Genomic DNA, 57671 nt, shown 5'->3' with positions numbered 1-57671 from the left:
AAAACTAGTGAATACTATACAAAAAAGCGAGAGACAAACGTTACAAGCAAAAAAAGATATGATAGAAGCGAATTTACGTTTAGTTATATCTATTGCTAAAAAATACGCTAATAGAGGATTGCAGTTTTTAGATTTAATTCAAGAAGGTAATATAGGACTTATGAAAGCGGTGGATAAATTTGAATATCGCCGTGGTTATAAATTCTCTACCTATGCTACGTGGTGGATTAGACAAGCTATAACAAGAGCTATTGCCGATCAAGCAAGGACTATACGTATTCCTGTGCATATGATTGAAACAATTAATAAGATACTACGTACTTCAAGACAAATGCTTAATGAACTCGGATACGAACCAACAGCAACGGAAATCGCTAACCGTCTTTCAATGCCGCTTGATAAAGTGCGTAAAGTCATGAAAATAGCTAAAGAACCTATAAGTCTTGAGAATCCCGTAGGTGATGATAGTGACGGCGGTCAATTAGGCGATTTTATCGAAGATAAGAATGCAGTAGCACCGATTGATGCGGCAATTCAGTCAAATTTACGAGAAGTTACCATTAGAGTACTTGCAACCCTTACGCCTCGTGAAGAAAGAGTGCTTAGAATGCGTTTCGGTATAGGTATGAATACTGACCATACATTAGAAGAAGTAGGGCAGCAATTTAAAGTAACTAGAGAACGTATAAGACAAATCGAGTCAAAAGCTTTAAGAAAGTTACAACATCCTATTAGATCCAAAAAACTTAATAGCTTTAGAAGCGGAGGAAAGCGTGGTGATGGTAATCCATCGGATTTACTAGAAGCATGATAATACTTATACTGTCATCCCGTGATTTGGGATCTCAGGACACGGGCTGTGATACAAGATCCCGTGGTCAAGCCACGGGATGATAGTGGGCTATTATGTATCGATATAAAATTACCATTGAATATTTAGGCACGGATCTTGCAGGTTGGCAAAGACAAGCAGGAGTAATGTCGGTACAGCAGATATTAGAAGAAGCGATTTATAAATTTTCCGGTGAACAGGTGATATTGTTTGGGTCAGGAAGGACAGATGCCGGTGTTCATGCTGTAGGTCAAGTAGCACATTTTGATCTTTCAAAATATTTAGAACCTCACAAAATTATTACAGCTATCAACTATTTTGCAAGACCGTATGCCGTAGGAGTATGGAATTGTGAATTAGCCCCCAATAATTTTCATGCTAGGTTTTCGGCTACCTCTCGTTATTATATATATAGAATTATTAATAGACCTTGTCCATCGGTAATTGATTTAAATAGAGCATGGTGGATTAGTTCACCTTTAGATGTTCCGGCTATGCAACAAGCTGCCGCCTATCTATTAGGCAAACATGATTTTACTTCATTTAGGGCTAGCTCATGTCAATCAAAATCACCGATTAAAACTTTAACTGAACTTAATATTATTAAAGAAGACGAAGAAATAAAATTATATCTTTCAGCCCCGTCATTTTTGCATCATATGGTACGTAATATTGTCGGCAGTTTAGTACTTGTTGGTAAAAATATTTGGCAGGCAGAACAAATTAAAGATGTTTTAGAAGCCAAAGATAGAAAAGCCGCTGGTCCTACTGCTCCCGCCTCCGGTCTTTATTTTGTGAAAGCAGCGTATTAACAACCATAAATTTTGTCATTACAATGCCTCCCTGCATAGGCATTGTTATGTGGATACCACCTTGTCATTGCGAGGAAATTACGAAGTAATTGACGAAGCAATCTCAGGATATTTGACGAGATTGCCACGCAAGTACTACGGTTGCTCACAATGACAACCGGGTATCCATCTACAAAGCACACTCGTAATGACGTCCTAAATTAGTACACTACGACACTGTCAATAAACTGTATAATTTTTCATGGATGTTAGTTAGCTTACCTATATCATTTCCACCGGCTTGAGCAAGGCTTGCTTGTCCACCTCCGCCGCTGCCACCTAAGAATAAAGAAAGTTTTTTTGCAATTATATCTGCATTGTATTTGTCTGTTATAGCTTTACTCACCGCAACTGTAATAGATAATTTACCAATTCCCTCGGCAATATATACCATTATCAAATCTTCTACTTTTTTTGTTAAATTTTCGGCAGCTTGACGTAATATTTTATTGTCTATATTTCCTACTTTTTTATATAATAGTTTTATTCCTGTTATTTGTGCAGCTTGCTTTTCAATTTGCTCTATACTTAAATCTAAACTAGCTAAAAGAGTTTTTTCTAACTCTTTCTCAACTTCCTTGTTACGCTCTAAGATATTATTAACCTTAGTAATAAGTTCATTTTTATTAGTTTTGAAACTGCTTTCTATCGATTTAAGTAAACTATCCTTTTCTCTCATTAATGTAATTACGAATTCACCGCAAGCTGCTTCAATTCTACGAACACCTGCTGCTATAGCACTTTCGCTTGTGATTTTAAAGCAACCGATGTCACCGGTACGTCTGACATGCGTACCGCTGCATAATTCTAAAGAAGTCTCACCCATCTTAACTACTCTTACTTCAGAGTCGTATTTCTCGCCAAACAGTGCCGTAGCTCCTTGTTTAACTGCATCTTCAGTTGCCATTAATGTAGTAGTTACTTCATGATTATCTCTAATAATCTCATTTACCTTATCTTCGATTAAAGTGATTTCTTCATTAGTCACAGTTTTAGAATGGCTAATATCAAAGCGTAAATAAGTCGGAGCGACTAACGAACCTTTTTGAATAACATGTTTCCCAAGTACCTCATGCAGTACTGCATGTAATATATGCGTTGCCGAGTGATGAATTCTTAAATTTTGCCTATATCTTATGTCTATACTAAAATTAGCATTCTCGCCTACGTTAATCTGCCCCTTTTTCAAAATACATTTGTGGACTATAATAGAACCTAAATATTTTAAAGTATCTATTACTTCTACTTCAGAATCTTTTGCAAATATCGTTCCGATGTCACCTATTTGACCGCCTGATTCACCGTAGAAAGGAGTTTGGTTGCTGATTAGTAGGAATTGTGTATCTATTTCTTTTATATCATTAACTAAATTATTATTTTTGATTAATGCAATTATTTTACATTTTGCTTCATTAAGTGTATATCCTAAAAACTCCGTGCTACCATGTTGCTCTTTGATATCAAACCACAACTGATTGGTTTTTGATTCACCGGAGCCAAGCCAAGATTTTCTAGCACGTTCTTTTTGCATAAGCATTTGCTCTTCAAACCCTTTGTGATCAACGGCAATATCACGGTTTTTTAGAATATCTTCGGTTAAATCAAGCGGAAATCCGTAAGTATCGTATAGTTTAAATGCTACTTCTCCTGATAATTCATTACCTTTTGTTAGCGTTTCTGTTTCTTCGGTAAGAAGTTTGAGACCACGTTCTAATGTGGCTTTAAATCTAATTTCTTCTTGTTCTAAGATACTGCTTATAAAGTTTTCTGCTCTTTTAAGTTCAGGATAAACATTCCCCATTAAATCAACAAGTTTTGGCAGTAATTTATACATTAAAGGTTCTTTTGACCCAAGCATATGAGCATGCCTCATGGATCTTCGCATAATGCGGCGAAGTACGTAACCACGCCCCTCATTTGAAGGAATAACGCCGTCAGCTATTAAAAAGCTACTTGCTCGTAAGTGGTCGGCAATAACTCGGTAAGAAAATTTAGCTTCTCCCTCTGCTTTCACTTTTACTATATTTTCGGTAAAATTAATTATTTCCTGAAATAAATCTATATCATAATTGTTGTTAACATGCTGTAATACTGCCGTCATACGCTCAAGACCCATACCGGTATCGATAGATTTTTGCGATAATTCTATGCTAGTATCTTTATCGATTTGTTCATATTGCATAAATACCATATTCCAAATCTCGATAAATCTATCACCGTCTTCATCTTTAGTACCAGGAAGTCCGCCATATATTTGTTCACCGTGGTCGTAAAAAATTTCGGAACAAGGACCGCAAGGGCCAGTATCACCCATTGACCAAAAATTATCGTTTGTTTTGATCTTTATGATGCGATCATCCCCAAAACCTGCTATTTTTTTCCAATAAGCAGCTGCTTCGTCATCAGTATGATAAATTGTTGCATAAAGCTTGTCTTTTGGGAGTTCAAATTCTTTAGTCAATAAATTCCAAGCGTAATATATGGCTTGTTCTTTAAAATAGTCACCGAATGAAAAATTACCTAGCATTTCAAAAAAGGTATGATGTCTTGCCGTATAACCGACATTCTCAAGGTCATTATGCTTGCCGCCGGCTCTAAGAGACTTTTGACTAGTTACCGCTTTGTTATAAGGTCTTTTTCCTTGTCCGGTAAAAACATTTTTAAATTGTACCATTCCGGAATTAACAAACATTAAGCTAGGGTCATTGTGTGGAATTAACGAGCTGGCCGGTATATGTGTATGATTATTTGCTTTAAAGTAAGTTATAAATTTACTTCTAACTTCTTCAGTGGTAAATTTAGTCATGGTAAGATATATTATTTAATGTTATGTCATTCCGGAGAGGATCATTTTTCGTCATGGCGAGGAAAATTACGTAGTAATTGTACGTACGCAATCTCGTGCCAAAGTCCTGAGATTGCCACGCTCCTTATCAGTCGTTCGCAATGACGGTTCGGGTATCCACGCAGAAATGACGTCCAGTATAGTAAAATACACTGAATTATGATTAAAATAAATTTATTTATGAAAAATATTTTTGATTCGATCAAATTACATTTTGTTCAATTTGCTACAAAATTAAAAATATTTTCTTTCAAAAGAAAAAAGATTGTGGTGTTACTAGGTAATAAAGGTGTATTTCTTAGTACTTTTCTCGATAATAAATTATTAGATAAATTATTTATCCCTACTCGGGAACAAATAGACTTAAATCCTTATAAAAACTTTTTTAGTAAATTTCCAAAAAGCGATATTTATTTTTTACTTGACGGCAGTGAATGTAAAACACGGCACGATCAAATACCTATATTACAGTCAATAGTTAAACTTGATCCTATTGAACAATTTATTGAAGGTTATTTTAATAAAGAAGACATTATAGCACATTGTGTTTACGAAATTACTACTACCCCAAGTGAAATTTGGTCGACTTTAATTATGTCGTGTCCATTTGAAACACCTTTAAGTGATATAATTTCATGCATTATAGATAAAAGATCTCTTGATTTAAAAGGAATTTACTTTTTAACGTTAGAGCTAAAAGTTATTATAAATAAAATAGTGCAGAATATAGAAAATGATAAATATAACGATTATTTTCAAATTTGTGTATATGCATCACAAGCTAGCGGTATAAAATTTATTATCAAACATAAAAATAATATAATAACAATTAGAAATCTTGAGTATCCATTTGATAAAACAACCGGCTATGTTCAAGGTATTATAGAACAAGAAATTAATGATTGTTTGATATTATTTAAAAACTATATAAGTAATCTTGACCAAAGAGCCTGTATAATTCTTATAGTAGATGAAGAGTTAAAATCTTTATTAGAATCAACAAACTTTGAAGAACGCCCTGTAATCTTTATACCGGTTGATAATATACTAAATAAGCAAACTCTAGAAAAAGAAAGATTTATAGATACGAATATTAGTAGACTGTTTCTAGAATATAAGAGTTTTCCCGCTTATAATAATAATTTAAAATCAATAAAAAAACTAGTTACTATAAAGGATCTGACATTTAAATTATATAGTGCATTACTTATAATATTAATATTAGTGGTCGGTATTATCAAATATAATACAAAACAAAATTACAAAGACATAAACTCTATTAATGAAAAATATCATGCAACAAATCAAGAATATGATGATATCAAATATAAATATCCTTATATTAAAAATACTACTAGCCTAGCTGATTTATATGTAATAGAAAAATTACTAGAAGCACCGGTACCACTGCCGTTTGATTTACTTAAAAGGCTAATAATTACTTTAAATCCGGATTTTAAATTAGAAGAAATTAAATGGGAATTAACAGATATAGATAATATTTTGTTAGTTTCTAAGAGACAATTAATAATCAAGTTAATACTTAAATATCATACTAATAATCTATCGGTATATGAATCTCTAAAGATGCTAGATGATCATATGACAAACGTAAAAAATAAATTATCTAATTTGCAGATAGATTATGTTATATATAAGGATAAAATACTTGATATATTCGGTAAGGTAGTAATTCCTTTATCGGTTAATATAGTTGATAATAAAACGTAATATTCCATGTCATTCCCGCGTAGGCGGGAATGACATAAACCATGCAACGGCACTAATAACCCAAGGTAAAAATAATGTTTGAAAAATATATTATGTATTTAAAGAATCTTATATTTTTTCAATTTATTATATATTTCTTCTTTATTTCCTTAACTATTTGGATAGTAAAAATTTTCCAGCAAGAATACAGTAAATCTATTCTTGATAAACAAGTTTTACAAGAAAATCTAACAGAGGAAGTTTTAAAGCTTTATTCTGTCATTAACTCTAAAGAAGAAATATTAGAATCGTACAAAAAATATGTAGATTTAAGCGTGCCAAGTAGTGTGAGTTGCTTAAATTATCAAGAACTAATTCCTAAAATAAAAAGCTTAAGCAATAAATATGATTTAGTAGAACCTATAGATGTATTTATAAATTCAGTATTTTTTAAAAATAATGTTCAGGCGATTGAAGGAGAAGGTGAATCGATTTATGTAAATAATTATAGCATAAATATAAAATATGCATGTGCAGATTTTTTGACTTTTCTAAAAATATTCTCTGAAATTTATTCTTATATGCCTCCTAATACTCTTATATCTTTTGTACGAGTACGTAATGAAGAAGTGTTAACACCTAAGAATATATATAAACTTTCAGTAAATCATGCTCCTAATCTTATTTATGCTAAATTGATATTATATATCAGAGAATTAGCCTCAAAATAAATTACCAAAATGAATAATGCAATAGTACTTAATAACGTAAATACTAATTTATTTAAAAAAGATATTGTTAATAATTTTGTCAATAATCTTATGAAATCTACTTGCTCTACTATTGCAAATATGCTTGCTATAGATTATACGCTAAGGCTTAATTCTAAACCAGAGGCTGAAAAATATATTAATAAATGTATTTCTAGACTCAAAAATTATTTAGGTATGCGGGTTATTAACGATGATAATTTTTCCGTAGCATTAGAGTTATTTGCAATAATGATTACTTCTGAAGACGAAAATGAGCAAAATAAGAATAATATTTTAGAGCAATCACAAGATATAATAGCAGAAAATCTTGTAGAAGTTTATTTTGGAGATGAAATAAATAGTACCGAAAAAGAAAAAATTAAAAATATATTTAAAACTCTTTTAAAAGAGAAGAATTTTGATAAAATAATAAATTATGCGGAGTCTCACAAAAAATTATTTAAGGCTTCTGTAATGTATGCAATGAAGAAATATAATAATATTGATGAAGCAACCATCTATATAAAGAAAGAATTTAATAAAATATTAGAGATGTCTTTAGTATTTACACAAAAAAGTAATATATTTAAACAAGCAACTGGAAAAATCGCTGGTGCTGTTTGTGCTTTATTAGTCGGAGCAATCAGTGTTGCGACTGCAGGAGCGGCTTTTTCTATCATAGTTGTACCGGCATCAATTTTTGCCGTCAGATATGCACCTGAACTTGGTGAAAAAATTGGAGGATTAATTTTGAATAGTGATAATACAATAAAACTAGAACAAAGCAATATAGATAAGTTTATGAAAACATTGCAAAATGATAAAGAAAGTCTTCTATCTCAAGAAAAAACAAAAAACATCAAACAAAATATTAAAGTTTCTCCTTCTCAAATCAATGTTAAATTAACTAAGAAAGTGGTTAATGAAAAACATAGATAGGGTATAGTCATTGCGAGAAGAATTACGCAGTAATTCGACGAAGCAATCCAGTAAAAATTCTGTAAATCAGAATTTTTTTAATTATTTTTCTAGATTGCCACATCTCTACGCTCCTCGCAATGACGACTACGGTATCAACGCAAGCAAAGCTATTCGCATGAAATAAAGCTATTTTTACTTGAGAATATAAAATATTACTCTTATTATCTTTTTTTTAATCAATAAAATAACTTAATGAGAAAAGTAGTAATATCCGGCATGATCGGCAACGCTTTAGAATGGTATGATTATGCATTATATGAGCAATTTGCTTATATTATAGGGCAGCATTTTTTTTCCGGAATCCAGAAATGCAAGAGACGTTAACTTTTGCGGTATTTGCTGCAGGCTTTGTAGTACGACCGCTCGGCGGTATTATTTTCGGTAATATAGGTGATAGATTCGGTAGACGTACTGCTTTGGTGATGGGTATTATAGCTATGGCAATACCGACTGCCGGGATAGGGCTCTTACCAAGTTATAAAACTATTGGAATTGCCGCTCCTATTATTTTAACTATTATCAGACTCATACAAGGTTTTTCTTTAGGAGGGGAATTTAGCGGTTGTATTTCATATATTGTAGAACATGCTTCGTTCGAGCAGCGAGGACTCGCGGGGAGTAGCTCATTTGTTAGTATGTGCGGCGGTATGCTGCTTGGACTTGGTACAGCAGTCGGTTTTTCTTATTTTATGTCTGCCGATATGCTATTTGAATGGGGTTGGAGGATACCTTTTATTGCCGGTTTATTTATTAGCTCCGTAGGTTTATATATTAGAAAAAACCTAGCAGAAAGTCCTATTTATAAAAAAGCTAAGGGAACAAGGCGTTTAGCACGTTTTCCTTTACGAGAAACATTAACAAAATACCCAAAAGAACTAATTATCGCACTTGGTCTGTATATTACCGTAACTGCTCCTTTTTATACTTCTACGGTTTTTATTGGTAATTTTATGCAAACAATACTAATCAGCAAAGCACAATTGTTAGTAGTATAATATTAATCGTAATGATGATAGTATTTCCTATATCTGCGTATGTTTCGGATAAGGTGGGGCGACGTCCTGTACTAATATGGGGGATTATCTTGTTAATTTTATCAGTCTATCCTATTTTTGTAGTCTTTAGGGTCGATGAATTTTACTTTAGCTATAATATCTCAAGTAATATTTGCTGGAGTTATTAGCATCTATATGGGGCCTATTCCAACGGTTTTAGTAGAGATATTTCCGACTAGCATAAGATTTACCGGTGTTGCACTTTCATACAACCTTGCAGCTGCTATATTTGGCGGTACTGCTCCAATGTTAGCAATGATGTTAACGAAAGTTACCGGAGACAATTATGCTATTGCATATTATTTAATTGCACTTGCCTTGTTATCTTCTATAATTCTAAAATTCTATAAAGAAACCTATAAAAAGAATCTAGTAAATTAATATGAGCGAAGTTTTTGAAATACCAAACGGTGAAAGCAAGGTTTTACTCCATTGTTGTTGTGCTCCTTGTGTTGGCCCTTTAATGGAAAAAATGATCGATACCGGCATTAAGTTTATGCTTTTTTTCTATAATCCTAATATTCATCCTAAAAAAGAATATGAGCTTCGTAAAAACGAAAATATTAAATTTGCCGAGAAACATAATATAGAATTTATCGATGCAGATTATGATCCACAAAATTGGTTTAGGCGTGCTAAAGGGATGGAGCTTGAGCCTGAGAGAGGTATACGCTGTACAATGTGTTTTGATATGCGTTTCGAGCGTACGGCTTTATATGCTTATGAGAACGGCTTTAAAGTTATAACTAGCTCGCTTGGTATTTCTAGATGGAAAGATATGAACCAAATTAATGAATCAGGGACTAGGGCGACATCTCATTATGAAGGGGTGACCTATTGGACTTATAATTGGCGTAAAGATGGCGGTGCTAGCAGAATGTACGAAATTGCAAAAGAAGAGAACTTTTATAAACAAGAATTTTGCGGCTGTGTTTATTCTTTCCGTGATACTAACGATTGGCGAGTAGCAAACAATCGTCCTAAAATCGAGATCGGCAAGGAGTATTATTAAGACCTCAAATTAATAAAAAAATATTTTATTTTTTTGCATCTTTATATTATAATAATCTAGACAATCTAGCTATATGAGGATTTTTTATGAATAAATGGCAGTTACACGAAGCAAAGAATAAGTTAAGTAATATTATTGATATTGCAATGCATGGTACCCCTCAATGTATTACAAAAAGGGGTAAAGAAGCAGTTGTAATTATTAGTATAAAAGACTATAAACAACTTACTAAAAAAAAAACTGATTTCAAAGAATATTTATTGAGCATACCTAAGACAGATAATTTGGATATTCAGAGAGCAAAAGGATATGCTAGAGATTTTGAATTATGAAATATTTATTAGATACTAATGTTGTATCTGAAATTCAAAAGAAAAAATCCAATTCTCAAGTAGCAGCATGGTTTTCAATTATTCATTCTAGCCAGTTATACTTAAGTTGTATTACTATCGGCGAAATAAGAAAGGGAATATCAAAATTAGCAAAGAAAGATAAAATAGCAAGTTTGAAATTAGAAAAATGGTTAGAAAGAATAATAATAGATTATAATGAAAGAATTCTTAATATTGACAAAGAAATATGTGAGGAGTGGGGTGAATTAATGAGTATTGATAGTACGAATGCAATCGATGCTTTAATAGCTGCACAGGCAAAACAAAGTAATATGATACTAGTTACTAGAAATATTAAACATTATAATATGTTTAATATAAAAATATTTGATCCTTTTAACTGATCAAAATTTTCTTTCCCAATAATAATACCCTATGAAAAAACTATCATTTCAGCAAATTATTCTGACATTACAAAATTATTGGCAGGATTATGGCTGTGCAATATTGCAACCTTACGATGCCCATGTTGGAGCCGGTACGTTTCACCCTGCAACTGTACTTCGCTGCCTTGGTACTAAACCTTGGTCTGTTGCATATGTTCAGCCATCAAGAAGACCAGGGGATAGCAGGTATGGCATGCATCCTAATAGAATGCAGCATTATTATCAGTTTCAAGTTATCTTAAAGCCGTCTCCGGATAATATTCAAGAGTTATATCTTAAAAGCTTAGAATATTTAGGCATAGATTTAAAAATTCATGATATCAGATTTGTTGAAGATGATTGGGAGTCGCCAACCTTAGGTGCTGCCGGGCTTGGCTGGGAAGTATGGTGTAACGGTATGGAAGTATCGCAATTTACTTATATGCAGCAAATCGGTGGTATTGAATGCCGTCCCGTTGCCGGTGAAATAACTTATGGACTCGAGAGGCTTGCTTTATATATTCAAGGTGTTGATGAAGTAAGAGAGCTTGATTGGAACGGGCAAGTAGGCGAAAAAGCTTTAAAATACGGTGAAGTGGATTTCGAAGCTGAATGGCAATTTTCAAAATATAATTTAGAGCTTGCCGATAGTGAAATGTTACTGCGACATTTCAAGGATAGCGAAGACCAGTGTGAGAGATTAATCAAAGCTAATTTACCTATGCCGGCTTATGATGAATGCCTTAAGGCAAGTCATGCATTTAATCAACTAAATGCACTTGGAGTAATCAGCGTCACTGAGCGTGCTTCTTATGTTTTAAGAGTGCGTCATTTAGCTAGAATTTGTTGTACAAAATGGTTGGAGATGAACAAGTGAGCGAGTTATTATTAGAACTATTTAGCGAAGAAATTCCGGCTTTTATGCAAAAAAATGCTGAAGAGGGTTATTTAAATATATTCACAAAAATTTTTGAAGAAAACGAAATATTTGCAAAAGTACAAGTATTCGCGGGACCTCGCAGGATAACGCTGCATGCTACCCATTTGCCAAAGATAACTTTGCCAAAAGAGGAAGAAATTAAAGGACCAAGCATAGAAGCTCCGGAAACCGCTATTAACGGCTTTTGTAAAGCTCATAATGTTAGTAAATTAGAGCTTCCTACTAAATTAATTAGTAATCAGCTATATTATTTCTTTGTCAAAAAAACAGAAGAAAGAGAAATAAAAGAGATTTTGCCGGAGATTATTATAGAGGCTATTAATAAATATAGCTGGGCAAAATCGATGTTTTGGGGTGATTACAAAATAAAATGGATTAGACCTCTGCGAAATATTTTATGCATATTTAACGGCGAAATATTACCGATGCAATTTGGGCATTTAACCGCTAATAATATTACGTATGGGCATCGTCTTACTGATAATAAAAAATTAGAAGTAACAGATTTTGAAGATTATAGAAATAAGCTTTTAGAAAATCATGTTATTTTAGAAAGAGCAAAGAGAGAGGCAATAATTAAAACCGGTTTACTGGAACTAGCAAATTCTCATGAGTTAATTATAAAAGAAGATAATCGTTTAGTAGAAGAAGTAGTAGGGCTTAGCGAATTTCCTATTGTGCTGCTTGGAAAAATACCGCAAAAATTTTTAGAGTTACCTAAAGAAGTACTTATTTCTTCGATGCGTACGCATCAGAAATATTTTTGTTTATTTGATAAAACAGGAAATTTCACACCGTATTTTCTCTTTGTCAGTAATGGCAGATTTACAAATGCTGAACTAGTTATTCAAGGTAACGAGAAAGTTCTATCGGCACGTCTTTCGGATGCTTTATATTTTTGTAAGCAGGATATAGCTAAAACTTTAGAATCAAGATTAGGCCAATTAGAAGCTGTAACATTTCATGCAAAGCTTGGTAATTTAAGAGAAAAAATTGAACGCATAACCGATATTTGTAATTATATAGCTCCAAATAATAAGGATTTGATTACAGCAGCTAGACTTTGCAAAAGTGATCTTGTTTCTGAGATGGTCTGGGAATTTCCTGATTTACAGGGGATTATGGGTTATTATTATGCAAAACATGAAGGGCTAAATGCAGAAATAGCCGCTGCAATTAAAGACCATTATAAACCGCAAGGTTTGAGCGACAATGTACCAAGTGGAAATGCGGCTTTACTTGCTTTAGCCGATAAGCTAGATAGTTTAGTAGGTTTGATGATAGCAGGGGAAACACCAACAGGCTCAGGTGATCCATATGCCTTAAGACGTCAAGCTCTTGGTATAATAAGAATAATACTTGAAAATAAATTAGAGCTAAATTTTAATGATTTAATTAATTTTTCTATAAACTTATATAAAGATTCATCTGACGAAAATAAGAATTTAATAATATCTTTTTTTGAAGAAAGAGCAAAATTTTACTTTAAAAATGACTATGATATTGCGTTAATTAATGCAGTTCTTGACTTAAATTTAATAGATACAAACTTTAAGCTTGATGAGTTAAAAGAATTTTTAATAGAAGACGCAGGCAAGCAATTATTAAATGCTTACAAACGAGCTAGCAATATAATTGGTGATCAGAAAATTACCGGCTTAGTTGATGCGAGTCTCTTTAGTACACAACCTGAAAAAGAATTATTTGAAGTAATCCAAAAAATTTCTCCGGAAATTATAGATAGTATAGCTGATAAAGATTATAAGAAAGCCTTAAATTTATTATCGTCTCTATTAACTCCCATTACTAGCTTTTTTGATAATATACTCGTTAATGACTCTGATCCAAAGATCGCTCAAAATCGTTTGTCGTTATTACAGAATATTTGTGAATTATTTGATAAAGTAGCTAAGTTTAACCGCTTATGATAAACAAAGCAGTTCAATTTATAAAATCAGGTAAAGTGGTTGTTTTTCCGACTGAAACAGTCTATGGGATTGGTGCGGATGCCACAAATAATGAGGCGTGTTTAAAGATTTTTCAGTTCAAAGAGCGCCCTGCTATCAATCCGCTTATCGTGCATGTCTCCTCCATAGAGCAAGCAAAGGAAATAGGGGAGTTTGACGATTTAGCTACAAAAATAGCAGAAAAATTTTGGTCTGGACCATTATCTATAGTTGTCCCTTTAAAAGAGAATGCAAATATTGCCCCTAGCGTAACAGCAGGACTAAATACCATAGCACTTCGGATACCATCTTATCCTGTAGCGTTAGAGCTTATCAGACAATCAGGCATACCTATAGCTGCCCCAAGTGCTAACCCTTCAAACTATATTAGTCCGACTAACGCTGAGCATGTCACAAAACATTTTAAGGATAATCAGGAAATTTTTATTTTAGCACCTGAAATCTATCAATCTAAATATGGGCTAGAGTCAACGATAATTGATACAACAACTGTTACTCCTACTATTCTTAGAGAAGGGTTTATAACTGCTGAAATTTTAGGAGAAATACTAGGGATAGAAGTTTTAAAAGCATCAGAGACAAGTACTATAAAAGCGTCGGGAATGCTTGCAAAACACTATTCACCAAAAGTACCGGTTAGGCTAAATGCTATAAATTTGGAGGATAAAGAAATCGGATTAAATTTTAGCAATAGCAATCTTACAGGAAGAGTTTCATTAAACTTAAGTGTAAAAGGTGACTTTATAGAAGCCGCTGCAAATCTTTATGCTTATTTAAGAATACTTGACGATTATGCTGCATCTCATGATGTAAGAGGTATAGCAGTTAGCCCTATACCTCAAGTGAATATAGGGGCTGCAATTAATGATCGCCTAAAACGTGCCGCAAAATCATAAATTTCGGCGTTCTATTCGCCTTAATAGCTTTTTGATGATATTTGGTAATTACATAGTTATCGTGCGGTTTTAAATAATCATTTTTATTTATAATTTCAAAATTACCGTTCTGCTGTATTAACTCTATTGCTTCATAAAAATAATTTTCGATATCGGAAGCAAATACTAAATTACCATTGTCTTTTAGCTTATCTTGTAAAAGCTTAAGTCGTTCTTTATTGAAAATACGTTTCTTTTTTTGCTTATTTTTTATCCATGGATCGGGAAATAAAATATAAATTCCATCAAGGCTATTACTTGGTATCTCATTTAATATTAAATCCAAATTATTAGGGAATAATAAAAAATTCGTGATATTTTGTTCGCCTGCAAGCTTTAAAACATTTGCAACTCCGTTTAAATATACCTCTATCCCAATAAAAAGTGCATTAGGATTCATTTTAGCTTGATTAATGAAATGCTCACCCATACCAAAGCCTATCTCAAGAAATACTTTACGTTTTTCATTTACAAGCTTTTCTTTAGAAAATAAATATTTTGGTAGTTTGTTATCTAATAAATTCTTTTGCACTCCTGATAAGCTTTTACCGATACGTCTTGCATATGACCGATTGAGATTAATAGGAGACAATAATATTACCCTACTGTGACCTTGTAGATCCTTATAAACGCTTTCAATATTATAACCATGATCTAAGAAAATTTGGGTTACCGCTTCTTCCTGTTTAAACCCTATTTCTAATATAATCTTACCGTTTGGTTTTAAGAATTGTTTGGCATTTTCGGCGATGAGAAAGTAAGCTTGCAGTCCGTCTTTTTCAGCAAATAAAGCAATAGACGGTTCATAATTGATTGTTTCAATTGCCATCTCTGATTTTTCGCTGTGAGCTATATATGGCGGGTTGCTAACGATAAAATCAAATTTCTGAGTTTCAATATTCTCAAACCAATTACTGTGAATAATCTGAATGCGATCCGTTACCTCATATTTTGCTGCATTACTTTTGATAATGTCTATAGCATCAAGACTTATATCGGTTGCAATTACATTAGCATTCTGTAACTCACATAATAGACTGATAGCAATGCAGCCGCTACCTGTGCCAAGTTCTAGGATATTTAAGAATTTGTCATTGCAGTTTTCGCTTATGTCATTCCCGCGAAAGCAGGGATCCGGTTGTTTTTTTTCTGGATTCCCGCTTTCGCGGGAATGACATTGAAATACAACATCCACCAAAACTTCAGTATCGCTTCTTGGAATTAATACATGTTTATTAACAATAAATTCACGTGAGTAAAATTCTTTAACACCTGTAATATATACTATCGGTTCATGCTTTAATCTTCTCGCTAACAGTTTTTCAAAAGCTTCTATCTTGGCTTCATTTAACTGTTCATCAAGATTAATAAGTAAATACTCAATAGGTTTATTTATAACATGCTGTAGTAAAATTCGTGCTTCTAATTGCGGCGAACTAATACCTATTTTATTTAATTTATCTGTAGCGTCACTAAGAATTTGCTTTATAGAACATTGCATGGAAAGTTTTATTTTCTGCCAAAATTTTTCATTTCTAAAATCTCATCTACACTACCTAGCGGTGCTCGTTTTTTAAGTTCAGTAAATTCACGAAATATATTATTACCAAATTTATTCTTATAATATTCGGGTTCTAGAGTTATAATATCTATTTTAAGATAATTTTTGGTTTTAGGTATTTTAATTATTTTCATAAACCGTTTTATGTTATTATATCACCAATTATTTCTGAATAATATCTATATAGCTATTTTTAAAGCTAAGATTTGCTAATGTTTCTAAATCACAAGTGATTAAAGGTTCTTGTTCGTGTTGATTTTTTAATAAATAAGGACTAGTACAAAACCAAGCGAACTCTCCTTTTATCTGGTCAGCAGTTAGTTTATTTAGTACTTCACCATTTTTCCCATACAAAATCAAGTCAGAAAAAGCACCATATCCTGCTTCGGTAAATTTTATGGGAGCTTTCTTCCCACCTAAAATTTATTTTTTCTCATATTCTTTAATAATAATATGAGTTATATTTTTTGTTGGAACAGTAATCATATATTCTTTTTTGTTAGGATAAATAATCGCTGCACATTTAGCAATAAAATTATGAAGTTTAAGCGAAAGACTATAGTATTATTATAGTCATATATTGGAGCTTTAAATAAAATTTGCGTTCTGGAAGTTGCCATAGTTATGATCATTTCTACCGATGGTATATCAATACTACTTTTCTGTTCCCATGCTTTATTATAGGTAAAAACTACATATACATCTGTTAAATCTTGGTCATGATATTCTATGCTAGAGTCAAAAGCATCTAGGCCCATAAAAGCTTTTCTATATTCTTTTTCCCGGACTGGTTTATAAACTCCCCCTGTTTCTTTGAAAAATTTTGCCAAGTAGTTACATTTACTCCATTAACTTTTACCATATAAAAATGTAAATCATCTTCTACTTCATAATGATAAATTTCTGATTTTACTTCTTGTGCTTTATATAGCTTTGTAAAAAGATGTTGTAAATTAGAATATTTTTCATCTATTTTACTGAAATCAAATTCAGAGAAAATCCGCAGAGCTTGCATATATTGCATGTCTATATTATCAGGTGCTTTTGCTTCTTTGCATGCAACTTTTATAAATTTATTTAATTGTTCTTCTTGCTCATTAAAATCATTTTTTTTAAATTCTTCTAAAAATTTTTTTAATAAAAGTTCTTTCCTATAATTTGCATCATCAATATACGTACTATTATTAATATCTATGCCTGTTTTTAATCTTAGAGAAAGAATTTCATTGACGAATTCAGAAATTTTAATTTCATGTTCTGTACTATATTGGGAAGAGCTAGCAATTTTTATAGATTGCGGTTTAAAAGATAAATTATTACCTAATTTTAAAATAAAATCTTTTACTTCTGGCCAATCTCTATAATTTGATATATCTAAGGAAATAATTTTGTCTGTGGCTTAAATCTTGCAGAAAAGTAAAAATCTTTTCTAAGCTCGCTTTTTGTTTTTAAGGTTTAAAATACCCTCTTCCATAGAATATAAGGCTTCTTCTAATTTAGCATTAGCTTTTTTCATTTTATAAATAAATATTAATTTTTAATATAATATTAAGGATTAATATTTTGTCAATTATAAACTAATTATCTCTTCCATATCCCTTGGCAACTCACAAGAAAATTCCATAATCTCATTACTAGTCGGATGAGTAAAACTTAAATACCAAGAATGCAGGGCTTGACGTTTAAAATCAATTAATTTTGCTTTTAGTTCAGGGGGAGAATGAGCAATTTTTCGGTCGTTATTGCCGTAAGTTTGGTCGCCGACTACCGAATGCTTTAAATGGCTTAGCTGTACTCTAATTTGGTGAGTTCTACCCGTACTAAGCTTGCACTCCACCATACTAATACTACCTTTATAAAATAATTCTAGAGTCTTATAATGTGTAACGGCTTCTTTGCCGCCATATTTTAATATGGTCATTTTTTGGCGATCGCTTCGGCTGCGACCTATATTATTCTTAATGACTCCTTCTAGCGGATTTATTACTCCCCACACTAACACTTTATATTTCCGTATTACCTGCCTTTGTTCTATCTGATTTGCAAGTAGCATATGTGCTTTATTATTTTTAGCAACTACCATCAAGCCCGTAGTGTCTTTATCTAAACGATGTACTATCCCGGGTCTTTCTGATGAGCCGATATCCGATAAGTTTTTTGTATGATGTAATAAAGCATTAACAAGCGTATCGTCATGATGCCCTGCTCCTGGGTGTACCGTCATACCTGCAGCTTTGTTAATTACTATCAAATCATCGTCTTCATATATTATATCAAGTGCTACATTTGCTGCTGCAATTTTTAGCTCTTCAGGTTCTTTAAAAGAAAATAATATAATATCATTCTCCTTGACCAAAACATCAGGATCAGAAATAATTACATCATTAACTAGTACTTGCGAATCTTTAATAGCTTTTTGGATTTGATTCCTTGAAACATTTTCAAGAAGCGATGATAGAGCTTTATCAAGCCTTATGCCATTTAGTTCGTGTGGTACGGAATATTTTAACATATTTTATTTTAAGATAATGAATAATACGCTTAAATGGTTAAGTGCAATCGGTGTTGAATATTATTGCCATGAACATCCACCGCAATTAAAGGTACGTAATAATACTGAACTAACTGAAAAGCCACAAGTAAAACTTATGTCTACAAAAGAAACTGCATTCAATATGAATGATAAAGTTCATGATAATATAACCCTAGCAAGATCTCTTGCCGATAAAGCTAATAATATCGAAGAACTAAAAGAATCTCTACTAAATTTTAATGGTTGTGAACTTAAGAAATTTGCTACTAATACGGTTTTCGGTGACGGTAATTTGGAAGCTAAAATTATGTTAATAGGCGAAGCCCCGGGAAGTACCGAAGATTTGAAAGGAATACCTTTTTACGGCGAAAGTGGCAATTTACTTGATAATATGCTACATGCTATCGGAATTTCACGAAAAAATAACGCTTATATTACTAATACGGTATTTTGGCGTCCTCCTGCTAATAGACAGCCGACGTTCGAAGAAGTCGATATTTGTAGACCTTTTGTCGAGAAGCATATTGCTCTTATTAACCCGCAGCTAATTATTCTAGTCGGTAGCACGGCTGCAACTAGCTTACTTGGAAAAAATTCGGGTATTACTAAAATTAGACAAGAATATTATTTTTATACCAATAAATATCTATCCGCTCCTATTCAAACTACGGCAATCTTCCACCCTGCCTATTTACTCCGCCAACCTATGCAAAAACGCACCTCTTGGTATGATTTACTCAAGATTAAGGAGTATTTAGTCAATAATAGACTTCTTGCATAACTTGTACATTAATCTAGTACTAACAGCTTCACGTACTTTTCAAAATAATTTTCTACTGGACAATTAGTCGTATATATGCGACAGTGTAATCACCTCTAGTTAAGCTTAATATGCAAAACACTAAACAAATACAATTTTTATAACAGATATTCTGCTATTAAATGCAGGTAATAAAGATACTCAAGGCAAAGATATTAAAAAAGCCTTAGAAATAATAGAAGAAGTTTATAAACGAAATTGAGGGTGTTATATGGAAAGTTTACAGATTATTTAAAAGAAAAATTACAACATGAGGAAATATTAGTAGGGTATATTAATGAAGCGTTAGAGCAATATTTCGTGGATCATAATAATGAGCTATAATGGCTGTTTTAAAAGAAGCCATTATAGCAAGAGGAGGTATAGCAAAAATCTCTAAAGAAGCTCATATAAATAGGGAACATATATATAGAGAATATTATCTATTAAACGCTTTAGGCTTGCAGTTGAAAGTAGAAGCATGTGCGTTTTAAATTTTCATTAACCTTGCAAGTTGAGCAAGATATCAAAGAAAATTTTTAAATCCTAATAAATCATAATTCATTTCTAATTTCATTAAATTAGGGTTATACTTACTGATGTATAAAAATAAGGTATATCCATATGACCAATGAAAATAATAATGATTCAGAATTTGCTGAATTAAAAATCAGAGGAAAAATATTTAAATTACCTATACTTAAAGCAAGTATCGGTGAGGATGTAATCGATATAAGTAGGGTATCTGCGGAAGCCGATTGCTTTACTTACGACCCGGGTTTTATGTCTACTGCTTCTTGTCAGTCTACTATCACCTATATAGACGGTGATAAAGGAATCTTGCGGCATCGAGGATATGATATTAAAGACTTAGCTGAGAAAAGTGATTTTTTAGAAGTGGCATATTTACTGATTTATGGGGAACTACCAAGTGGCGAGCAGTATAATAATTTCACTAAACAGGTTGCTCATCATTCATTAGTGAATGAAAGATTACACTATTTATTTCAAACCTTTTGTAACTCTTCTCATCCTATGGCTATTATGCTTGCGGCTGTCGGTTCTCTTTCGGCATTTTATCCTGATTTATTGAATTTTAAGGAAGCAGATTACGAACTTACCGCTATTAGAATGATTGCTAAGATACCTACCATCGCTGCAATGTCTTATAAATATTCTATAGGACAACCGTTTATTTATCCTGATAATTCGTTAGATTTTACCGAAAATTTTCTGCATATGATGTTTGCAACGCCTTGTACGAAATATACAGTAAATCCAATAATAAAAAATGCTCTTAATAAGATATTTATCCTACATGCCGATCATGAGCAGAATGCTTCTACTTCAACAGTCCGAATTGCCGGCTCATCCGGAGCTAACCCTTTTGCTTGTATTAGCACGGGTATTGCCTCACTTTGGGGACCTGCTCACGGCGGGGCTAATGAAGCGGTAATAAATATGCTTAAAGAAATCGGTAGTTCTGAGTATATTCCTAAATATATAGCTAAAGCTAAGGATAAAAATGATCCATTTAGATTAATGGGTTTTGGTCATCGTGTATATAAAAACTATGACCCGCGTGCCGTAGTACTTAAAGAAACGTGCAAAGAAGTATTAAAGGAACTCGGGCAGCTAGACAACAATCCGCTCTTACAAATAGCAATAGAACTTGAAGCTATCGCTCTTAAAGATGAATATTTTATTGAGAGAAAATTATATCCAAATGTTGATTTTTATTCGGGTATTATCTATAAAGCTATGGGTATACCGTCGCAAATGTTCACGGTACTTTTTGCAATAGCAAGAACCGTAGGCTGGATGGCACAATGGAAAGAAATGCACGAAGACCCTGAACAAAAAATCAGCAGACCTAGACAGCTTTACACCGGTTATGTACATAGAGAGTATAAGGGTATTCGGGAGAGGTAAACATTTTCGTCATTGCGAGCGACTGCAAGGAGCATAGCAATCTCAAGAGATTTGATGAGATTGCCACGTCGCTTCGTGCCTAGCAATGACGTTGAAAATATAAATCATATGCATTTTATTGATGAAGTTAAAATATATATAAAAGGTGGGAACGGCGGCAATGGTTGTGTTAGTTTCCATCGTGAGAAATTTATTGACAGAGGCGGACCGGACGGTGGTGATGGTGGACGTGGCGGTAGTGTTATTTTCAGGAGTAATCACCATCTTAATACGCTAGTAAATTATCGATATAAACAGCATTTTACCGCAGAAAACGGCGAAAACGGTAAAGATTCAAATAGAAGCGGTAAATCAGGAAAATCATTAGTTCTTGATGTTCCGATCGGTACTCAAATCTTTTCCGAGGACGGCAATATATTATTTTATGATTTCACTGTGGATGATCAAAGCTTTGAAATAATTAAAGGAGGAAGTGGTGGTCTTGGTAACAGTCATTTCAAATCGTCGGTTAATCAAGCTCCAAGAAAGCGTACGGAAGGAGAAATTGCCGAAGAAATGTGGATTCATTTAAGTTTAAAACTTCTCTCTGATGTTGGGCTTGTGGGGCTTCCAAATGCCGGTAAATCTACTTTTTTATCCGTTGTAACGGCAGCCAAGCCTAAAATTGCCGATTATCCCTTTACTACTTTAGTGCCAAATCTTGGAGTGGTATATGTTGATGACGAAGAGTTTGTCATAGCCGATATTCCTGGTTTAATTGAGGGGGCTCATCAAGGTCACGGACTTGGCGATAAATTCTTAAAGCATATAGAAAGATGTAATGTATTAATACATTTAATAGATGGCTCTAGTAATGATGTAGTTGCAGATTATAATACGGTACGTCTTGAGCTTGAATCATATTCCGATTATCTAAAAAATAAAATCGAAACCATATGTCTTAATAAATGCGATGTTCTCACAGATGAGGAAATACAGGAAAAAATAAATAAGCTGCAGAAAGTTACTAATAAAGAAGTTTTTCCTATCTCTACCTGCACTAATGCTGGAGTAAATAAAATAGTTAAACTTGCTTTAGAGACTATAAAAAATCAGGAGTAATACTACTAGGTATTGCCTGCGTGGATACTGAGGATGTAGAAGTCAAGATTTGATCTTACAGACACTATAAATTTTGCACCTGATTGTCAGTTACATTTTGACTGTCAGAGACGTATTCAAGATACAAGATTTCATTATTCTTTTCAACAGCTAATTTTCTACTATCCTTAAAAGTTTGCATAGGAGTTTTTCCATAACAATATTTTCCTGAATGTGGTCGCTCATTATTGAAATGCTCTAACCAAATATCAAGATCTAATTGTAAATCATCAAGATCTGTATAAATCTTTTTCCGCATAGCTGTATCAAAGAATTCTTGTTTCATGGTTTTATTAAAACGCTCACACATACCATTTGTTTGGGGAGAATATGCCTTAGTTGTAGTATGCTCTATACCTTCGATACTTAGAAACAACTCAAAAGCATGATGCTCTATATTCCCCTTATATTCTGACCCACGATCTGTAAGAATACGAAGTATTGGTATCCCTTGGGTCTCGTACCATGGTAACACGCGGTCATTAAGCATATCAGCAGCAGTTAAAGCTGTTTTATCAGTATATAGTTTAGCATCAGCTACCCTAGTATAGCTATCAATAAATACCTGAGAATAAACCTTACCTATACCTTTGAAATTACCTACATAATATGTAATAGTTGAGATTATATCTTATATTTAGTAAAATAAATTAATTATTAAATGGAGATGAAAAATGAACTTAAATCAAAAAATAATAAAGCCAAAAATAGGGTTACTAGAACTAGCTAAGAGTCTTGGTAGCATATCATCAGCATGTAAAGCGATGGGCTATAGTAGAGATAGTTATTACAGATTTAAAGCACTGTATGAAACTGGTGGCGAAGAGGCATTATATGAAATTAGTCGAAGAAAGCCAATAATAGCGAATAGAGTTGATCCAGCGATAGAGAAAGCAGTAATGGATATGGCAATAGAATATCCAGCATATGGTCAGCTAAGAGTATCAAATGAGCTTAAGAAGAGCGGTATACTTGTATCGCCTGGAGGAGTGCGATCAATTTGGTTACGTAATGATTTAAACAATATCAGTAAAAGGCTTAAAGCATTAGAAGCAAAGATGGCTCAGGATGGTATTGTTCTTACTGAATCTCAATTACAAGTGCTAGAGGAGCGTCGTAATGAAAGAGAAGCTCATGGAGAAACTGAGACGCAGCATCCAGGTTATCTAGGATGTCAGGATACGTATTATGTAGGTAATTTCAAAGGTATAGGTAAGGTTTATTCTCAGGTATTTATTGATAGCTATACTAGGGTAGCTGATGCTAAACTATATACTGATAAAACAGCTTTAACTGCTGCTGATATGCTTAATGACCGCGTGTTACCATGGTACGAGACCCAAGGGATACCAATACTTCGTATTCTTACAGATCGTGGGTCAGAATATAAGGGGAATATAGAGCATCATGCTTTTGAGTTGTTTCTAAGTATCGAAGGTATAGAGCATACTACAACTAAGACATATTCTCCCCAAACAAATGGTATGTGTGAGCGTTTTAATAAAACCATGAAACAAGAATTCTTTGATACAGCTATGCGGAAAAAGATTTATACAGATCTTGATGATTTACAATTAGATCTTGATATTTGGTTAGAGCATTTCAATAATGAGCGACCACATTCAGGAAAATATTGTTATGGAAAAACTCCTATGCAAACTTTTAAGGATAGTAGAAAATTAGCTGTTGAAAAGAATAATGAAATCTTGTATCTTGAATACGTCTCTGACAGTCAAAATTTAACTGACAATCAGGTGCAAAATTTATAGTGTCTGTAAGATCAAATCTTGACTTCTACATATTATGCTTAAAACATTAGAGCAGAATCAAATTGTAGAAACCTATTTAATACAAGAAGATTTTAGTAGTACTTTAGATGAGCTGCAAAAAATAAACGCAAAGCTTGAAGAATATTGTAAGGTTTTTGCTCTGCTTGAAAGAATTAAAACCGAATTAGCTGAAGAAGATAAAGTATATAACTAATTTAATTTATATAAAAGGTGCAAGCGTGCAAGCCGCATTTCGCCTTTTATATTCAATAATAATTTCCTGCTTCAACTTCTAGCTTTTTAAAAGGTGATATACCGAGGCTATACCCTATAATAATAGGAATTACTATCATCAACAATCCTAAATTATTAAAACGTTCTGTTAAATAAACAATCCCAAAAGAACTAATTACATACATAGCGGCTCTTGAATAAGCATATATAAAGCTAGCATAGGTAAATCGTTTTAAAACCGGAAAACTTTTATAAAATATTGGAATTGCCGGGGATTCACTTGGAGAAAAAGTCACTACAATTAGTGGAATTAAGAGAATTTGCTAACCTTGCGTTATATTATCTAATATTAATGGACTAGATAGAAGAAAAGTTAAAAATATTACTAATTGCATTTATAGCATAAACACGTAAGTGCTAGTGCTACAACTACTATAGAAATTTGTATTAAAAAATAATAAATTGCAGTCTTCTTATTAACTTTTTCCTGCCATACAGGATTATTTTTTATCTTTGCTACATCAATTATATTACTATCTTTTATCGTTTCTTGTATTCTACACTTAGCATCAACAAAATCCGGTGTTTCTCGCAAAGTAGTCCTAGCAGCACTAACTATTAATGCAATTCCTGTACCTACCCAAAATGCGATACGCTAATTAAAGTCATAGGATGTAACTAAGGTTTCTACGCCAAGGGCCACAGTTAATCCTAAGCTAGCACACACCCCTACAAATGCTACGGCAGGAACGCGTTTAAGAACTCCAACAGATTCTGTTAAATATAATTCTGCTCCTACTCTTGCTCCCATGGATGACATACCTTGCACTATACGGCATATTGTTACTATGCAGGCGGCACTAGCACCTACTTGGGCATAAGTAGGAAGATTAACCATAACGATGCAAGAAAATGACATTAAAATAGTGGTAATAATGACTGTGGATTTCCGACCTATATTATCAGCCAAATAATAAAGCTCCTAAGGGTCTAAAAATAAAAGTAGAACAAAAAGAAAAAACTGCAAGAAGTCGATTAACTTGAGTATCATATTGCGGAAAGAAAAGCTCATCAATTAGTACTGCCATATGAACATATAGCATAAGATCAAAATATTCTCAAAAAGTACCTATAGATAGTAAGCCTATGCCTATAGCCCGTTTTTGTTCTCTGTTTAAACTTTTTTGTTTTTTTTCGTATCCCAACACAATTTTTTCTAAAAAGTTAATTTATAGAAAGGTTATATTGAGAAGATTTCAAGTCTATAAATTCAAGGCAAAAGTTACAATGTTTTATGATTATATTTATTTAAAACTTCTTTGACTAATGAAGTTGTTATTTTTCTTTTGGCAATTAAAGCAAAATAGTTAATATTGTCTAATATTTCTATAATTTTCGAATATTCCCTAGGCAAATTTACTAAAAGAAAATCTATTATTTGTCGGGATATTGTTACCGAAGAAATAGCAAAATGCTTAAATATTAGAATTTTGATTAATTCATCGTCAGGTGAGTTTAATAGAATACTAAGTACTGATTTAATACGTGAAGATAAATCGGGTAAAGTAAAATTTCTGCTTTTATCAGATGCGGTAAGTAAAAGATATTTTTGTTTTTCGTTAATAATATTAAATATATGAAGTAATGTCGGCTCTTGCCAGTTTTCAATATCTTCAATGATGAAAGCATTATATTTTTCTGAAATTTCTTCATTAAAAAAAATATCTTTAATAATATAGGCATTGCTTAAATTTTGCCATATTTTGGTTAAATAAGTTTTGCCTGACGAAGAAGGTCCTTTAATTAATAAAGTAAATTTATAAGGGTTAACGCCAAAGCCGCACTGCCAATTTTTTATAATATTATAAGCTTGATCGTTAGAACTAGAAACAATAAATTCATCAGGATGATATTTACTAGAAGTAGTAAAACGAAATATATATTGCTGCACTGTTATAAGAATTTTTTAGTCGTCTATTCGATAGAATTTGCTAGATTTATAAAATTTAATTAGATTCAAAAGTAAAATTTTTGTAATCCCTGCAATCGGTATAGCAAAAAATATTCCAATAATTCCAAATAAACTGCCGCAGGCAAAAATTGAGAATATAATCCAAAGAGGATGCAACCCTATTTTATCACCGATAATTTTAGGGGTGAAAATATAAGACTCGCAAATATTTCCAACTAGATAAATTATCATTATATATAGTAATTTAGTAGTTACACCAAAAGTTAAATAGCCGATAATTAGAGTTAAAAGAAACGATATAAAAGTACCAAGGAAAGGAATAATAACTAAAAATCCTGTTAAAATGCCAAGTAAAAGAGCGAGATCAATACCTATTACGGTAAATGCAATACTATAATAAGTAGATAATAATAAGCAAATATTTAGCTGTCCTCTTATGTAAGCAGATAACAGATTATTAATTGCCGATAATATTTCAAGGATTTTCGGTCGGGTTTTTATAGGTAATAATGATTTCATGTTTGCAATAATTTTAGCCCAATCACGTAGGAAATAGAATAATATTATAGGTATAAGTAAAAATAAAACAAATATGTTAATAGTTATAATAGTATAACGCCAAAAATTATTAGCAATACTGCCAAGTATAGTAAATATACTATTTATAAAATTGCTTAAAGAATTCTTGATTTTATCGGCAATATCAGGTTCTATCGAATAAATTTTTACCATTATAGGCGGTAATATTTCTGCCTGTAAATAATTGTTATATTTTGGAATATTATTTATAAAAGTAAAAATTTGTCCATAAATTATCGGCACTAAAATAGTTAAGCTTAAGAAAAATATGCTCAAAAATATCAGATAAATTATGCTTGATGCAAATTTATTTGATATTTTAAATTTTGATGCGATAAAACCTATAGCAGGTTGTAGTAAGTAAGATATTATAAATGCGATAAAAAATGGTTTTACTGCGTCTGAAATTAGCATAAAACCGCTGATAAAAAGCCCTAAAAAAACTAGCCAAAATATAGCGGTTCTATTCATTATTATTTTGCTCATTTTCTATACGAAGATCAACTTCAAAAAGAGCTAGGAGTTCACAATGCGAAGATCACAGCGTATACTTAATACGTGAGAATTGAAGCTCTTGTAAAACGACGACGCCAATTTTTGAAGTTGATCGAGTATTAAGGTTTTTTAACTACTTGTACGGTAGCAGGACGAAGTAGTCTATCTCTAATTTTATATCCTGATTGCATTAAAGTAATAATACTATTCGGTGCATGATCAGGATGTTCTATCTGCGCAATTGCATTATGTAAATTATAGTCGAACATTGATCCTATTTCCGGCTTTATTTCTTCAATATGATGTTTATGAAAGACTTTGTCTAGCTCGTCTTTAGTCATCTGAACGCCTGCAATAATATTTGTGACTTCTACATCAGAATTTGCCGGTTTATGTGCTAATGCTCTTGAAAGATTATCACTAACATTTAGTAGTTCTTTAGCAAATGTAGCAATTGCATAATCTTTTGCTTCGTCACGTGCTTTTTCTAAACGCTTTCTTGTATTGTCTATTTCAGCAGTAGTTCTTATTAGCTTATCTTTTAGCTCTTCAATCTCGGCTTTTAACGCTGTTACCTCCGGATTTGCTGTTTCAACTATCTCTTCAGCAATATCATTTATTGTTTGTTCATTATTTTCTATATTATCGTCTATCATATTATTTACTTTATATTTATGTTCTTTTTTGAGGTATATATAGATATAATAAAAATTTTTTCAATGGTATACTCGTTTAATTTGAAAAATTGGTGTCGTTGTTTCGTATTTTTTTATCCTTACGTACTAGTATGTATGCTGCGGTCAAAAAATATGAAACGCCTTACTCTTTTCCAAATTAAACTTTACTATTTATTTTTACTTATGGAGTACAAATTGTATTATGAGACAGTCAGGAAGAAAAAGCAACCAATTACGTCCTATTTCATTAGAATTATCCCCGCTTATTAATGCGGAAGGTTCATGTCTTATTAAAATCGGTAATACACATGTCATGTGTAGTGCTACTTGTGAAACTACCGTACCGCCATTCTTGAGGGGACAAAATCAAGGCTGGATTACTGCCGAGTACGGTATGCTTCCCGGTTCTACATCACAGCGTATTAAAAGAGAAGCGGCACTTGGGAAACAAGGCGGAAGAACGCAAGAGATACAGCGTTTAATAGGTAGGGCGATGCGATGTGTAATTGATGTGAGGAAACTTGGCGAGAGGCAAATTATCATAGATTGTGATGTTATTAATGCTGACGGCGGTACTAGAACTGCAGCAATAACAGGGAGCTACGTAGCATTGCACCTAGCTATTAGGTCCTTGATGAAAAAGAGAGTTTTAAAGGTGAACCCTTTAATTAGTCAAATTGCAGCTATTTCTTGCGGTATATATAAAGGTGAGGCGATACTAGATTTGGATTATTTAGAAGATAGTGATGCGGACGTGGATAGTAATTTTGTGTTTGCAGGTAACGGTAATTTAATCGAAGTACAAGGCACGGCAGAGAAAAATCCTTTTTCCGAAGAGCAGTTTTTAGCAATGTTAAAACTTGCTAAAGGCGGAGCTGCGGAATTATTTAAACTACAAAATCAGGTACTGCTTGGGTCTTAGAAAGTTGCCAAGTGGATCAGTGTTCCCGTCATTGCAAAAAATGCTAATTTATAGCATTTTTTTATTATTGCTCTGGATTGCCGCATCGCTTTGCTCCTCGCAATGACGGTGCATGTATCCACGCAACCAATCTTCCACGAGAAGAACGTATTTATTAAGCGTATGGATTATCATCAAAAGCAATATGTTCACCTGATAATATAATTATCTTATCTCGATTGGTATTATTTATAAATACCTTATGATTAAGATCTGTTACTTTAACACTACTATGTGGTCCTAAGATTAATTCCGCAACATTGCCTAGGCTTTCAAACGTAACACGCTGATTAGCGCCAATTGTTATTTTATTGGGGGATATATTAATATTTGCTGTTCTACTTTCTTCGGTAAAAGTAATAGTTCTATATTTTGGATCGTTCATATTTTCCTCTTTGAATGAATTTTAAGTTATAAAATCATTACTACAATATGCCATATACTACTTCAATTAAAATTTTTTTTAACCTAGCTCTTTACTCAATTTATAATTGCTATTATAGTGTTTTTTTAAATTTAAGCGGCTATGGTATTAAGATTATATTATTGTCTATTATGCCTTATTAGTAGAATTATCCTCTGATCAATATGAGCAATTTGTAAGTAGTACTGTAGAATACAGTATTACCGATAATCAAAATATTGGAGTACATTTTTTGTACAAAGAAGATAAATTTTTGAATGAAAAAAACATAAGCACGGATGCTTCTATTTACTATAAATTGAAGCTATTTGAAGATAAAGATTGTGTTATTGCGGCTCAGCCTAAAATTTTAATGAGTAAGAGTAAAAAACTTAAAGAAGATTTTTTAGGCGAGATATCTTTACTAATGGGAATGTCTAAAAATATCCGCCCTGTTATTATTTTTAATCAAAATATATTTAGCTTTGGACATTCAATTAATATTGGTTCTAAGAAGATGTATTATAATTTTTCTACTTGTGAAGGGATTAAATTTAAAAACGGCATAATGCTTACAAGTTTTACAAAATACCATACTCGGAAAATTACGGCGGCTATGTATATGATAGTTCAGTTTATGAGCAGTTAGGAATTGCAAAGATAATTAATTTTGGTAAAGAGAATAGAAACTTGTTAACTGCTCAAATCGGTCATTTTTGGGATCGCAGTCTTTCAAATTAAGAAATATAAAATATCAGGTATAAATTTTTCAGCATGGTTAGATGTATAAATGAAGATATAATATTACAGATAATCAGAGATAAAAATTTATTAGGTAAAAAACAAGCTAATAGTTTAAAAGCTATGATCGAAGAAGCAATTATCGATAATGAGATAATGATTGATATATTATATGAAAATAGAATATTGCTGCTAATAAGCAATATTTCTTATATACAAGCCTATGTAGTGAATGGTTATTGTATATATGACGATGTTCATGGTAATACAATAACTGCTATAAATGATCTAAAAATATTGTTTAGTAATAATAATATTTTTAGATCTATAATGCTGATCAAGAAATATTATTTTTAAAATTATTAGAAAAAATTTCGCCTATTTAACTAGTATCAAAGCAAAATATGCTCTTGAATTTAAAGTCGGACCGATTATTGCTAAGAATATTAATTATACCAATAAAATAATAATATTTTTCGTCGTGTTTATAGCCACATTGATTTATCTGCCGGTTTTATTTCATGTTGTTAATAATATAAGCTATTGTTTGCAAAATATTTTAAAATCATGTATAAGGGCAGTAAGAGAATCGCCTTCGGTAAGGGTTGTATGGATTGAAAAGCGTATTCGGTGTCATACCGTGGTTTGACCACGGTATCCAGAAAATAATTAAAAATACTAATATTAGTATTTTTAACTGGATCCCGCGATCAAGTCGCGGGATGACAGAGTGGAATCGCTTCACAAAACAAGTAGTACTAAAAATCATTCGGTGGAATCACAAATTTTTCAAAATGAGGAGAAAGCTTTACCGGTTTATACAGTTTTAGTACCGTTATATAAAGAATTAAGTAAGTTAAGGTCAATAATTAAAAATATTTCATTAATTAATTATCCAAAAGATAAGCTAGGCGTTAAAATTATTATCGAAGATGACGATTATCTAATGATTAAAGAAATAGTGTTATATAATTTACCGTCTTATTTTTATGTTATATCTGTTCCGAAAAGTCTACCAAGAACTAAAAGCCGAAAGCCCTTAATTATGCTCTAGAATATTCACGTGGCGAGTATCTAGTAGTATATGATGCTGAAGATAAACCTGAACAGCTACTTAAAGCTCTAGCAATGTTTAAAAACTTACCTCTAGAATATGCTTGTCTTCAAGTTAAGCTTAATTTTTATAATAAAAATGAGAATATTTTAACCTATTCTCAAAAATGTTTAATATAGAATATAGTTTATGGTTTGAATATATCTTGAAAGGATTAAGTTTGCTAAAACTTCCTACACCTCTTGGGGGTACTAGTAATCATTTTAAAACGGATATATTAAATAAGCTTGGCGGATGGGATTCTTATAATGTAACAGAAGATGCCGAGCTTGGTATAAGAATTTACTCACAGAACTATAAAGTAGCTATTCGTGATTCCTATACTCTAGAAGAGGCTCCGAATAGTTTAGGTAATTGGCTAAATCAAAGATCACATTGGATTCAAGGCTTTTTGCAAACATTTTTGGTATTTAAAGCACAAAAAGATAAATGCCAAAAGTTTACTTTATTGCAAGTAATAACAATTTATATTTTCATCGGCTTATCTACTTATAATTTTTGGAGTTTACCATTTATAATATTTTCTATTGTTATAAATAATAAATTCTATAATTAATTATTTATGGCTTATTAATAGTATTTTTTCGCTTTTATATCTATATGGTACAGCTCTGTATATATTAAAAAATTCTTTAAAAAGCGGAAAAGTAAAATTTCAGGATATAGTAGCTTTGAGCTTATGGGCTAGTTATTTTATATTACATACTGTAGCTTCATATAAAGCAGTATTTGAAATAATTTTCTGTCCTTTGAATTTGAAATGGAGTAAAACTAAACACGGCACTAGTTTAGAGGATTTTGAGAAAGAATAGACCTCTAATAAAAAAAATTTATTCTTGCCCCTTGAACTAACAAAAATAAAATATATATAGTATGTACATTTAAAGATTTAATAATTGGAGGTTAAAATGTCTTTTAAACCATTACATGATAGAATTGCAATAAAGCCTATCGAACAAGAAGAAAAAACTAAAGGTGGAATTATTATTCCGGATACTGTAAAAGAAAAGCCGATGCAAGGTGAAATAGTAGCCGTAGGTAATGGTATTCGTAATAAAAAAGGCGAAATTCATCCTTTAGAGCTAAAAGTAGGCGATAAAGTTTTATACGGTAAATGGGCAGGCACCGAAATTGAAATTAAAGGCACAAAACTGATCGTTATGAAAGAAAGCGACGTATTTGGTATTATTAATTAATTATTTGTTTTTAAGGAGAAATTAAATATGGCAACAAAACTTATTAAACACGGCTCAAAAGCTCGTGAGCAAATGTTAGAAGGCATTGATATACTTGCAGATGCAGTAAAAGTTACTTTAGGTCCAAAAGGCAGAAATGTACTTATAGAGCAATCATTCGGTTCACCGAAAATTACAAAAGATGGTGTGACGGTTGCAAAATCGATCGAGTTAAAAGATAAAATTAGAAATGCGGGAGCTCAGCTATTAAAATCAGCTGCTACAAAAGCTGCAGAAGTAGCCGGTGATGGTACTACTACAGCTACGGTACTTGCTAGAGCTTTGGCTCGTGAGGGTAATAAGCTAGTAGCTGCCGGTTATAATCCTATGGATTTAAAGCGTGGTATGGATTTAGCGGTAAACGCAGTAGTAGAAGAAATTAAAAAATCCAGTAAAAAAATCAATAGCCAAGAGGAAATCGCACAAGTCGGTACTATCTCTTCAAACGGTGATAAGGAAATCGGTGAGAAAATTGCTAAGGCAATGGAGGAAGTCGGTAAAGAAGGCGTGATAACCGTTGAAGAAGCAAAGAATTTTAGCTTCGATGTTGAAGTAGTTAAAGGTATGATGTTTGATAGAGGTTATCTATCACCGTATTTTGTAACGAATTCCGAGAAAATGGTTGCTGAGCTTGAAAATCCTTTCATCTTACTATTTGAGAAAAAATTATCAAATTTACAACCGATGTTACCTATACTTGAGGCTGTAGTACAATCACAACGTCCGCTATTAATTATTGCTGAGGATGTTGAGGGCGAAGCTCTTGCAACGCTTGTAGTCAATAGATTACGTGGTGGTTTAAAAGTTGCGGCAGTAAAAGCTCCCGGTTTTGGCGATAGAAGAAAAGCAATGATGGAAGATATTGCTATCCTAACTAAAGGTGAGCTTATTACTGAAGATTTAGGTATGAAGCTTGAAAATGTGAGTATTAAGAGTCTAGGGACAGCAAAAAGAGTAACAATTTCTAAAGAAAATACCGTAATTGTTGACGGTAACGGTGATAAGAAAAATATTGAAGATAGAGTATTACAAATTAAATCTCAAATAGCTGAAACTACTTCTGATTATGATAAAGAAAAACTGCAAGAGCGTTTAGCTAAACTTTCCGGCGGTGTTGCCGTATTAAAGGTTGGCGGTGCTACGGAAGTTGAAGTGAAAGAGCGTAAAGATCGTGTTGAAGATGCACTTGCTGCTACAAGAGCGGCAGTTGAGGAAGGTGTTGTTGCCGGTGGCGGTGTAACATTACTTCATGCATCACAACCTTTAACAAAGCTTAAAGTAGAGAATAAGGATCAACAAGCAGGTATTGAAATAGTAATAGAAGCTTTAAAGGATCCGTTAAAACAGATTGTTGAAAATGCCGGTGAAAACGGTGGCGTAGTAGTTGGTAAATTACTAGAACATAAGGATAAAAATTATGGCTTTAATGCTCAAGATATGCAATATGTCGATATGATTAAAGCAGGAATTATTGATCCGGCTAAAGTAGTGCGTACTGCACTTCAAGATGCTGCTTCCGTTGCTTCGTTAATTATTACCACGGAAACTTTAATTGTTGACGAACCTTCTGATAAGGCAGAGCCAATGCCAATGCGTGGCGGTATGGGAGGCATGGGCGGTATGGATTTCTAAGTCTATATCTCTATAAGATAGGTTATGCAATAGATCTAATAAACCCGTTTTGTTGTATTGCTCGTTCCCCTCATTGTAAGGAGGCATTGTTGCGTGGACCGCAAAAACTGTTCAATAGTCATATCGTGGCTTAACCATGGTATCCAGAAAAAATACTAATAATATTAGCATTTTAAACTGGATCCTGCTACAAGCTCGCAGGATGACAATTGAGAAACTAGTCCACGCAGGCAATGCCTGCTCCGCAATGACGATTTTAACAACGTGCTGTACAACACATTATTAAAAGTCGCAGTAGGACACAACTGATTTATGCAACAAATGGGTTTTAAAGCGATTCTTTGCTTAATTTGAAAATAAACTCTTTAATAAAACTCTTCCTAAAAAAATAAAATATAGAATTTCTTGTAATTATTTCAATAAATGACTGCAAATATTTTTTAATTAATTATAATAGCTCAACCTTTGGTATTTATCCTATGAGACTGTTAACAAAATAATTTTAAAACTCATTAAATTCTTTTTAACTACAAATTATAAGATTTTTTTGAAATAGGGATATTTATTACTGTAAAAATCTCTTTAATTATCAATTAAAGTTATTTTGTTAACAGCCTTATATAGGATGATCAAAAGGTTTTAAGCGGTTTTACGCTTTAATTATTAAGAATAGATTTCTTGTTGCAGTTATAGGCAAGGTTAATCTATATTCGTTTAATTTAAAAAATTAGTAATAACAGTTTCTAGCTTTTGGTTGGTTAAACTATGCTAACTAAAATTAGTAAGGTTTTAGAAAATTACTATTCTTATTTTTAAAAAATCTTATAATTTATACAGTTAAGAAAGACTAAAATAAGATAATTTAAATTTTATATATAAAACTTAAAAAATTAGGTTCTAAAAGCAATCTAAAGGATAAAAGATAAAATAATAGGGTAGGGTAGTGCGAAGCTCGCCACAAGCTTAATTTTTCCTATTAATATCAACTAAAGCTGGGTTTTATTAATATTTACTAAAAATAGCAAATTAATTAGAAATATTAATAGAACTTCATTAAGTTTATTGCTTTAATTGGTGTTTAGTTATTCGTAAGTATAACTATTAACTGAATTAGTATAAATTAAAGAGGGACATCTTCTTAGCGGTGGAAAAGAAGATGAGAGAGATTCTGTTAATTATACTAATGCAGAAATGTGACAATTTTCATCTGACAAAACATTTGATTGGAGAGATAGAAGCAAATACCATCATGTTCATAAAGTAAAAGTCGGTGACAAGTTTGATATACATTGGGATTATACCATGGCACATAAAACACGTGGTTATTATACATATGCGATCACTGATCATCCTAATGATTTTTCTCAAAGACTAACTTTTAATGAGCTTAAGACATTTTTTGAAAATATAAGCCAAGAAAAACCATTTTGGAGCCATCCATTACCTGCTTCTACGGATCACTCAATAATTCTTCTGGAAAGAGAAGCGCGATTTCGCGTTCTTTTAGAGAGATGGATAGTCGCTGACCGGCATGGCATTTCATCAATCATGGGTTCTTGAATATGAAGCAAGTTTAGGCGGTGAAGGGCGCCTGGACATGGACACCATCATCACGATGCTTAATTAGGTTATGCGCTAAGCGACTCAAAGCTTTGTTGTGCGGATACCCAAGTCGTCATTGCAAGGAAAAATTGAAAATTTTGACAAAGCAATCTCGGACCAAAATCTTGAGATTGCCACGCTCCTTTCAGTTGCTCGCAGCAACAATGCTTAAATTCTTGCGTTACTATCTACTTAAAGCTTTTAGGCCTTCCTTTAAGCCGTCTTTTATAAATGAAATTTTAGCTTGTTTGCCGTCTGCGGTAATTAGTTCTATAGAATTATCGTTTGATAAAATCATGTCTAGATCGTCTTTTGTAATAATAGCTAAAGCCTGACAGCCGTTTACTGTACAATTTACGTATTTTCCGGCTGCTATTCGTTTGTCACCGCTATTAATAACTGTACCTGCCGGAATTTGAACATTTGACGGGACTATTTCTATTATTTTTAATTCCTGTTTTTCTTGTTCCCCATTGAAATAACCTATGTGATAAATGGCTAATATTTCCTTTTCTTTATCTTTCTCTAGATTATTAATTTGTTGTGATAAGAAGCAAAGTTGTTTTTTCTCATTATTAAGAGTACAATTTAAAGTCCAAGCTCCGTACTTTTTTGGTGCTGTTGATGCGTTGACGTTTTCTATGCTATACAAAACAAAAGTGCCGGTTATTATAAATAATCCACTAAAAATAAAAGCAATTTTTTTTATACAATCTTTCATATAATTTTTAACCTTTTTAAAATATTTTCTTTTCCTAAAATTTCTGCAATCTCAAATACGCTAGGTGATGCAGTCATACCTGTTATTAAAGCTCTTACCGGTTTCATAATGTCATTCAGCTTTAAGTCGTTTGCTGCTGCTATTTCTTTAAATTTATTCTGTACGGATTCCTTATCAAACTGCTCAAGTTCGCTTAAGTTTTCTATAATTTGTTTGATTAAATTCTTATCGCAATTTTCTATAATTTCTTTTGAATCTTGGCTGTAGATGATAGGCGAATCTACTAGATAAATTTGAGCAAGGCGTGTTAGTTCTAGTAATGTTTCACTTCTAACTAACAAGCTTGGCATTGCTTGTTTGATATAGCCTATTTCCTGCTCACTAACCTTAAACTTCTTCGGCAACTCTACTGCTAGGGGTAATTTGTACGTCAATCCGGGACTCGCATCCTCACGTATGTCTATATACGCTGCGGTGCTGCGTTCCGTGTTTCCTCCAAATTCCTCCCTATAAGCGAGCTTCCGAAGAAGTTGATTATAATTTTGTTCCAATATCTCTACAGTCTTTGAAGTTAAGCTATCATTGTCAAGCATTCTTAAGTAATGAGCGTTCAGGCTATTCATCTTAGCAAAATCAAGCTTAGCAGGTGATTTACCGAGTGAATCAAGATTAAACCAGTCTATAGCCTGAGTCATTGAGATAATTTCATCATCGCCGTGACTCCATCCAAGACGCAGTAAATAATTGCACAAACTTTCCGGTAAATACCCCATATCCTTATAAGCTTCAATGCCTAATGCTCCATGCCTTTTGGATAATTTTGCTCCGTCTGCTCCATGAATTAACGGTATATGAGTCATGCTCGGTACTGCATATCCGAAAGCCTGATAAATAGCGAGTTGCCTTGCTGAATTGGTTAAATGATCGTTACCTCTAATAATATGAGTTATACCCATATCATGATCGTCTACTACAACGGCTAGCATGTAAGTAGCAGTGCCGTCTGCTCTTAATAGTACCATATCGTCTATATGAGAGTTTTCAATTACTACCTCACCTTGTAAAGTGTCATGAATTGTTATGCTACCCTCTCTTGGAGTTTTTAGACGTATTACCGGCTTAATATCAGTAGGATAGATAGATGGATCTTTGTCACGCCACTCGCTATTAAAAATAAAATGCTGTTTATTTTCTAAAGCTTGTTGTCGCTGTCTTTCTATTTCTTCTTGGCGAGTAAAACAATAATATGCTTTACCGTTTTGCAGTAATTTTAGTGCAGCTTCTTTGTAAAGATTATTACGTTTAGACTGGAATATAACCTCACCGTTCCAATCAAGCCCTAGCCATTTTAGACCTGAGAATATAGCTTCTACCGCTTCTTTAGTTGACCTTTCTTTATCAGTGTCTTCAATGCGAAGCAAGAACTTACCGTTATGATGCCTTGCGAACAAATAATTAAAAAGGGCGGTTCTTGCCGAACCTATATGTAAAAACCCCGTCGGTGACGGAGCAAATCTAGTAATTACGTTATTATTCATTTATTATCTTTTTTAAATATATACTAAGAACTGTGTCATACCGTGGCTTGCCACGGTATCCAGAAAACAACTAAACATACTAATAATATTAGTATGTTTAACTGGATCCCGCGATCAAGTTGGCTGTGTTGTATGGATCAGTTTTTGCGTCATTGCGAGGAAAGTGCATAGCAATTGACGAAGCAATCCAGTAAAAAATGCTAAAAGTTAGCATTTTTTTATTATTTTTCTGGATTGTCACGTTCCTTACAGTCGCTCGCAATGACGATTCGGTATTCATGCAACAAGGCTGATCAAGTTAGCTAGGATAACACATACTCTTTCTCCCCAAACACATAAAATAATTTACGTCTATATCATCGCTTAATTTCCACTCATTTTTAGCCGGATCATATACCAAGCCTTTCAGCTCTTTAATTTCAATTTTGGTATCCGTAAGCATTTCGTAAATTTCCAACGGTTTTAGGAATTTGCTATAATCATGAGTGTTTTTTGGTACCCAACCTAAAATATATTCGGCAACTATTATTCCAAGTATATAAGATTTTTTAGTACGGTTAATCGTAGAAATTATTGCCATACCGTTTGGCTTAATATGCTTCACCAAATTTAGTATAAATTGCTGTACGTTTTCTACGTGTTCAATAACCTCAAGACAAATTACCACATCATATAGCTTGTCACTTTCTAATTCTTCTATAGTAGATTGTAAATAATTTATCTTTACACCGTTTTCCTTAGCATAAGCAGTTGCCGTTTCAATATTACTTTGCAGTGCATCAATGGCTGTAACGTTAAAACCTTGAGCCGCTAAAGGCGTTGCAATTAACCCTCCACCGCAACCGACGTCTAATATTTCTAATTTAGAAATATCGTTAGACACCTTTTCAAACTCTACTTCTAGAGGTAATTTGTGCGTCAATCTGCTGCTCGCATCCTCACGTACCAAAGCGTACGCTGCGGTGCTGTGCTGCATGTTTCCTACAAATTCCTCTCTATAAGCGAGTTTGGAAAGGTGTCTATTGTAATGCGTAGTTATTTTCTCTATTATATATTCAAGGCGAATAGGGTTTATTCGGTGTAAGATACCGAATTCTCCGTCCTTATTCCACCAATTATGAGAAATTTTCTCAAATTTTTCTAATTCTTTTTTATCGATTGAAGACATAGTCTATGATTCTTTCCAATGTCATCCCGTGGCTTGACCACGGACTCCATAAGTACAGCCTAAGAACTTTAGTGGATCCCGTGGTCAAGCCACGGGATAACAAGAGGCCATACAACAAACATATAATATAATATACTCAGATGACTTTCATAATACTAGCCTTAATTTTAATTAGCTGCATATTTGCCCCGCTTGGCTGCATTGCCCTATGGAAGAGATATATTTATTTCGGTGACGGGCTTGCTCATAGTAGTTTTTTAGTGGCTAGTATAAGTATTATAGCACATGTTCCATTAATATATTCAGGCATAATAGTTGCAATTCTTTTTTCGTTTTTTGTGTTTATTTTTAAAAATAATTCTGAAAAAAACGCAGTTATTAATTTGATTTCTAGCTTTATGCTAGCTGTTGCTTTAGTTATTAATTATTTTACTTCTTTGCAGAATAATATAGTGAATTTGTTGTTTGGGGATATTTTATCCGTATCTTTTAATGATTTGATGATACTTGCAATAGTGCTCATAACTATTATAGGCTTTATAGTATATTTTTATAATCAAATTCTTCTTATCATTATCAATAGAGATATTGCTGTCATAAAAGGCTTAAAGGTTAATATTATTGAGCTAATATTTTTACTTCTTCTCTCATTATCGGTATTTTCTGCTATAAAGATTGTCGGAGTACTTATGGTAACTGCTATTTTACTTATTCCTGCAATGATTGCACGGTTTGTAGCATATAGCCCCTCCCAGATGATTATAATATCAATTCTTATATCTTTATTTATTAATTTTTGTGCTGCATTTAGCTCTTTCTACTTTGATTTACCTTTAACTCCATTGTTTATTATATTAGGTACGTTTATTTATGGTTTGTTGTATTTAAAGCGATTATTATGAACCAAAATGCATTGACTGAATATGTCAAAGAATTGTTAGAACCATATGGTTCAGTAGTCGTTCGTGTAATGTTTGGTGGATATGGTATATATAAGGGTGGTGTTATGATAGGAATTATTAAGAGCAATGAATTATATTTTAAGTCAGACCTAAGCACTTATGAATATTTTCAATCTTTCGGTTCTGCGTCATTTGTATATCAAAGTAAAGGTAAACTTGTAACTCTATAATATTGGAAGGTATTACCTGAAATTATGGAGGATCAAGAGTTATTAGGTAAGTGGTTTAAATTAGTTTTGAATGTTGCTATTAATAGTCAAAAGAAAAAATAAGTCGTCCCGTGGTGTGACCAGCGTTGTTGTGTGTGGCGTTTTTTTTCCGTCATTGCGAGAGAAGACGCCATAGGCGTCGACAAAGAAATCTCAGGCACGATTCCTGAGATTGCCACGCTCCTTGCAGTTGCTCGCAATGACGTTAAAATCTATCCACGTTTTTCATAATCTCAAGATAATCAATTTTGCCGTTTGTAAGTAGAGGTATTTCTGAATCGGTAATAATTACTTTCGGTAAATGTAGTAAAGGAATTTGAGCTTTAGATACAGCATCTGCAAAGTTCTCTCTATTTATATTGGAACCGGTAGTAAGTAAAATAATTTTGTCTTCGTGCGTTTTATCGGGAATAGAAATAGCAGCGTGCAAGGAATCAGGATCAATTTCGCTTGCAAGTTCTTCAATTTTTGTAAGAGATATCATTTCCCCTGCTATTTTAGCAAAGTGTTTTAAACGTCCTAGAGTTGTTATATATCCTTCAGAATCGATTTTGACTATATCGCCTGTGTCGTACCATTCTTTATAAGTACGGTGACCTTCTAAGTCCAAGTAACCAAGCATTATGTTAGGACCCTTAATGAATAAACGTCCCCCTTCATTTATTCCCTCTACTTTCTCAAGCTTATAATCAATTTTCGGTAATAATCTTCCTACCGTGCCTGCTTTATTATGCATAGGGGTATTACAAGCTATAATAGGTGAGGCTTCTGTAATCCCATATCCTTCAAAAATACGTATGCCATACTTATTAAGCCAAAATTGTCGTGTAGATTCTTTTAATTTCTCGCTACCGGCAAATATATAGCGTAATGAGTAAAAATCATATGGGTGAGCGTAATTAGCATAACCGTTTAAAAAAGTATCAGTAGAAATTAATATAGTTGCTCCAATATCGTATATAACTTCAGGAATGCTACGATAATTTAGTGGAGAAGGATATAGAAACAGCTTAATACCGTTTAAAGTTGTAATAATTGCACCACTAAGACCAAAACAATGAAATAGCGGTAGCGCATTAAATACTATATCTTCAGGGCTAAAAGGTACTTTAGCAGTTATTTGATATCTATTAGTTTGTAAATTTCTGTGAGATAATAATACGGCTTTAGGTTCACCTTCAGTACCCGAAGTAAAAATTATCACTGCCGGTTTTTCGTCATCACGATTACGACAAAAATAATTGTAATAAGTTTGGGCACAATAACTTCCTATTTTTGCTTTTAGTTTTAGGGCTGTACCAATCTGATTTTTAAAATCTTCTAAATATATTATTTTAATACCGAAATCTAATAAGTTAGTTATTAATTCATGTAAACTTGCTTTCTCAATAAATTGTTTTGAAGTGTAAACTACTTTAATTTGTGCAAGTTTACAGGAGTTAATAATAGTACTTATGCCGCTGCTCCAGTTAATTATAGCAGGAACATAACCGCTAGATTGCATAGCGTAAAAAGTAATTAACGTATTCGTGGTATTAGGCAACATTAAGCCTAAATTTCTGCCAAAGATATTATTCTTTTTGATTAAATCACCTAGGATAAAAGATTTTAATATTAAATCTCGATAAGTAACCGCATTTTTTTCAAAATCATCAACTATTTTTTTCTTAAATCCATGAATTTTAGCAGCTTCTATAAGAGATGAGAATACAGTATTTTGATAGTCTGAACTTTCAAACATCATGTCAGCCATGATATCATAAAGAGTCCTAGATATATAACTGCGTCGTTCTTGATTGCTTGTAGCATCCATATTAGCGAATTTTACCGGCGGTAAAACGGTTATAGTAATTTTAGGAAATATTTTTCTTTTTAATATGTTTTTTAATTTTGATAAATGAGTAAATTGAGTACCGTCTATTCTAACCGGTAAGACGGTAGCACCGGCTTTATCGGCAATCATTCCCGGTCCTTCGTATATTTTCATTAAAGAGCCGGTAACGCTTATTCTACCTTCAGGGAAAATTGCTACTTTCTGATCCTTTTGTACTTCTTTCACTAAAGTCTTTATTGCCATTGGGTTACTTGGATCAACCGGCAAAGTTCTTGCCATACGTAAAAACGGTTTAATCCACCATATTTTTTGTATATCGGGACTAATTGCGAAAGTCATTTCTTCTCGTAAGTAAGTAGCAATTAGCGGCGGATCTAGATATGAAATATGGTTAGCGACCACTACTACTTTTTTACCTGCTTTTTGAAAATTTTCAAATCCTTTAACTTCAACCTTATACATAAGATCAAAACAGATTTGGAATATTCTTCGTAATAGCTTAAATGGAATAATTTTAACTTCAGGTATTAAACGGTAAATATGTATAGTAACGATTATATTAGCTAGGCTAATAAATAATATAATCCAGGGTATAGTGAAATTTAGGTAAAATAATAAAGATAGAATTATTGTGGATCCCACCATGAAAATGGAATTGATAAGATTGTTAACGGCAATAATTCGACTACGATGAGCAGGGTTTGCGTAATGCTGTAATATCGCAAAAAGCGGAACGATATATAATCCGCCTATTGCCGCTAAGAACAATAAATCTATAACTATGCGCCAATTATGTCTTTTCGATAAAAATACTAAAATACTTTTTAGCTGAGTAGGTTCGTAGTTAACTGAGCTAATTCTACTTGCAAAGAATAAATCAATACCGAAAATACTAATGCCTAGGGCTGAAATAAATAGATATTTAACGGTAATCTCATCTTCAAATATTTTGCTACATAAAAACGAACCGACCCCAACACCAAGCGAGAAAACCGCTAAAAATAAATTAGCAACATTCTCATCAGCTTTAAAAGTTATCTTAGCAAGTAAAGGTATTTGAGAAATTATAGCAGCTCCGATAAACCAAAACCATGAAATACCAAGTATAGCTAAATATATCTGTTTTTTTGCTTTGGCATATTTAATCATATTTATGCTTTCATCTATAATATTAAAATTTATTTTAATATCACGATTTACGTTTTTAGATTTTGGGGAAAAAAGGCTTGTAATAAAGCCAAGAAAAGCGATGGTAATTAAGGAATAAATTATAAAATTATTGCTGATTGTATAATAGCTGCCGATTATAGTACCGATAAAAATACCGATAAAAGTTCCGGCTTCAACAAAGCCGTTAGCTCCAAGTAGTTCGTCTTTATTTAGGTGATCAGGTAATACGCTATATTTGATTGGACCGAAAAAAGTAGAATGTATACCCATTAAGCAAATAGAACAAAACAGGATTAACAGATTATTATGATGAAATCCGTAAATTGCAAAGGCAATTATACCGATTTCACAAATCTTAATAATTTTAATAAGATTTGCACGCTCGTATTTATCGGCAATTTGTCCTGCTATGCTTGCGAATATTATAAAAGGTAATACAAAAGTAGCATTAGCAATTAAAACAAGTAGATTATTATATTTACTTAAAGCTCCTGAAATACCATAAGTGATAAGGATTACCAGAGCATTTTTTAATATATTATCATTAAGACAACCGCATAACTGCACTATAAAATTCGGTAAAAATCGTCTATCTTTGAAAAGATATAATTTGTTTGTGTCCATGATATAAAATATTTTAAATGCCAATTTTATTGGGTGACTCTTATGTCATTCCCGTGAAAACAGGAATCCAGTAATTAAAAAATATAAATACAGTAAGTTTTTAAAACTAAAAACTCGATTTATCTCGCTTTACCCTGGATTCCCGCCTATGCGGGAATGACATAAGCGAGCTATGCAACAAAACCTAAACTCCCCAAATATTAGCAATTTATATTAATATGTCAAATGTGGTGCTTATTTACTTTCTGTTTCTAAGCATCTTGATTTTATTAATTCATCTACAAGAGAAATGTTTTCGTCCGTAGAATCAGTGTAATTTTTGACTATTGTTTGTAATGCAGATAAAGCTTGGCTCGTAGTATCTTTCGTTTTAACTTTCTTTCTTCTTTGTAAATTCTTTTTTAAGGCAGTTGATAAATTATCAAATTTAGCCGGTGATTTGGCTTTTTTCAGTGCTTCTTTGATATAGTTGGTAGATGACATAAATAATTATCTTTTCACATTAGCATTATTATATTATATTATATTATGGATATTTTGGAAAATAAAACTATAAATAATCTATGAATCAAAGTAATATAATCTCTCCTGAGTTACTGGATGAGAGAAGAAATATTGCAAGGCAAGGGGGCGGTGAAGCTAGGATCAACGCACAACATCAAAAAGGTAAGTTAACTGCACGAGAACGCATAGAAGTATTATTAGATCCGAATAGCTTTACCGAAACAGGTATGTTTGTATCCCATAGATGCGATAATTTTGGGATGCAGGATAAAAAGTTTTTAGGTGACGGCGTTGTAACGGGACACGGTACGATAAACGGTAGGTTGGTATTTATTTATAGCCAAGATTTTACCGTACTCGGCGGTTCTCTCGGCGAATATCATGCTAAGAAAATCTGTGATATTATCGATCAAGCTATAGAAACCGGTGCTCCCGTAATCGGTATTAACGACTCAGGGGGAGCAAGAATTCAAGAAGGGGTTGATGCTCTGGCCGGATACGGTGAATTATTTCAGCGTAATGTTTTAGCGTCGGGTGTCATCCCTCAAATTACCCTAATTATGGGCCCTTGTGCAGGTGGTGCGGTATATTCTCCTGCCTTAACCGATTTTATATTTATGGTTAAGAATAGTTCTTATATGTTCGTAACTGGTCCCGATGTAGTAAAAACCGTTACGGGTGAAGAAGTAAGCCAAGAAAAGCTCGGCGGTGCTAGGATGCATACCACTAAAAGCGGCGTTGCCGATCTTGCATTTAACAATGATATAGAAGCATTGCTTGAAATTCGTAAATTCTTTAATTTCCTTCCGTCATCCAATCGCAGTCCTCTTCCTGTTCGTTCGACTGTTGATCCTGCCGATAGAGTTGATATGTCTCTTAGCACGTTAATACCTAACACTCCTAATAAGCCTTATGATATGAAAGAGCTTGTTGAGCGTATCGTTGATGAGGGAGAATTTTTTGAACTACAACCTGATTTTGCTAAGAATATCATTATTGGCTTTGGTTATATGGAAGGTTATCCGGTAGGATTTGTGGCTAATCAGCCTTTGCATTTAGCAGGATGTTTAGATATAAACGCCTCAAGAAAAGCAGCAAGATTTGTTAGATTTTGTGATGCTTTCAATATTCCTATAGTAAGTCTTGTTGATGTGCCTGGATTTCTGCCTGGTACATCCCAAGAGCATGACGGTATTATTAAACACGGGGCTAAGCTGTTATACGCTTATGCGGAAGCTACAGTGCCGAAGATTACTGTAATTACCCGTAAGGCTTATGGAGGTGCTTATGTAGTTATGAACTCCAAGCATCTTAGAGGCGATATAAACTATGCTTGGTTTAATTCGGAAATCGCTGTTATGGGGGCAGAGGGAGCAGCCGAGATAATATTTAAGGAAGAATGTAAAAACCCTGAAGCTAAAAAACAAAAAATCGATGAATATAGGAAAGTAGTAACTTCGCCTTTTGTTGCGGCATCTAGGGGATATTTGGATGATATTATAAGACCGCAAAATACCAGATGGCGAATATGTAAGGCGTTAAATTTCCTGCGTACTAAAAAAGTAGAACTGCCTTGGAAGAAGCATGATAATTTGCCGCTTTAGCTGTCATCCCATGGCGTGACCACGGGATCTCAGAATACAGTCTGTGACACAAGACCCCGTGGTCAAGCCACGGGGTGACATTAGGATATAAAAAACTATGAATAAACCGTTATTTGATAAAATTTTAATTGCTAATCGTAGCGAGATCGCCGTTAGGATAATACGTACCTTAAAAAAGATGGGGATAAAGTCGGTTGCAGTATATTCTGAAGCAGATACAAACTCAATGTATGTGCAGCATGCAGATGAGGCTTATTATATAGGTGATTCCCCTGCAACGGAAAGTTATTTATCTATTAAAAATATTATTTCGGCGATTCGTGAAAGTGGCGCAAGTGCAGTACATCCAGGTTACGGTTTTTTATCAGAAAATCCAAATTTTGCCAATATTCTTAAAAGAGAAGGTGTTGTTTTAATAGGACCGAGTGCTGGAACTATTAAAAAAATGGGCGATAAAATCGAAGCAAAAAAGATAGCGATAGAAGCCGGAGTTAGCACCGTGCCAGGTTATATGGGAACTATAAACGATGTTAAACAAGCTATAGATATTGCTAAAGAAATTGGTTTTCCGGTAATAGTAAAAGCGGCTGCCGGCGGCGGTGGGCGTGGTATGAGAGTAGTGAATAATCCCGCTGAAATGGCCAATGCTTTTGAGTCGGCAAAGCTTGAAGCAGCCAATAGTTTTAGTGACGATAGATTATTTATTGAGAAGTTAATTCAAACTCCCCGTCATATCGAAATTCAGCTGATTGCCGATCAATACGGCAATAGTGTATGTCTCGGAGAGCGGGAATGTTCAATACAGCGTCACCATCAAAAAGTAATCGAAGAAGCACCAAGTTCTTTTATTACTGAAGATATAAGGCAAGAAATGTATCGGCAGGTAATATCCTTATCTCAAAAAGTGGGATATTATTCGGCCGGTACCGTTGAGTTTATAGTAGATAGCAATAAAAATTTCTATTTTTTAGAGATGAATACTAGGTTGCAAGTCGAGCATCCTGTTACTGAGCTAATTACCGGTATAGATATCGTTGAAGAGATGATACAAATCGCAGCCGGTGAGAAATTATCATTTACACAAGATGACGTAAAATTAAAAGGTTGGGCATTTGAATCACGAATTTGTGCCGAAAACCCAAGCCGAGGTTTCTTACCTTCTAGCGGTAGAATTATAGCTTATTCCGAACCTGCAAAGAGTCCTAATATCCGTATAGATACAGGGATTGGGCTTGGCGGCGAAGTAAGTATGTTTTATGACTCAATGATTGCAAAATTATGTACTTACGGTGAAACAAGAGAGCAGGCAATTGAGCTAATGCATTCTGCGTTGAGTTCTTATATAATTAACGGTATTGCTCATAATATCAGTTTCTTAGAAGCGGTAATGCTACATCCACGCTTTGTTAGCGGCGATATTTCTACTGCCTTTATTCAAGAAGAATATCCTGACGGTTTTTCCGGAGCTAGTCTAACTTCAGAAGTAACTACCGTATTTTTAGCAACGGCTATTTTTATTTATATATCGGAGCAAAGACGTGCTTCTTTAATTTCCGGCAATATTAACAATCAGGCTAACAAAATAGGTACAAGGTGGGTAGTAACTATCGATGATAAACTATTTCCCGTATTAATTACACCTGTTGAAAACGGCTATAATATACGTCACGAAAGCGATAGAATATATATTCGTAGTAACTGGAATTTAGGTAATGAACTTTTTACGGCTATAATTAACGGTAAAAAGACAAATGTGAAAATTGAGAATATCAGAACCGGTTATTTATTATCGCATGCCGGTATTAGCGTAAAAGCCTTTGTACGCTCTCCTCGTATCTCAGAACTGGAAGCGTTGATGGTCTCAAAAGTAGTGGTGGAAGAAAGCTCCGAACTACAAGCTCCTCTAAGCGGTCAGATTGCTGCAATAAAGGTGAAAGAAGGGCAGGAAGTGACGGCAGGACAAGAAATTATGATTTTAACTGCTATGAAAATGGAAAACCTGATTCTTGCCGAAAGAGATGGAAAAATAGCTAAAATTTTTGTTAATGAAAAGGATAATGTTATAAGAGGGCAGGTATTATTAGAATTTGCTTGATATATTAGATTCTGTAAAGGATAATTCCATTATTTTCAGATATTTTTTAGCGAAAATTAATAAGATGTTTGCAGTAATAGTTGTTCCTATTTCAAAACAATCTTATAATTTGCAGCAAAGAAGAGCAAAAATAGATTAATTTAATTTTCCTTCACAGAACCTAATATATTGTCTTTCGCTTATAATTCGCTACTATAGTAAACTCAGCTCCATTTTATGACAAGCGTAAGGGTAGAGCCTATATATTAATATGCAAGACAACGAACAACGAAGTACAAAATGGAGATCAGTTTACTATATTCATTTATTTAGAATTAATTAAGTCAAAATTTTTCTCAATAACTGAAATATTTGAGCTAGCTTTTTCAAATAGATAATGATTTTTGTTTACCTTATTATATGCCTCTACAGCTTCTGTAAATTCTTCTTGATTAAAGTAACACTCTCCTAAATAATATTGTGCTTCTTGATAATAATTAGAGCTTTTGTGTATTTTACTATACATGTCTATAGCTTCTTTATAATTTCTCATTCCTAAAATAATTATTTCCTTCCGTAAGATTTGGATGAGCCATGGTTCCTCCGTATTTTAATTAGATTTTTTTATAAAAAAGTATATATTACCATGAAATATGATTCTCATGTTTCGTGGTAATATATACTTATCTAATAAATGTGTAAGAGGTTTTGTCGTCATTGTGAGGAAAATTGTAAGTTTTGATTAAGCAATCTAGTTAAAAATACTAATATTATTAGTATTTTTAACTAGACCCCATGGACAAGCCACAGGGTAACAATTAGGAAACTGGTCCACGCAACAACGTCTATGCAGGAATGACATAAGAGCAGGCAATGAAGCAATCTTATCGTAGGAATGACATTATTAAAGCTCAGAATCAAATATTTTTATATCACCGCCTAAAGACGTTTCTTCATCAAGTCCCTCAAGGGCAAAAGTGCAAAATATACCTGATTTAGAAGGAGTATGTTCTAACCTAGAGCCCTGCGTTAGGTTTTTCAGTTTCAACCTTAAAATCAGAAACATAGCCCTCGTCTTCTACTACAGTATTTGTATTTATTGGAATTTTCTTCCCGCTAGAATAATCTTCTAACAGTGCTTTAATTTCTGCGAAATTTTGTAAATCTTTAGATAGTTGTTTTGTGAATTTAGAAAATTTTTGCTTTATTTGTTCTGATGATAAATTCTTATATCCGTCATAATGTGATGATATACGTGTTTTTCATATCGTCTCTAATATGTATTGGTGGTTAGGATTATTAGCTTTTTCACACAATGTAGAAATCTCAGTGATTTGAGTGAGTTGACACGATACATTGCTATGTAAGTTATCTTTTTCCCATCCTTTAACATTATAGTTACCGTGTTTAAGTAAATATTTTACTATTGTGACCTGCCCATACTCTGATGCAAGCATTAAAGGTGATACATCTGTATTGCTGTTAATCGTTATCCCTGCATCTAATAATGTTTTTACCGCATTTAAATTACCGTATATTATTGCTACTTCTAGAGCTACATCTAGATTAGCATTTTTAGATAAAAGATACTTTGCAATTTCTTTTCTATTTTTTAAATTTGCGGTACTTAATGGTGTGTTAAACGATATTCAGTATTAATATCAAAACCGTATATTTCAACAAATTTTTTAATTACTTCAAGCTTATTTTCGTTTATTGCTTTAAAAAAGATTTGCTTATGAAGATCGTTTACATTTTGACCACCTTGTGCTGCTTCTTCTAAGGTTGTATTTAAATAAGTTGCTCCTTTTATTAAAAGATCACATGTAATGTCTATTTTGTAAGGTTCTTCCAAACCGGCAGTAACATTTAGTGTATTAGAACCATAATGACTAAAATTTACATTCACTCCTTTTTCTTCTACAAAATACTTTACTAAAATTAAACTTTTATTGTGTATTGCTTGTATTAGGCTGGGATTAGGTTCAAACGTAAGATGATTAAGTAAATATTCAGCTTGTGCATTATTGTTTTTAAGTGCAAATTCTAATGCTTTATATTTATTTTACACCTTGCGATATAAGGTCTTCCATGAGATTTATTGTATTTAAATTCGGATCATCTAAGCTAGATATAATATTTAATGCTGTCCCGTCTTTAGGATGAAACGCATCAAAATATTGTTTTAAATACCTTAGAGTTATTACATTTTCTGTTTTAGTAGTTTCCGGCTTAGTAGTTCTTTTAATTTGAGAACCCCCTGGAGCTGTGGAGGAGTTGTGCATGATAATTTACCTTAAATTAATTTATAGCGTGCGTACTATAGATTGTAAATTATCAACATCTTAATTGATAGTAAAATAATTTACGATTTCTTAACTTTAAGTTGTATTTGATAGTTCTCTAATTCTACTTTACTTACATAATCAGGCGTGAAATTTTTAGCAAACTCGCCTAAAGTTTGTTCTTTAATAAAGTCTCCATAATTATCAATTATCTTAGATAAATTAAACTCGCTTATTATCTCAATTAAAATCCTGTCAGTGATAGAGAAATCGGCATCTTTTCGAGCCTGTTGTATAAAGCGTACAATGTCTCTTGCGTATCCTTCTTCTATTAACTCAGGTGTTAGCTCTAAATCAAGTATTAACAAGCTACTATTATTCTCAAAACTTGCTGCTCCTTTGATATGTGAATACGGCTCTAAAACTAGCTTATATTCGTCACTATTTAAGGTTTCACCGCATATAGCTAAACCGCCTGTGATAGCTTCCCACTCACCTTTTTTAGAAGCGACTATAATCTCTTTCATTTTATGCGGCAAACGTTTACCAAGCATTGGGAAATTAATCGATAGTTTTTTGCTTGTGTAATTCTCTAGATCGTCACGATAAATTACCGCCTTAACATTAATTTCATCTTTAATTAAATCTTCAAAATCTTTGAGGTTGTTATTATGTTTACTGATAATAGCTATGCTAGCAAGTGGCTGCCTTACCCTGATATTTTCAGTGCTTCGGATAAATAGGCTATTACTGCAAATATCAAGCACGTTATCCATAGTAGCAACCAGCTCGTGATTGATTTCAAAGTCTGAGAGAGTAGGGTAGTTGCAGAGATGTACGCTAATCGCGTCATTGCGAGGCACTGAAAGTGCCGTGGCAATCTTATGAGATACTCCTGAAATTGCTTTGTCAAGACTTGTGTCTTGCCTCGCAATGACGTTTGATTTTCCTGAGAGTGCCGTGTCGTTACGCTCCTCACAATGACGTAATCCCTTATATATCGCTTCCGAAATCATAGGCACTAGTGCCGACATCGCAATAGCCATGGTGTCTAAACATGAATATAGAGTATTATAAGCATTTTGCTTATCTGTATCTTTTTCGCTTTTCCAAAATCTAGCTCGGCTTCGTCTTATATACCAGTTATTCAAAACTTCAAAAAATTCTGAAACTGCATGATAAGCTGTTTGCGTATCGAAATTATCTAAGCTCTCTTCAATTTTTTGTACGGCTATTTTAAGCTTAGATAATATATAAACATCAAGTACGTTTTTAGAGCTAAAATTAAGCTTGCCTTTAAGCGAATCGGCATTAGCATACATCGTAAAGAAATGGTAAGCATTCCATATAGGTTTGATAAATAGACGAAGCGTATCAAATACCATTTTGCCGTCTTTATCAATTAATAGCTCCTGACCTTTAACAACGTTTGAAGATAACATCGTAACTCTTAAAGCGTCAGAGCCGTATTTATCAAATAGCTCCAGCGGATCGGCGTAGTTATTAAGACGCTTTGAAAGTTTTTGACCTGTAGAGTCTAAAATTACGCCGTGGCATATACAATTTAAAAACGGTGGGCGATCAAATAAAGCGGTAGATAGCACCATTAAAGTATAAAACCATCCGCGTGTTTGAGCTGAATACTCAACTATAAAATCAGCCGGAAAATGATCCTCAAACCACTCTTTATTTTCAAAAGGGTAATGGGCTTGCCCATATGGCATTGAACCGCTTTCAAACCAGCAATCAAACACGTCTTCTATTCTACGCATTGTTGATTTACCGGTTGGATCGTCGGGATTTGGTCTTGTCAGTTCATCGATAAACGGACGATGTAAATCAGTAACTTTAACACCAAAATCTTTCTCTAATTCCTCTATAGAGCCGTAAACGTCTATGCGTGGATATTTTGGATCATCGGACTTCCATACAGGCAGCGGCGTTCCCCAGAATCTATTACGGCTTATCGACCAATCACGGGCATTTTCAAGCCACTTACCAAATAAATTATCTTTAACATGGAAAGGTATCCAGTTAATTTGCTGATTTAACTCTACCATTCTATCTTTAAATTGCGTAACCTTTACGTACCATGACGGAACAGCCTTATATATAAGAGGCGTATCTGTTCGCCAGCAATGAGGATAATTATGAATATACTGCTCGGTTTTTAACCAATTTCCTTGCTCTTTCAGTTTGATTATTATTTTGTCATTTGCATCAAATACTTGTAAGCCCTCTAAATTAGGAATTTCTTTAGTGAATTTACCGCTATTATCAACAGGACAAACAAGCTCAATACCTTTCGATTCACAAAGTATTTGGTCATCTTCACCAAAGCCTGGAGCCATATGTACGACTCCCGTGCCGTCACCCTCAACCACGAAATCGCCTGCAAATATCTTGAAGCTGTTTGGATGATTCTCGAAATAGTCGAATAAAGATTTATAGTGCAATCCTTGAAGTTCTGAGCCTTTAATTATCTCAAAATTTTCTTCACCGCTAAGTCCTAATTCTTTAGCATATTTAGAGACGGAATAAGCAGCTATTATATAACAAACATCATTTTTAGGGACTAATGCATAATCTATATCACTACCGACTGCTAAGGCTAAATTTGACGGCAATGTCCAAGGTGTTGTCGTCCAAGCGAGTATACGGTATTCTTTAAAAGATCCTGTGGTCGTAGCCACGGGATGAGATAGTACAAAACTCACCGTTACAGCTTTATCGGCTCGCTCACGATAAGAATTATCAAGTCTTGTTTCAAAATTAGAAAGCGGTGTTTCGCATGCCCAAGAATAAGGCATTACCCGCATAGATTCATACAATAACCCCTTATTATATAACTCCTTAAATGCCCAAAGTACGGATTCCATAAAATTCTTATCCATCGTTTTATAAGAATTTTTAAAATCCACCCATCTTGCTTGACGAGTTACATATTCTTCCCAATCATTAGCATATTTCATTACCGAAGCTCTGCAATGTGCATTAAACTTCTCTATACCAAAATTAGCTATTGCAAGACGTCCTGAAATGCCAAGTTCTTTCTCTGATTGCATTTCAGCAGGAAGACCGTGACAGTCCCAACCAAAGCGACGCTCGACTTTCTTACCTTTTACGGTTTGGTATCTAGCATATACGTCTTTAATAAAGCCGGTAAGCAAATGACCGTAATGCGGCAAACCGTTTGCAAAAGGTGGGCCGTCATAAAAAATAAATTCTGACTCTCCGTTCCTATCATCAATAGATTTTTGGAATATATTATTGTCTTGCCAAAATTTTAGTATCTCTCGCTCTAAGCCTGCAAAATCAGCATTCGAGCTAACTTCAGGATAATATTTAGTATTTGTCATTATTTTAGAAATTATTTTTAAAAATATCTTCATTATATGCAAGAGAGGTCATAATACAAGAATTTTTAAGGTATTTAAGAAAGTAATAAGGTGTATTACAGATTAAAAGATGATATAGAAATTTTGTCTAACTCAATTCATTTCACTATTAGTTACTACCTATCGTTTCAGCTTCATAAGCCGGATAATATTTGTGCTTCGTATCCTAAATACTGCCACTCTTCATTTAAATATTTAAACATTACTTCAACTCTAGTATATTTTGTTAAATCGCTAAGGCACTGTGCTTTAGCATCACTTTCTACTTTATTACTTAAATTTAGTAGGAGCTTTTGTTTTTGCTCTAAATTAATAGTTTTCATAAGAGCTAGCAAATCACAGATTTTAAATATTAAATTCTTTATTGTTATCTTTATACTATTAATATCTTCATTATATTTCACTTCGTTAAATTTTTTCACTTGAATCTCTTTCTCTATCCGTGCTTTTTTATAAATTGGCTCATAGCCCTTAATTTGCCTTATACATACGTTATAATTTAATAGTTGGATATATAAATTGGTTTTGCTAAAGAAATATCATCATAAGTTTTTAATTTTTTCCTAGGTGGATAAGTATATATTGGCTTCGGCTCGATTTGTTTAGTTGCTGCCATAAGCTCTTTTTCTAAATATTGTTGTTCTTTGGTATAGGCGATTTCTTTTAAACCTACATATTTCTTTTCTGTTTTATAAGAATAATATTTGTCATCATTTATCTTCTCTTGAATATCTAAATTATTCAGAGAACAGTATCTTTAGTGTTTTTGAATTTTCACCGAAATAACTTATAGGGATAACTTGATTATTAACTAATGTTCTATCATGTTCTTTATTAGAACGTTCTTTTTTAAATTGAGTTTTCATATTATGTGAATTAGCGAATCAAAACAATATTGCAACTTAATTGTAAGCTAGCCCAAGCTTTGTCTGCTGTATATATCGGATAATTTTTTCCTGTCCTTTTTCTTCCGCAAGTAAAGCCATCAAGGAAGAAGAATCAAGAATTATTGTTATGAGAAGACATTATTGGGTTACAAGTTAAAATTTAGAATTTTCTTTATTCGCTTCTTGATATTTCTGTTTTAAAAATTCATCAACAAATGATTCTGATTTAGAACCATGTTGTTTAAACAATGCTTGAGCTTCTTTTACAGTCTTATGACAAGTGATTAAATGTAATTCATTATTAACTTTATTTATAAGGTTCAATAGCATTTTTATATTTGATATGGAGTTAATATTACCCATTAAGCATATCTACGTAAACATTCTAACTATGGGGATCTTTGAAGGGGCGAGTAATTTTTTCATCTGTGAGAAAGTTTTTACTATATTTTCTACGGCAGTCTCAATCAATTTATCGGTTTCAATATAATTTTCCGATTCGTCTTGGATATAAAAAAGAATAGATGAAACATAAACCGAGAGCAATAAGCTTCTTTTGGTATAATAGTTAAAATCAAGAGATTTATCACCGGCATAACGCCAAATAGCATCACAACTACGGAATGCAACTTCAGTTCCTTGTATTGGGTTTAATGCAAAATAAGCGGCATTCTTACTATGAATAATAGGAAGTACGGTTTTGACTCTAGTCTTTACGGCCAAAGATATTTTTTCTCTTATTTTTGATGGTTCTGCTATTATCTTTAAGCTTTCTAGCATAATATTATCTAAATACTCTTCCACGAATCCTACTATTTCGGATAAACCTTCTGGAAAAACTATTAAGCTATAGCCTTTTGCGAAACCGCATTTTTCTTCTGCTTCTTCGAGTAGTTTATTATTCCATTCATTAAACGGTAATAATTCTAATAAAGATTGCACGAAGCTTATTTTTTTGATATGGTGTTCTTCTTGAATGCTCATATTTTTAACCTTGACATATAACTGAATTATAGGGTATAGTTCAATAAACCACAATATCTTTTAAGGAGAGTAATTTTAGTGATACTAGTAAATGTTCACGCCGGTAATTGTGATAATACGCTTAAGAATTTTAAGAAAAAGCTACAAAGAGAGCTTTATTTTCGTAAGATGAAAGAACAGCGTTATTATGAAACACCTTCAGCGAAGCGTGTTCGTAAAGCACAAGAAGCAGCAAGAAGACAGAGAAAATTTGCTCGTAAAAAAATGTTTGATGAATAAAATTTCAAACAATTTTCATACTAAATATAAAGCTAGAAATATTAATATTTCTAGCTTTTTTTATTGTCATCTAGTTGCTTGACCATGTGTTGTACGAACGTTCAAGATGTCATTCCTGCGAAAGCAGGCATCCAAAAAATAGCCATACAAAATTTTATGTATTTGATGAAATAAATATAATAAAAAAACAAGTTTTTATATGTTTGACTGGATTCCCGCTTCCGCGGGAATGACATAAAAACAATCAATGCAACAACACCCCGCTTTTGCAGAAATGACAATAAGGCACTTAAAACTTGAAATATTTTCAATTAGCTTTTTTTTATGTTATAAAGAACTGTTATAGTCATATAAACAGTATCTATGCTTAGTTATCTTAAACAAAATTTACATTCTTATTTTTCTAGTAGAGTACTAATTTTTACTTTAGTAACAGCAGCTATTATTTTTGCTTGTGCTACTTTTTATGTGATATCTTTAGAATCAAAGAATTTTAGTACGATTATTGGATTTTTATTAGTTGATTTAGCAATTTTTTTAATTTTAGGTGTTTTACTAACTCAAAAATTTTTTACTAAAAATAATAATAACGATAGTTCTATATTACAAAATCGTATTGTAATTGCCTTTAGTTTAGTTGCAGCTATTCCAACTATAATTGTTTCGGTATTTTCTGTTTATTGTTTTAATCTTAGTGTTCAAGCTTGGTTTGATAAGAAGATTTCTACGGTTCTTGATCAATCCGTGATAGTTGCAGAATCTTATATTGCCGAGCATAAATTACAGCTAAAAGAAACGGCTTTAGCCGTTGCTGAAGATTTAAGCGATATGTATTACGATTTAATTCACAATCCCGCTTTATTTACTAAAACACTTAATACTGAAGCAGAGATGCGTTCGCTTGATGAGGCTATAGTTTTAAACAAATCTACTAATACTATAGTAGCTAATAGTTATTTAAGTTTTTCATTATCATTTGCAACTATCCCTGCACATTTAATAAAAAAAGCGGATTTAGGTGAACTGGTGGAAGTAAAATCCGATCCAACCAAAATAAGAATGCTGATTAAATTAAAAGAGTATAATGATGTGTATTTATTAGTTGGTAGATTAGTAGATAATAAAATTATCGACCATGTAGATGCAACTAACGGAGCAGCTGCCGAGTATAATAGCCTTAAAAATGAAATAGATAATATACAGATTAAGTTCTCTATAATGTTTATCTTTATTGCCTTATTACTTCTTTTTGTAGCTATAAGTTTCGGGGTTATATTTACTGCTAAAATAGTAAAACCTATTAAAAAATTAGTTACTGCAACCGATAACGTTAAAGACGGCGATTTAACGGTACAAGTGCCTGAAAATGAAGTAGATAAAGACGAAATAGGCACGCTTTATGTGGCATTTAATA

59 protein-coding genes and 5 pseudogenes (2 of these 64 running past the window's edge) are annotated in these 57671 nt (G+C 32.9%); 34 read left to right on the top strand and 30 right to left on the bottom strand.

Annotated elements, in window-relative coordinates; genetic code table 11:
- Positions 1-811, top strand: the final stretch of a protein-coding gene (gene rpoD, locus RPR_RS07420; RefSeq protein WP_012737060.1) for an RNA polymerase sigma factor RpoD. 1094 nt of this gene lie to the left of the window's left edge; only the last 811 of its 1905 coding nucleotides appear in the window; its start codon lies beyond the left edge, outside the window; its stop codon occupies positions 809-811.
- A 95-nt stretch (positions 812-906) separates the two neighbouring features.
- Entirely contained in the window at positions 907-1644 is a 738-nt protein-coding gene (gene truA, locus RPR_RS07415) for a tRNA pseudouridine(38-40) synthase TruA (protein WP_012737059.1), read from the top strand.
- A 208-nt stretch (positions 1645-1852) separates the two neighbouring features.
- Here the strand turns inward: truA and alaS are convergent, their stop codons facing one another.
- Entirely contained in the window at positions 1853-4489 is a 2637-nt protein-coding gene (alaS, locus tag RPR_RS07410) for an alanine--tRNA ligase (protein ID WP_012737058.1), read from the bottom strand.
- Between the two features lie 198 nt (positions 4490-4687).
- On the opposite strand from alaS, the gene RPR_RS07405 reads away from it, so the two are divergent.
- From RPR_RS07405 to RPR_RS07360, 10 genes and pseudogenes are all read left to right on the top strand, one after another.
- Positions 4688-6259 (top strand): hypothetical protein, encoded by a 1572-nt coding sequence (locus RPR_RS07405; protein WP_012737057.1) that lies wholly within the window; start codon positions 4688-4690, stop codon positions 6257-6259.
- A gap of 74 nt (positions 6260-6333) precedes the next feature.
- A complete protein-coding gene (locus RPR_RS07400) occupies positions 6334-6969 on the top strand; it encodes a hypothetical protein (RefSeq protein WP_012737056.1) in 636 nt (211 codons plus the stop codon).
- A gap of 9 nt (positions 6970-6978) precedes the next feature.
- Positions 6979-7929, top strand: coding sequence for an RP853 family protein (locus RPR_RS07395; protein WP_012737055.1), 951 nt, complete (start codon positions 6979-6981; stop codon positions 7927-7929).
- 234 nt (positions 7930-8163) lie between these two features.
- Positions 8164-9407 (top strand): annotated as a pseudogene (locus tag RPR_RS07390) (metabolite/H+ symporter).
- A gap of 1 nt (position 9408) precedes the next feature.
- Positions 9409-10038 carry an epoxyqueuosine reductase QueH gene (locus tag RPR_RS07385; protein ID WP_012737054.1) on the top strand — a complete coding sequence of 210 codons (630 nt, stop codon included), beginning with the start codon at positions 9409-9411 and terminating at the stop codon, positions 10036-10038.
- Positions 10039-10124: 86 nt separating this feature from the next.
- A complete protein-coding gene (locus RPR_RS07380) occupies positions 10125-10370 on the top strand; it encodes a type II toxin-antitoxin system Phd/YefM family antitoxin (RefSeq protein WP_012737053.1) in 246 nt (81 codons plus the stop codon).
- Entirely contained in the window at positions 10367-10774 is a 408-nt protein-coding gene (locus tag RPR_RS07375) for a type II toxin-antitoxin system VapC family toxin (protein WP_010977875.1), read from the top strand. Before RPR_RS07380 ends, RPR_RS07375 begins: the two co-directional genes overlap by 4 nt.
- A gap of 31 nt (positions 10775-10805) precedes the next feature.
- Positions 10806-11672, top strand: a complete 867-nt coding sequence (locus RPR_RS07370) for a glycine--tRNA ligase subunit alpha (RefSeq protein WP_012737052.1) — start codon at positions 10806-10808, stop codon at positions 11670-11672.
- A complete protein-coding gene (gene glyS / locus RPR_RS07365) occupies positions 11669-13663 on the top strand; it encodes a glycine--tRNA ligase subunit beta (protein ID WP_012737051.1) in 1995 nt (664 codons plus the stop codon). Before RPR_RS07370 ends, glyS begins: the two co-directional genes overlap by 4 nt.
- Positions 13660-14598 (top strand): L-threonylcarbamoyladenylate synthase, encoded by a 939-nt coding sequence (locus RPR_RS07360; protein ID WP_012737050.1) that lies wholly within the window; start codon positions 13660-13662, stop codon positions 14596-14598. Before glyS ends, RPR_RS07360 begins: the two co-directional genes overlap by 4 nt.
- Here RPR_RS07360 and trmB read toward each other — a convergent pair.
- The 5 genes from trmB to RPR_RS07340 all read right to left on the bottom strand — a co-directional run bounded on the left by trmB (position 14564) and on the right by RPR_RS07340 (position 17222).
- The gene (gene trmB, locus RPR_RS07355) at positions 14564-16138 is read right to left on the bottom strand and encodes a bifunctional peptide chain release factor N(5)-glutamine methyltransferase PrmC/tRNA (guanosine(46)-N7)-methyltransferase TrmB (protein ID WP_012737049.1); all 1575 of its coding nucleotides are present in this window, start codon (positions 16136-16138) and stop codon (positions 14564-14566) included. The two genes, RPR_RS07360 and trmB, sit on opposite strands and share 35 nt — an antisense overlap.
- A gap of 8 nt (positions 16139-16146) precedes the next feature.
- Positions 16147-16332: a hypothetical protein gene (locus RPR_RS07350; protein WP_004997160.1), complete on the bottom strand. Its 186-nt coding sequence runs from the start codon at positions 16330-16332 to the stop codon at positions 16147-16149.
- Between the two features lie 28 nt (positions 16333-16360).
- Positions 16361-16552 carry a hypothetical protein gene (locus RPR_RS09350; RefSeq protein WP_228368852.1) on the bottom strand — a complete coding sequence of 64 codons (192 nt, stop codon included), beginning with the start codon at positions 16550-16552 and terminating at the stop codon, positions 16361-16363.
- A 128-nt stretch (positions 16553-16680) separates the two neighbouring features.
- Positions 16681-16956, bottom strand: coding sequence for a hypothetical protein (locus RPR_RS09345; RefSeq protein WP_228368851.1), 276 nt, complete (start codon positions 16954-16956; stop codon positions 16681-16683).
- Complete coding sequence (locus RPR_RS07340; protein ID WP_010977869.1) at positions 16947-17222, bottom strand: hypothetical protein; 276 nt, start codon at positions 17220-17222, stop codon at positions 16947-16949. Before RPR_RS07340 ends, RPR_RS09345 begins: the two co-directional genes overlap by 10 nt.
- 169 nt (positions 17223-17391) lie before the next feature.
- Between RPR_RS07340 and RPR_RS08740 the strand changes: the two genes are divergently transcribed.
- Complete coding sequence (locus RPR_RS08740) at positions 17392-17562, top strand: hypothetical protein (protein WP_016946025.1); 171 nt, start codon at positions 17392-17394, stop codon at positions 17560-17562.
- A 206-nt stretch (positions 17563-17768) separates the two neighbouring features.
- Here RPR_RS08740 and RPR_RS07335 read toward each other — a convergent pair whose 3' ends face one another.
- Positions 17769-18710, bottom strand: coding sequence for an RluA family pseudouridine synthase (locus RPR_RS07335; RefSeq protein WP_012737048.1), 942 nt, complete (start codon positions 18708-18710; stop codon positions 17769-17771).
- Positions 18711-18726: 16 nt separating this feature from the next.
- On the opposite strand from RPR_RS07335, the gene RPR_RS07330 reads away from it, so the two are divergent.
- The 4 genes from RPR_RS07330 to obgE all read left to right on the top strand — a co-directional run bounded on the left by RPR_RS07330 (position 18727) and on the right by obgE (position 22563).
- On the top strand, positions 18727-19512 hold the full coding sequence (locus RPR_RS07330; protein ID WP_004997170.1) for a uracil-DNA glycosylase: 786 nt from the start codon (positions 18727-18729) through the stop codon (positions 19510-19512).
- A 362-nt stretch (positions 19513-19874) separates the two neighbouring features.
- Complete coding sequence (locus tag RPR_RS07325) at positions 19875-20024, top strand: transcriptional regulator (protein WP_012151415.1); 150 nt, start codon at positions 19875-19877, stop codon at positions 20022-20024.
- 130 nt (positions 20025-20154) lie between these two features.
- On the top strand, positions 20155-21462 hold the full coding sequence (locus RPR_RS07320; protein ID WP_012737047.1) for a citrate synthase: 1308 nt from the start codon (positions 20155-20157) through the stop codon (positions 21460-21462).
- A 108-nt stretch (positions 21463-21570) separates the two neighbouring features.
- Complete coding sequence (gene obgE / locus RPR_RS07315) at positions 21571-22563, top strand: GTPase ObgE (RefSeq protein WP_012737046.1); 993 nt, start codon at positions 21571-21573, stop codon at positions 22561-22563.
- Positions 22564-22627: 64 nt separating this feature from the next.
- On the opposite strand, the pseudogene RPR_RS07310 reads toward obgE, so the two are convergent.
- A pseudogene (locus RPR_RS07310) lies at positions 22628-23215 on the bottom strand (IS481-like element ISRpe1 family transposase); the annotation flags it as partial.
- A gap of 61 nt (positions 23216-23276) precedes the next feature.
- Here RPR_RS07310 and RPR_RS07305 point away from each other — a divergent pair.
- Positions 23277-24371: an IS481-like element ISRpe1 family transposase gene (locus RPR_RS07305; RefSeq protein ID WP_012737045.1), complete on the top strand. Its 1095-nt coding sequence runs from the start codon at positions 23277-23279 to the stop codon at positions 24369-24371.
- 34 nt (positions 24372-24405) lie between these two features.
- Positions 24406-24585 (top strand): hypothetical protein, encoded by a 180-nt coding sequence (locus RPR_RS07300; RefSeq protein WP_085065778.1) that lies wholly within the window; start codon positions 24406-24408, stop codon positions 24583-24585.
- A gap of 52 nt (positions 24586-24637) precedes the next feature.
- On the opposite strand, the gene RPR_RS07295 is transcribed toward RPR_RS07300, so the two are convergent.
- The 6 genes from RPR_RS07295 to grpE form a co-directional block, all read right to left on the bottom strand.
- A complete protein-coding gene (locus RPR_RS07295) occupies positions 24638-24901 on the bottom strand; it encodes a hypothetical protein (RefSeq protein WP_228368850.1) in 264 nt (87 codons plus the stop codon).
- A gap of 89 nt (positions 24902-24990) precedes the next feature.
- Positions 24991-25200, bottom strand: a complete 210-nt coding sequence (locus RPR_RS07290; protein WP_228368849.1) for an MFS sugar transporter — start codon at positions 25198-25200, stop codon at positions 24991-24993.
- A 60-nt stretch (positions 25201-25260) separates the two neighbouring features.
- Positions 25261-25575, bottom strand: coding sequence for a proline/betaine transporter (locus RPR_RS07285; RefSeq protein ID WP_085065777.1), 315 nt, complete (start codon positions 25573-25575; stop codon positions 25261-25263).
- 312 nt (positions 25576-25887) lie between these two features.
- Positions 25888-26556 carry an HdaA/DnaA family protein gene (locus RPR_RS07275; protein WP_012737044.1) on the bottom strand — a complete coding sequence of 223 codons (669 nt, stop codon included), beginning with the start codon at positions 26554-26556 and terminating at the stop codon, positions 25888-25890.
- A gap of 15 nt (positions 26557-26571) precedes the next feature.
- The gene (locus RPR_RS07270) at positions 26572-27627 is read right to left on the bottom strand and encodes an AI-2E family transporter (protein ID WP_012737043.1); all 1056 of its coding nucleotides are present in this window, start codon (positions 27625-27627) and stop codon (positions 26572-26574) included.
- A 143-nt stretch (positions 27628-27770) separates the two neighbouring features.
- On the bottom strand, positions 27771-28307 hold the full coding sequence (gene grpE, locus RPR_RS07265; protein WP_010977570.1) for a nucleotide exchange factor GrpE: 537 nt from the start codon (positions 28305-28307) through the stop codon (positions 27771-27773).
- A 223-nt stretch (positions 28308-28530) separates the two neighbouring features.
- On the opposite strand from grpE, the gene rph reads away from it, so the two are divergent.
- Entirely contained in the window at positions 28531-29250 is a 720-nt protein-coding gene (gene rph, locus RPR_RS07260; protein ID WP_010977568.1) for a ribonuclease PH, read from the top strand.
- A gap of 154 nt (positions 29251-29404) precedes the next feature.
- Here rph and RPR_RS07255 read toward each other — a convergent pair whose 3' ends face one another.
- Complete coding sequence (locus tag RPR_RS07255) at positions 29405-29674, bottom strand: hypothetical protein (RefSeq protein ID WP_004997861.1); 270 nt, start codon at positions 29672-29674, stop codon at positions 29405-29407.
- A gap of 271 nt (positions 29675-29945) precedes the next feature.
- On the opposite strand from RPR_RS07255, the pseudogene RPR_RS07250 reads away from it, so the two are divergent.
- The 8 genes and pseudogenes from RPR_RS07250 (at position 29946) to RPR_RS09330 (ending at position 35974) form a co-directional block, all read left to right on the top strand.
- A pseudogene (locus RPR_RS07250) lies at positions 29946-30433 on the top strand (hypothetical protein).
- 33 nt (positions 30434-30466) lie between these two features.
- Complete coding sequence (locus RPR_RS07245) at positions 30467-30790, top strand: hypothetical protein (RefSeq protein WP_146603352.1); 324 nt, start codon at positions 30467-30469, stop codon at positions 30788-30790.
- Between the two features lie 415 nt (positions 30791-31205).
- Positions 31206-31487: a hypothetical protein gene (locus RPR_RS09340; protein ID WP_228368847.1), complete on the top strand. Its 282-nt coding sequence runs from the start codon at positions 31206-31208 to the stop codon at positions 31485-31487.
- Positions 31488-31525: 38 nt separating this feature from the next.
- Positions 31526-31666: pseudogene (locus RPR_RS09835) on the top strand (hypothetical protein); the annotation flags it as partial.
- Positions 31654-32103, top strand: a complete 450-nt coding sequence (locus RPR_RS09335; RefSeq protein WP_228368846.1) for a glycosyltransferase family 2 protein — start codon at positions 31654-31656, stop codon at positions 32101-32103. The pseudogene RPR_RS09835 and the gene RPR_RS09335, both read left to right, overlap by 13 nt.
- A 352-nt stretch (positions 32104-32455) precedes the next feature.
- Entirely contained in the window at positions 32456-32743 is a 288-nt protein-coding gene (locus RPR_RS07230; protein ID WP_012737041.1) for a co-chaperone GroES, read from the top strand.
- 27 nt (positions 32744-32770) lie between these two features.
- Entirely contained in the window at positions 32771-34414 is a 1644-nt protein-coding gene (gene groL, locus RPR_RS07225; protein ID WP_012151120.1) for a chaperonin GroEL, read from the top strand.
- A gap of 1284 nt (positions 34415-35698) precedes the next feature.
- The gene (locus tag RPR_RS09330) at positions 35699-35974 is read left to right on the top strand and encodes a lytic polysaccharide monooxygenase (RefSeq protein WP_228368936.1); all 276 of its coding nucleotides are present in this window, start codon (positions 35699-35701) and stop codon (positions 35972-35974) included.
- A 226-nt stretch (positions 35975-36200) separates the two neighbouring features.
- Here the strand turns inward: RPR_RS09330 and RPR_RS07215 are convergent, their stop codons facing one another.
- The 3 genes from RPR_RS07215 to ubiG form a co-directional block, all read right to left on the bottom strand.
- Positions 36201-36737, bottom strand: coding sequence for an invasion associated locus B family protein (locus tag RPR_RS07215; RefSeq protein WP_012737040.1), 537 nt, complete (start codon positions 36735-36737; stop codon positions 36201-36203).
- Positions 36734-38275, bottom strand: a complete 1542-nt coding sequence (gene gltX, locus RPR_RS07210) for a glutamate--tRNA ligase (protein ID WP_012737039.1) — start codon at positions 38273-38275, stop codon at positions 36734-36736. Before gltX ends, RPR_RS07215 begins: the two co-directional genes overlap by 4 nt.
- Before the next feature lie 298 nt (positions 38276-38573).
- Positions 38574-39443, bottom strand: a complete 870-nt coding sequence (gene ubiG, locus RPR_RS07205) for a bifunctional 2-polyprenyl-6-hydroxyphenol methylase/3-demethylubiquinol 3-O-methyltransferase UbiG (protein WP_012737038.1) — start codon at positions 39441-39443, stop codon at positions 38574-38576.
- 140 nt (positions 39444-39583) lie between these two features.
- Between ubiG and RPR_RS07200 the strand changes: the two genes are divergently transcribed.
- Together RPR_RS07200 and RPR_RS07195 are read left to right on the top strand one after the other, a co-directional pair.
- A complete protein-coding gene (locus tag RPR_RS07200; RefSeq protein WP_012737037.1) occupies positions 39584-40345 on the top strand; it encodes a metal ABC transporter permease in 762 nt (253 codons plus the stop codon).
- A complete protein-coding gene (locus RPR_RS07195; protein ID WP_012737036.1) occupies positions 40342-40575 on the top strand; it encodes a TfoX/Sxy family protein in 234 nt (77 codons plus the stop codon). Before RPR_RS07200 ends, RPR_RS07195 begins: the two co-directional genes overlap by 4 nt.
- 244 nt (positions 40576-40819) lie before the next feature.
- Here the strand turns inward: RPR_RS07195 and RPR_RS07190 are convergent, their stop codons facing one another.
- Both RPR_RS07190 and RPR_RS07185 read right to left on the bottom strand, forming a co-directional pair.
- The gene (locus RPR_RS07190) at positions 40820-44242 is read right to left on the bottom strand and encodes an acyl-[ACP]--phospholipid O-acyltransferase (RefSeq protein ID WP_012737035.1); all 3423 of its coding nucleotides are present in this window, start codon (positions 44240-44242) and stop codon (positions 40820-40822) included.
- A gap of 234 nt (positions 44243-44476) precedes the next feature.
- Positions 44477-44725: a hypothetical protein gene (locus tag RPR_RS07185; protein WP_085065774.1), complete on the bottom strand. Its 249-nt coding sequence runs from the start codon at positions 44723-44725 to the stop codon at positions 44477-44479.
- A gap of 80 nt (positions 44726-44805) precedes the next feature.
- On the opposite strand from RPR_RS07185, the gene RPR_RS07180 reads away from it, so the two are divergent.
- Both RPR_RS07180 and RPR_RS07175 read left to right on the top strand, forming a co-directional pair.
- Positions 44806-46350 (top strand): acyl-CoA carboxylase subunit beta, encoded by a 1545-nt coding sequence (locus tag RPR_RS07180; RefSeq protein WP_012737034.1) that lies wholly within the window; start codon positions 44806-44808, stop codon positions 46348-46350.
- 97 nt (positions 46351-46447) lie between these two features.
- On the top strand, positions 46448-48445 hold the full coding sequence (locus RPR_RS07175) for an acetyl/propionyl/methylcrotonyl-CoA carboxylase subunit alpha (RefSeq protein WP_012151112.1): 1998 nt from the start codon (positions 46448-46450) through the stop codon (positions 48443-48445).
- A 304-nt stretch (positions 48446-48749) separates the two neighbouring features.
- On the opposite strand, the gene RPR_RS07170 is transcribed toward RPR_RS07175, so the two are convergent.
- The 10 genes and pseudogenes from RPR_RS07170 to RPR_RS07130 form a co-directional block, all read right to left on the bottom strand.
- The gene (locus tag RPR_RS07170; RefSeq protein WP_085065773.1) at positions 48750-48977 is read right to left on the bottom strand and encodes a tetratricopeptide repeat protein; all 228 of its coding nucleotides are present in this window, start codon (positions 48975-48977) and stop codon (positions 48750-48752) included.
- A 351-nt stretch (positions 48978-49328) separates the two neighbouring features.
- Complete coding sequence (locus tag RPR_RS08735; protein ID WP_187145790.1) at positions 49329-49490, bottom strand: hypothetical protein; 162 nt, start codon at positions 49488-49490, stop codon at positions 49329-49331.
- A 196-nt stretch (positions 49491-49686) separates the two neighbouring features.
- Positions 49687-49917 (bottom strand): hypothetical protein, encoded by a 231-nt coding sequence (locus RPR_RS07165; protein WP_343230988.1) that lies wholly within the window; start codon positions 49915-49917, stop codon positions 49687-49689.
- 42 nt (positions 49918-49959) lie between these two features.
- Positions 49960-50073, bottom strand: a pseudogene (locus RPR_RS09830) (ankyrin repeat domain-containing protein); the annotation flags it as partial.
- A complete protein-coding gene (locus RPR_RS08365) occupies positions 50052-50333 on the bottom strand; it encodes a hypothetical protein (RefSeq protein ID WP_146603349.1) in 282 nt (93 codons plus the stop codon). The gene RPR_RS08365 and the pseudogene RPR_RS09830, both read right to left, overlap by 22 nt.
- Before the next feature lie 151 nt (positions 50334-50484).
- Positions 50485-50709: a hypothetical protein gene (locus RPR_RS07155; RefSeq protein ID WP_085065772.1), complete on the bottom strand. Its 225-nt coding sequence runs from the start codon at positions 50707-50709 to the stop codon at positions 50485-50487.
- Positions 50710-50789: 80 nt separating this feature from the next.
- Positions 50790-54068, bottom strand: a complete 3279-nt coding sequence (ileS, locus tag RPR_RS07150; protein WP_012737033.1) for an isoleucine--tRNA ligase — start codon at positions 54066-54068, stop codon at positions 50790-50792.
- Positions 54069-54241: 173 nt separating this feature from the next.
- On the bottom strand, positions 54242-54529 hold the full coding sequence (locus RPR_RS07145) for a hypothetical protein (RefSeq protein ID WP_228368845.1): 288 nt from the start codon (positions 54527-54529) through the stop codon (positions 54242-54244).
- A 618-nt stretch (positions 54530-55147) separates the two neighbouring features.
- Entirely contained in the window at positions 55148-55357 is a 210-nt protein-coding gene (locus RPR_RS07135) for a hypothetical protein (protein WP_085065770.1), read from the bottom strand.
- Between the two features lie 9 nt (positions 55358-55366).
- Entirely contained in the window at positions 55367-55978 is a 612-nt protein-coding gene (locus tag RPR_RS07130) for a COQ9 family protein (protein WP_012737032.1), read from the bottom strand.
- A gap of 78 nt (positions 55979-56056) precedes the next feature.
- On the opposite strand from RPR_RS07130, the gene rpsU reads away from it, so the two are divergent.
- Together rpsU and RPR_RS07120 are read left to right on the top strand one after the other, a co-directional pair.
- A complete protein-coding gene (rpsU, locus tag RPR_RS07125; RefSeq protein ID WP_012148483.1) occupies positions 56057-56257 on the top strand; it encodes a 30S ribosomal protein S21 in 201 nt (66 codons plus the stop codon).
- Positions 56258-56620: 363 nt separating this feature from the next.
- On the top strand, positions 56621-57671 hold the 5' portion of the coding sequence (locus RPR_RS07120) for a sensor histidine kinase NtrY-like (RefSeq protein ID WP_012737031.1). It continues 749 nt past the right edge of the window; the window shows 1051 of its 1800 coding nt (coding positions 1-1051); it begins with the start codon at positions 56621-56623; its stop codon lies beyond the right edge, outside the window.

It is taken from the genome of Rickettsia peacockii str. Rustic, from assembly GCF_000021525.1.
Taxonomy (GTDB): Bacteria; Pseudomonadota; Alphaproteobacteria; order Rickettsiales; family Rickettsiaceae; genus Rickettsia; species Rickettsia rickettsii.
This window is presented reverse-complemented; position numbering and strand designations above follow the sequence as displayed.

Excerpts from the sequence above, each read along its gene's own strand:
- RPR_RS07400 (WP_012737056.1), top strand. The coding sequence starts at position 6,334 with ATGTTTGAAAAATATATTATGTATTTAAAGAATCTTATATTTTTTCAA.
- gltX (WP_012737039.1), bottom strand. The coding sequence starts at position 38,275 with ATGAATAATAACGTAATTACTAGATTTGCTCCGTCACCGACGGGGTTT.
- RPR_RS07270 (WP_012737043.1), bottom strand. The coding sequence starts at position 27,627 with ATGAATAGAACCGCTATATTTTGGCTAGTTTTTTTAGGGCTTTTTATC.
- RPR_RS07135 (WP_085065770.1), bottom strand. The coding sequence starts at position 55,357 with ATGGGTAATATTAACTCCATATCAAATATAAAAATGCTATTGAACCTT.
- RPR_RS07230 (WP_012737041.1), top strand. The coding sequence starts at position 32,456 with ATGTCTTTTAAACCATTACATGATAGAATTGCAATAAAGCCTATCGAA.
- RPR_RS07385 (WP_012737054.1), top strand. The coding sequence starts at position 9,409 with ATGAGCGAAGTTTTTGAAATACCAAACGGTGAAAGCAAGGTTTTACTC.
- RPR_RS07130 (WP_012737032.1), bottom strand. The coding sequence starts at position 55,978 with ATGAGCATTCAAGAAGAACACCATATCAAAAAAATAAGCTTCGTGCAA.
- RPR_RS07170 (WP_085065773.1), bottom strand. The coding sequence starts at position 48,977 with ATGAGAAATTATAAAGAAGCTATAGACATGTATAGTAAAATACACAAA.
- alaS (WP_012737058.1), bottom strand. The coding sequence starts at position 4,489 with ATGACTAAATTTACCACTGAAGAAGTTAGAAGTAAATTTATAACTTAC.
- ubiG (WP_012737038.1), bottom strand. The coding sequence starts at position 39,443 with ATGTCTTCAATCGATAAAAAAGAATTAGAAAAATTTGAGAAAATTTCT.
- RPR_RS07395 (WP_012737055.1), top strand. The coding sequence starts at position 6,979 with ATGAATAATGCAATAGTACTTAATAACGTAAATACTAATTTATTTAAA.
- RPR_RS07300 (WP_085065778.1), top strand. The coding sequence starts at position 24,406 with ATGCTTAAAACATTAGAGCAGAATCAAATTGTAGAAACCTATTTAATA.
- RPR_RS07175 (WP_012151112.1), top strand. The coding sequence starts at position 46,448 with ATGAATAAACCGTTATTTGATAAAATTTTAATTGCTAATCGTAGCGAG.
- trmB (WP_012737049.1), bottom strand. The coding sequence starts at position 16,138 with ATGCAATGTTCTATAAAGCAAATTCTTAGTGACGCTACAGATAAATTA.
- RPR_RS07180 (WP_012737034.1), top strand. The coding sequence starts at position 44,806 with ATGAATCAAAGTAATATAATCTCTCCTGAGTTACTGGATGAGAGAAGA.
- truA (WP_012737059.1), top strand. The coding sequence starts at position 907 with ATGTATCGATATAAAATTACCATTGAATATTTAGGCACGGATCTTGCA.
- RPR_RS07305 (WP_012737045.1), top strand. The coding sequence starts at position 23,277 with ATGAACTTAAATCAAAAAATAATAAAGCCAAAAATAGGGTTACTAGAA.
- rph (WP_010977568.1), top strand. The coding sequence starts at position 28,531 with ATGAGACAGTCAGGAAGAAAAAGCAACCAATTACGTCCTATTTCATTA.
- RPR_RS07320 (WP_012737047.1), top strand. The coding sequence starts at position 20,155 with ATGACCAATGAAAATAATAATGATTCAGAATTTGCTGAATTAAAAATC.
- RPR_RS08740 (WP_016946025.1), top strand. The coding sequence starts at position 17,392 with ATGCCTGTTTTTAATCTTAGAGAAAGAATTTCATTGACGAATTCAGAA.
- RPR_RS07405 (WP_012737057.1), top strand. The coding sequence starts at position 4,688 with ATGATTAAAATAAATTTATTTATGAAAAATATTTTTGATTCGATCAAA.
- RPR_RS07325 (WP_012151415.1), top strand. The coding sequence starts at position 19,875 with ATGGCTGTTTTAAAAGAAGCCATTATAGCAAGAGGAGGTATAGCAAAA.
- RPR_RS07185 (WP_085065774.1), bottom strand. The coding sequence starts at position 44,725 with ATGTCATCTACCAACTATATCAAAGAAGCACTGAAAAAAGCCAAATCA.
- RPR_RS07360 (WP_012737050.1), top strand. The coding sequence starts at position 13,660 with ATGATAAACAAAGCAGTTCAATTTATAAAATCAGGTAAAGTGGTTGTT.
- RPR_RS08735 (WP_187145790.1), bottom strand. The coding sequence starts at position 49,490 with ATGTTTCTGATTTTAAGGTTGAAACTGAAAAACCTAACGCAGGGCTCT.
- RPR_RS07190 (WP_012737035.1), bottom strand. The coding sequence starts at position 44,242 with ATGGACACAAACAAATTATATCTTTTCAAAGATAGACGATTTTTACCG.
- RPR_RS07195 (WP_012737036.1), top strand. The coding sequence starts at position 40,342 with ATGAACCAAAATGCATTGACTGAATATGTCAAAGAATTGTTAGAACCA.
- RPR_RS09335 (WP_228368846.1), top strand. The coding sequence starts at position 31,654 with ATGTTTAATATAGAATATAGTTTATGGTTTGAATATATCTTGAAAGGA.
- RPR_RS09345 (WP_228368851.1), bottom strand. The coding sequence starts at position 16,956 with ATGGGCCTAGATGCTTTTGACTCTAGCATAGAATATCATGACCAAGAT.
- RPR_RS07350 (WP_004997160.1), bottom strand. The coding sequence starts at position 16,332 with ATGAAAATAATTAAAATACCTAAAACCAAAAATTATCTTAAAATAGAT.
- RPR_RS07200 (WP_012737037.1), top strand. The coding sequence starts at position 39,584 with ATGACTTTCATAATACTAGCCTTAATTTTAATTAGCTGCATATTTGCC.
- RPR_RS07245 (WP_146603352.1), top strand. The coding sequence starts at position 30,467 with ATGGTTAGATGTATAAATGAAGATATAATATTACAGATAATCAGAGAT.
- RPR_RS07215 (WP_012737040.1), bottom strand. The coding sequence starts at position 36,737 with ATGAAAGATTGTATAAAAAAAATTGCTTTTATTTTTAGTGGATTATTT.
- RPR_RS07155 (WP_085065772.1), bottom strand. The coding sequence starts at position 50,709 with ATGCACAACTCCTCCACAGCTCCAGGGGGTTCTCAAATTAAAAGAACT.
- RPR_RS07330 (WP_004997170.1), top strand. The coding sequence starts at position 18,727 with ATGAATAATACGCTTAAATGGTTAAGTGCAATCGGTGTTGAATATTAT.
- groL (WP_012151120.1), top strand. The coding sequence starts at position 32,771 with ATGGCAACAAAACTTATTAAACACGGCTCAAAAGCTCGTGAGCAAATG.
- RPR_RS07380 (WP_012737053.1), top strand. The coding sequence starts at position 10,125 with ATGAATAAATGGCAGTTACACGAAGCAAAGAATAAGTTAAGTAATATT.
- RPR_RS07335 (WP_012737048.1), bottom strand. The coding sequence starts at position 18,710 with ATGTTAAAATATTCCGTACCACACGAACTAAATGGCATAAGGCTTGAT.
- RPR_RS07370 (WP_012737052.1), top strand. The coding sequence starts at position 10,806 with ATGAAAAAACTATCATTTCAGCAAATTATTCTGACATTACAAAATTAT.
- obgE (WP_012737046.1), top strand. The coding sequence starts at position 21,571 with ATGCATTTTATTGATGAAGTTAAAATATATATAAAAGGTGGGAACGGC.
- RPR_RS07255 (WP_004997861.1), bottom strand. The coding sequence starts at position 29,674 with ATGAACGATCCAAAATATAGAACTATTACTTTTACCGAAGAAAGTAGA.
- grpE (WP_010977570.1), bottom strand. The coding sequence starts at position 28,307 with ATGATAGACGATAATATAGAAAATAATGAACAAACAATAAATGATATT.
- ileS (WP_012737033.1), bottom strand. The coding sequence starts at position 54,068 with ATGACAAATACTAAATATTATCCTGAAGTTAGCTCGAATGCTGATTTT.
- RPR_RS07375 (WP_010977875.1), top strand. The coding sequence starts at position 10,367 with ATGAAATATTTATTAGATACTAATGTTGTATCTGAAATTCAAAAGAAA.
- RPR_RS07340 (WP_010977869.1), bottom strand. The coding sequence starts at position 17,222 with ATGCAATATATGCAAGCTCTGCGGATTTTCTCTGAATTTGATTTCAGT.